Here is a 57,671-nt window from a genome sequence, read left to right as displayed (position 1 = left end):
ACCTAGCAAGAGGATCTGCATTTTTGTTAGGATATGAAATTCCGGAAAACTTTCGATCCCCGTTTCTATCTGTTAGTTTTGCAGAATTATGGAGCCGGTGGCATTATACACTTTCAACATGGATCAGAGATTACCTCTACATACCATTGGGAGGAAACCGCGTTACAGAATTGAGATATAATATAAACACAATCATCGTGATGTCATTGTCTGGTTTGTGGCATGGAAACACTTACACCTTTTTTCTTTGGGGGTTTTTTCACGGAATTTTTCTATCCATCGAGAGATTTGCCTATGGTAAACCTAACAGAAGCTCTATGACGCCATTAAAAAAATTCCTGGCTGTTATTTGGATTTTTACAATTTTTTCCGTTCTTGCTACATTTTTCAGAATCGATACTCTAGAAAAAATATCAACGTTTTGGTCTTCCGTTATCAATCTAAAAGGAAAAATTATTTATAAACCCGATTTCTGGGGACTCATGATTGGTAGTTATATCTTACAATTTATTGAATATAAAAATTATTTTAAAGATAAATTAGAACCTTATATAGTTTGGTTGGTACCAGTTTGTACACTCCTCGTTTATTATGCTTTAGTGAAGATTGAAGCTGCTACCGAAACCTTTATCTATTTCCAATTCTGAGATTAAATATGACACTAAAGAAAATTTACTTTTATCCACTAATTTTAATACTTTTTGTCTTCACAGTTGATAAAATTGCTTGTATCCCTGATTTCCGTGAAGCTGCTAGGCGACCATATAAATCTGGACAAAATATTCTCGTTGGATTCCCAAAGGTTTGGGAAGAAAACAAACATTTACAATCCGAGAACATTAATGTAGCAGTTGTTACAGGATCTTCTAGGTCTGATATTTTCCATGAATGGGAGAATATTCCTGTTAACAAAAATACTTACAATGAACCAATCTATTTTGAAACACGACTTGCTCTAAAAGCTTCTGAATATTTTTTATACTACCTTTTGCTTAAATCAATGGTAGATGGTGGATTTAAACCAAATTTATTATTCATTGAATTCTCTGAAGAAATGTTAAACGAGAATAATGTTTACTCTTACAAAACGAAGTGGAAAGAGTTAATGTTAACAGAGCGAGAATTAATTGATATATTCCCTGTATTTAATGCTAAATATAAACTAGATATTTTAAGTCGGTTGTTATTTGTCTCTTATAATTATCATATTCGTCCTATCCAAGGAGTTTCAAATTTAATAAAAGGGGAAAGAGCAGCGGACGATACTTATTTTATTGCACTCTCTTCCTACTTAAATAAAAAGAGACCATTTAATCCGAATAATACGGGCATTGAAATCGATAATTTTACTCCAAAAGAATATGAAGAACGAATTGTAAACTACAGCAAATCTCAAGAACAACTATTGCTTAACAACTTTTTGATTTCAGAAACTGAAGTTGGATTTCTCAAAAGAATTATTGAACTTGCTGAAGAAAATAACATTCCTACCGTTATCTGGGAACCACAAGTACATCCCTATTATAAGGAACGTAGAAATTCGATCACTGGTGGAAAATTATTCGATACGATTTCCGAAGCTTTAATTGAGAAAAATTCTAAAAATATTCGTCGTATATCTCTGAATAGAGGGAATACAAATTGTCGTTTGTATACAGATTCGAGTCACGTCTCTCCCCTCTGTGTTCCAGAAATCGTGGATAAGTTATTGCAAACTGCAAAGGAGATTCCAAACTTTCAATAATTGTATGAAACCTTTCAATTGGCAAAAGAATGCGTTCAAACAAAGTTTCCTATTTTGTTTTGTATTGATGTTTTCTGCCAATTTTATGTACCAAAGGATTGTCGACAATGAGGTGAATTGTGGATCTTTGGGAACTCCAGAAAGTGGATGTCCCTATGCTTTTTTAGACCATACACTCGGCATTGATCCAGGTCACGATCTTGGAGATGATGTTGAACATTCTGAACATGTTTGTTTTTCGTGCCCTTGCAATTCCATTGTTTCGATCACCTGGAATTTATATCTTTCGCATATTTTAATCAATTTACATAAAGTTTATTTTGAATTAAAAGAATTTCCTATTCCTAAATTCTCTTCACTTTCTTATCTTTTTAGACCTCCGAGACAACATATCACCTAGTTCTATCGCACATCCGTTTACTTGCGTTATCTACGTGGGAGGTTCCATGTTTTATTTTTCAATTTCAAATAATTTTAAATTGAAGTGGCTTTCAATATTACTGTTGATGCCTACAATTTTTAATTCAAAAATCGAATCCCAGGAAAACCTTGGGAACTCATGTCAGAATCAAAACTCAATGTTAGAATTGAGTTTTTGTATCGTCAATCGCCATCCTGATTATCGAATCGAGGAGATTAAACTAAAGGAAATTTCTGGAAGGAAAAAAATCGCTTCTTATTATTTTCCATCGAATCCAACTTTTTCTGGTTATGTGGCAAACAGAAAGGGAGACACAGCGGGACCAATCATAGGATCCACACTTACAATTGCTAATAACTTTCAAGTTATGGTAAATCAGGAAATTTACACCAATGGTAAAAGAGAAATCGCCATCAAAATCGCCGATGAAGAATTTAGAGCGCAAGTATATCGTTTAGAGTCCGTTAAACGTTCCTTAGAGTTCGATGCCTTAAAAAAACTAACACGATTTCGATACCTTTTTTTGGAAAAGGAAAACAGTTTATATAGTTTGAATTTAGTAAAGGAACTTAAAAAAGTTTCAAAAGCTAGAATCAACGAAGGACTTTCACCTGGAATTGATGAATCCTTATCAGAAGCTGAAGAAATTCGTATTTATAAAATTTGGAATTTATCTCAAAGGCAATATGAAAATGCAAAATCTGAATTGGAAGTTTTGCTTGGTTTTCCATTTGAGTTAACACAATTAAAAGTTTTCCAATGGAAACTACCTAACGATTTACCAAAAGACAAATCAGAGTTAGTGAAGATAGCGTACCAATATAGACCAGAAATTTTTCTAACGGAAAAAGAAATCGAATTAGCGTTACTCCGACATAACGAAGTTAGAAAACAAAAAATTCCAAATGTGAGTTTGGGAGCTTTTGCACAAAACGATGGGTTTAATGAACGAGTCTTAGGTGGAATGCTAACGATACCTCTGATTGTCTGGCGAGATTATGAGGGTGAATCGATCATTTCATCCTCCAAGATTGATAGCTCAAAAGAATTAAAAGAATCTGTATCTAGAAATATCAAACAAGAAGTATTGTTTGCACTTACGAATTTCATCACACTAGACGATGAAGTAAAACTTTATGATGAAAACAAACTAGAAAGAGCGGAATCCGATCTAAACAATCTACAAGAAGCAATCAGATTCGGTAAAATTAAAATCATCGATGCAATCAACCAACAAAGAATCTTATTACAAACTAAACTAAATTATTTAAGCACCAAATCAGAATACGAAGTATCTCAAATTGAGTTGATACGAGTGCTTGGATTACCAACAAATACAATGGAAGTTCGACCATGAAAATTAATTTTAAAATCATCCTTTTTTCTATCTTACTTTTAATCGGTGTTATTTATTTTTGGCAATCTAGCCGAATCAAACCTATTGCTCCAGAAATTACCACAAACAAAAATATTCTTCATATAACAAAAGAACAACGAGATGCTATTTCGATTGAATTCGAATTAGTTTCTCTAAAAAAAATTCACACAAATATTGAACTGATTGGCGAAACGGAAGCCGTGCCAGATGACATCATGGATGTTCCAGCTAGAATTTCAGGTAGAGTCACAAGTGTGTATTTTGTTGAAGGAGATACCATTCAAAAAGGGCAGAAACTAGCAACCATCGATTCTCCAGAACTTGCAAAACTTAGATCTACTTATCTCGTTGCAAAATCTAAGTACAACGCAGCTGAACAAAACTTAACAAGAATAAGCTCTCTTGTAAAAATGAATTTAGCGGCTAAACAAGAACAAATTGATGCAGAAGCAAATTTACGAGTGATTGAATCCGAGAAAAATTCAGCAGAAGAAAATTTACGTGCGAACGGTATAAACATCGATAATAGTTCCACGGGACAATACATTGTTTATTCTCCAAGGTCTGGACTAGCTTTATCGAGAAATGCAGTTCCAGGTTCGATTGTGGCAGGGAATCAAATTCTAACTACCATTGCCAATCTTACCAATCTTTGGTTCCAAGCAAAAATATATGAAAATGATTTAAAATATTTATCAGAAGGAATATCTGCAGATGTAATATTGAATGCTTATCCTGACTTAAACTTTTATGGAAAATTAGAACACATTGGCGAAAAAGTTGATCCTGGATCTCGAACAGTTCATGCACGAGTTGTTTTTAAAAATCAAAACAAAAAAGCAAAAATTGGATTGTTTGGAAGGGCAATCCTCAGCGTGAACGAAAGGACAGGAATTCAAATTCCCGAAATAGCAATTCAATCGTACCAAGATTCTAAATTTGTATTTATAGAAACCAAACCAGAAACCTACCAATGGTTAGAAGTTTCAACAGGTAGTACAAATGACAAAATGGTAGAAGTAATCTCTGGACTCAGAGAAGGAGACAAGGTTGTCACAAAAGGTTCCTTTGAATTAAAAGCAATTTTATTCAAAGATACATTTGGAGGAGGTGAATGAAATGGAATTTTTAACTAAAATTGTATCTTTTTCACTTCAAAATCGACTTTTAATCATTCTTTCCACCATCTTACTGGTATTTGGTGGTTTTTTTTCACTAAAACATCTAAAAGTTGATGCTGTTCCTGATATAACAAATGTACAAGTTCAAATCATTACAACATCGCCTTCTTTATCTACATTAGAAATCGAACAATACATAACCTTACCTGTTGAACGTGCAATCACAGGAATTCCAAATTTAACAGAAGTTCGATCAGTTTCTAGATACGGATTTTCCTTGGTAACCGCTGTTTTTTCTGATGGAACAGACTTATGGAAAAGTAGGCAGTTGGTTAGTGAAAAACTAACAGAAGCTTCCGAAAACATACCTGCAATTTATGGTAAACCAGTAATTGGACCAATCACAACTGGATTAGGAGAAGTATTTCAATTTACAATCGAAAGCCAATTCCATAGTCAAATGGAGTTAACAACTTATTTAAATTGGTATATCAATCCCGCTTTAAAGACTGTTCCAGGAATCGTTGAAGTGAACAGTTTTGGTGGAAAAACAAAACAATACCAGGTCATAGTTGATCCATTAAAAGTTGCTTCTTTAGGAATTTCGTTTAACCAAATTATCAATGCAATCCAAACCAATAACCTATCAACAGGCAGTGGATACATTGAAAAATCAAATGAACAACTTATCGTTGGTAGTGATGGGCTTTTAAAAACAATTACAGATTTTGAAAAAATACAAATCGGTAAAATGAAGGATGGTTTTCCCATCTATTTGAATACAGTTGCAAAAATTGTCGAAGGCCCTCGTTTAAGAAAAGGTGCAGCTACTTCTTCTGGAACTTCAGAGGTTGTGGGAGCCGTTACATTGATGTTACTCGGAGAAAATTCCTTAGAAGTAACAAAAGCGGTAAAAGAAAAAATAACACAAATTGAAAAAACCTTACCGACAGGAATGAAAATAAAACCGTATTATGATCGTTCCATAATGGTTTCCAATACATTAAAAACTATTGTCTGGAACCTTTCGGAAGGAGCACTCCTTGTCATCATTATTTTGTTTCTTATGATAGGTGACTTTCGATCTGGGCTCGTAATCGCCTCTGTCATTCCCCTGGCAATGCTCATTGCGATTTCTTTAATGTTCGTCCGCGATTTACCAGCTAACTTAATGTCGATGGGTGCGATTGATTTTGGACTCATTGTGGATGGTGCAGTCATTCTAATTGAGAACTCTCATAGAAGATTAGGATTAAAAGTAAAGGAACTTAAAAGATCGTTAACACCTATCGAAAAAAGAGATACAATTCTTGAGGCAACCATTGAAGTTAGGAAGGCAACAATTTATGGTGAAATTATCATTGGAATCGTTTATATACCAATTCTAACACTCAGTGGTACAGAAGGTAAAATGTTTATACCAATGGCAACTACAGTATTATTTGCATTGATTGGTTCCTTTATCCTTACACTCACAATTATACCAGTTTTAGCATCTTTCTTTTTACATTCAGACATCAAAGAAGACTCAAAAACTGCCTTTTTCCAAAAAATTCAAAACTGGTACATTCCAAAACTTGAATATTGTTTCAAAGATACAAACAAGATCATGTATTCTACAATTAGTATCTTTATTGTCTCTATTCTCCTCTTCTTCCGATTAGGTGGAGAATTTTTACCTAAACTTGATGAAGGAAATTTACTCATCGAAATTAGTCGATACCCCTCTACTACATTAACTGAATCATTGGCTTCATCTACAAAAATTGAATCTGCAATCTTAAAAGAGATACCTGAAATAACGGAAATTGTATCGAGGACAGGTTCTCCAGAACTTGCGATTGAACCAATGGGTGTAGAAAAAACAGATATGTATTTGGATATGAAACCAAGATCTGAATGGAAACAATCCAAAGCAGATATTGAAAACAAGTTAGAAGAGATCATCCAACGAGTTTCACCACAAGTCGCTTATGGTTTATCGCAACCAATAGAAATGAGAAATAATGAAATCATGGCAGGCATTCGAGCAGATGTTGGAATTAAAGTTTTTGGTGATGATTTGGTAACACTAAAATCGATTGCAGAAGAAATCTCATCCAATATTAAAAACATCGAAGGTGTGGCCGATTTAAGGATCGAACAATTGTATGGATTGGAGTATCTCAGGATAAAACCAAACCGAGAAAAATTGGCACGATATAATTTAAATATAACAGATATCAATCGCATCACTGAATCATTTTCATCAGGTGTTCCAGCTGGGATCGTTTATGAAGGGATGAAACGATTTGATATCGTAGTGAAAACAGACATCAAATCTGATCCTGAACAAATTAGAAACACTCCTGTAAATGTCGGTCAGAATCAATTTGCACCATTTCATGAACTTGCAGAAATTAAAATTGAGGATGGGCCGGTTCAAATTTACCATCAAAACCAAAACCGTTACGCATTAGTTCAATTTAATATCAGAGGGAGTGACATGGTTTCAACTGTTGGAAAAGTAAAAAATGTCTTAGCTGATAAAATCAAATTTCCTGCGGGTTATCATTTTACTTTAGGTGGAGAATTTGAAAAATTCGAATCGGCAACCAATACTTTGTTAGTTGTAGTTCCAATCACTCTTTTGATAATATTTTTGATTTTATACTTTGCTTTTAATGAAGTTATGTCTGCGTTTATCATTTTTCTCAATGTTCCATTCGCTATCACAGGTGGCATTTTGGCATTGTATTTAAGAAATTTACCATTTAGTATTTCTGCAGGCGTTGGTTTCATTGCTCTGTTCGGTATCGCAGTCTTAAATGGTTTGGTTTTAATTAGTTTTATCAAATCATTAGAACATCATGGAAAAAAATTAGAAGATGCAATCAAAGAAGCAGCAATCTCTAGGCTTCGCCCTGTTTTAACAACAGCACTGCTTGCTTCAATAGGATTTATTCCAATGGCAATTAGTACATCACCAGGTGCCGAAGTTCAGAGACCATTGGCGACAGTCGTGATAGGAGGGTTAATCACCGCTAGTGCATTAACCCTCTTTGTATTACCTATTGTTTATTTAAAGTTTTTTGCGAAAAAGTCTTTCATACTTTCAAAAGAAGCATAATCTGCTTTTTCGTTATAAGCTAGGCCAGGTAATCCATGTTTTTCAGCACCTGGTCTAGTGAAACCATGAACCGCACCTGGATGTGAAACAAACGTTACTGGAGCCTTTGCTTCGGTAATTGTTTTTACAAATGTTTCAACAACATTTTTAGGTATAAAAGGATCATCCGCTCCATGGTGTACCAAAACTTTACTTTTAATTTTTTTAACACCTGTTGCTAGATTTTTGCTACCTAACATTCCATGAAAAGAAACAACTCCACCTTTTAGATCAGCACCATCTAATGCAAGTTCAATGACACCGCCTCCACCAAAACAATATCCAATCGCACCAATTTTTGTAGTATCAACATTTGGATTTGATTTCAAAATTTCAATGGCTTTGTAGATTTTTTTTAGGAGAATTTTAGGATCACCATTTGCACTTGAAAGTTTTCCCGCTTCCACATGGTCTTTTGCGAGAATCCCTTTTCCATATACATCCATAACAAAAGCAACATAACCTAAATCTGCTAATTGTTTTGCTCTTTGTTTTGGATACTCATTCACACCCCACCACTCGTGAATCACAAGAATTCCTGGTCGTTTGCCAGTGATACTTGAATCAACAGCCATAAAACCTTCGTATGTTTTACCATCCAATTTATATTCCAACGGACTCAAAGTGACAGTTGATTTGACTGGCAGTTCAGAAGTCGGTAGTGAACTACACTGGAATGCAAACATCATTGCTAATAGGGAAAGGAACAGTTTCATAAATCTCCTTTTGATCCTTGAAATGGTTTAGAATCCAAAGATCAACTTTTCCATTCTTAGATAGAATCTGAGGTGATGAAAGTAGAAATTTTACCTTGTTTTATGGATAATTTTATTAAATTTTCGCCGCTTACAAGATTCTAAAATAAACCAATTGGTCTACTTTTTCAATTTCTAAGAGAACCGACCGGTTCACAAATTGTACAAAAATGATATTTTTTTGTTAGTTGGATTTTTTTTATCGCAAGACCTTGCTTCGTTTTATCTTTTTGACCTGAGGACAAAATATGATCCAAAATAATTACTTCCAAAGTAACGAAGACTTAAAAGAACATTTCTATGATTTAATTGATTGGAATGAAATTGTACCCATTTACGAAAATCAGTTCTCCGATGCGAAACTTTATGAAACAACAAATAATGCCAGATTAGAAATGGCTCCGACATCGGTCGAAGAAGCAATCGCTTATTATGAAGAGATACTCAAGTCTTGTGGTGAAATTAGTGGGATGTATGTTTCACAAGTTGCCTCTACAGTTGATGCAAAAGGATTAAAATTTGAAAATGGAGATGTGATCCATCCGAAGGAGATGGTTGATGTCATCCAAATGTATCATGATGCTGGACTTGGACCGGCCGCTTTTAAACGTAAATATGGTGGACTTGGAGTACCAAGTATCATCAAAGCGATGATCGCAGAGATCATGTACCGATCTGATAGTTCCATCACCATTGCAGTTGGTAGTATGGGACTTGCGGCAATCTTAGAAGTATGTGCATCAGAAGAAATGAAACAAGAATGGATTCCAAAACTCATTTCAGGTAATTATACAGTCACTATGGGTTTGTCTGAACCTGACTTTGGATCCGACTTACCGAATATCACAACAAAGGCAGTAAAAAAAGGTGAAGAGTGGTTACTCAATGGAACCAAACGTTTTCAAACTGTTGCATGTGGTATCAATGGAAGTCCAGGAATTACACTGACACTGGCAAGAACAGGTACCCAAGAAAGTGGAGCAAGGGGTTTGTCTTTTTTTATTGTTGAAAACAAAGATTACCAAATCCAAGGGATCGAAAAAAAATTAGGGATCAAAGCATCCGCAACATGCGAAACTGTATTTGAAAATAGCAAAGGCCATTTGGTTGGGAAAGAAGGATTTGGTCTTGTTAAATATGTGATGGGAATGTTAAACGGAGCTCGACTCAGTGTCTCTTCTCAAGGAACAGGAATTGTAACAGCAGCATTTGAAGAAGCATTTAAATATGCTAACGAACGAATTCAATTTGGAAAGGCAATTTATGAAATCCCAGCAGTAAAAAGATTGTTAGATCGTATGGAGAGAGAACTTGCTGGAATGCGTTGTCTCATGGTGGAGGCTGCCTATTCTGTTGATAAATACTATTGGTATGAAGATGGCCGAGAAGTTTCACCAGAAGAAAGTAAAACTGCTAAGTTTTGGGAGAAAGTTGCCAATACACTCACACCAATCTCTAAGTATTATAACTCGGAAATGTGTAATGACTTAGTATATGACGGATTACAAGTATTAGGTGGAGCAGGATACACCGAAGATTATGATCTTTCTCGATTGTATCGCGATGCAAGAATAACAAATATATACGACGGAACTACACAAATCCAAGTCAATGCAGCAATTGGTGGAATTACTTCTGGGATGAGTGGAACTGGAACGTTTCGTGCTTATTTAGATCATTTAGCAAAAGGTTCAGAAGGAAACAATGCACTCACTGAGATACGGAATCTTTTTGAATCGATTGTTGATAATTTTAAATTAATCCAAGACCAAGGAACAAAAGAAGCATATAGTTTTGAAGTAGTCGAATCAGCTGCTCGAATGGTGATCGGATACCTTATGGAACGAAGTAAAAACAAATCCAAATCTAGAAAAGACCTTCGGACAAAATGGTGCAAAGAATTCCATAAAGACAGTTATGCGATTCTTACATCTAACCATATCAAATTAAAATCCGCATAAAAAAAAGGGCCCTCCATGATAGAGGACCCACGAGAAAGGAAAGGGAAGGTCTTCCTCCATTGCGACGGGGAGGAAGACCAAAAGATTATTCAGATTAAGTGAGTGATACTGTTTTCTCTTCAGTCGGAAGAGAAACTTGGAAACTTGGTTGGCTTAAAACAATGGAAGGTTCTAAATACTTCTTACGTTTTCCCATTACTTTATTTGCAATGTGATCAGGGAATGAATAAGCAATGATCCGTTTCCATACAGAGCCAAATTGTTTCACAAAACTTCCAGTATTATAGTGTTGTCCATACTTTGCACAAATCTCTTTTAATTTTGGTGCAACTTCACGATATCGTTTTGCTGGCATATCAGGAAACATATGGTGTTCGATTTGATGGCTCAAATGACCTGTCATTGTATAAAACAATTTATTTCCATCAAGATTAGAAGAACCTTTCAATTGTCTCAAATACCATTGTGCTTTTGTTTCACCTGCTATTTCTTCAGTTGTAAAGGATTCTGCGTTTTCAGTAAAATGTCCGCAAAAAATCACAGCGTAAGTCCAAAGGTTACGGATTAAGTTTGCTATTAAATTTCCTAAAATAACTTTCGGGAAATTTAAACCAGCAAGTGCAGGGAACAGAATGTAATCTTTCAACATTTGAACTTCAATTTTTTTAAAGAAAACTGCTTTGTAATCTTTCAATGTTTTTTTCTTTCTTAACTTCTTAGGAGTTTCTAAGTATTCAACTCGGTAACCATGAGCGCCAATTCCCCATTGAAAATTTAAAGCTAAGAATAAATTTGTAAAAGGTTGTGTTAGGTGGACCGGTTTCCACTTTTGACCTTCTGTTAGTCTTGTAAAATTATACCCATAGTCATGATCTTTGTTCAAAACATTGGTATAAGTATGGTGCATGTAATTATGGTAAAACTTCCATTGGTGCGCATTACAAACGATATCCCATTCAAAGGTTCTGGAATTAAACTTTGGATCGTTCATCCAATCATATTGTCCATGGAGAACGTTATGACCTAACTCCATATTATTGATGATTTTGGAAATTGATAACAACAATGTTCCAGCCACAAAGGAAATTGGTTCGAAACTAAAGTGAATCAATCCTCTTCCTAAAACTTCAGTGTATCTGTATGTTTTATAGATAAATCGGATATGATCTGCATCTTCCTTTCCTACTTTTGCCATCACTTCTTCTCGAAGTGAATCAACTTCTTTTCCAAATGCTTCTATTTCTTCTTTGTTTAATTTTTTGCTAATCGTTCTCATTTTATTATCCTATGATAAATTCTTTTCCTAATAGTCTTAATTTAAAGTTCAAGTTCCAAATTGGATTCAGCACGTGACACACAGATTTGAATATTTTCTTCACCTAACTGTGATTTTTCACCGTTTGATAAATCTGTTACGGCACCAGCCTGTTTTTTACATACACATGTATGGCAAATCCCCATACGACATCCACTTTGAGGATAAATTCCTTGTTCTTCTAGTTCATCAAGAATGGAACGTTCACCTTTCACTTGAATGGTTTTGTGACTAAGAGACAAGTATACATCTACAGTACCCTCTTTTTTCACATTTGTAAGGTTTTGACCAGGTAAGAGGAATAGTTCGGATTTTACTGGTAAACCTTCCAATAGGGAAAGTGCCTTTGTTTGCATTGGTGATGGACCACATACATATACTGAAGTCGACTTTAGATTCGGAACATACTGATCCAAAATTTCTTTTGTTAAAAAACCAGAAGCATAACCTTCTTTCGGAACATCAGATAGAATGTATTGTACGGTTAACCATTGATTGTTATTTTCTAACAAATCAATTGATGATTTTAGTATGATATCGTCTACCGAACGAACAAAATACAATAGTGTCACTTTGCCGTTATAGTTTAATGCCTGTAAGTCTCTTAAAATTGAATGGATTGGAGTGATTCCACTTCCGCCTGCTAATAAAAGTAATTCTTTTGGGATTACTTTGGAGAGAACAAATTCACCGGAAGCCTCTCCTAATTCTAAAATATCTCCCTTTTTGGTATTTTGATTCAGAAAGTTTGATACCAAACCACCCTTTTGGCGTTTAACAGTGATTTGTAAATACTTGTCATTTGGATGAGAAGACAAAGAGTAAAACCGAGTAACTCTCCTTCCAGCAATTTCAACTGTCACTGGAACATGTTGGCCTGATAAAAAACCTTTCCATAACCAGTTTGGTTTTAAGACAAAAGTTTTTGCATCAGCAGTTTCTTCTTTGATGTCGATGACTTTTGCTTTTGTTGTGGTGACAGAAAACCTAGGATTCAATTCGCCTAGGAAAAAATCTGCCCACTCTTTCGGTTGGAGGAAGTTTAAAAACTCCTTCGGTTGGTTGTAGATAAAAGGAAATGTTTTCATTTTCGCCTCTTTTTCGCTTTTAAGTGAACACGTGTTCACGGAGTTATCTAATAGTGTTAACTTACAACGTTCGATATGTCAACCCAAAAGAGGCAATTTTTCCTTGCTTTTCAAAAAAAAGTGAACAATCGTTTACTCAGTTTACGACCCAAATATGAACAAACGCGACACTCAGAAGCAAAAAACCCACTCCCAACTCTTGGAAAGTGCCCTACAATTGATGGGAGAGGAGAAAGGATTGGGTGATTTAAGCCTACGAGAGGTCACAGCACATGCTGGAATCGTTCCAGCAGCCTTCTACCGCCACTTTAAGTCCATGGAAGAATTAGGACTGCATTTAGTGGAAGAATGTGGGGAAAGGATCCAACTCATTGTTGGTGATGCTAGAAACAAGGGAGCCTATCGTTCGGCACTACAACTCACGATTGGGTATTTTTTTGACTACGTAACCCATAACCGATCCTTGTTTCGGTTCATAGCCAGGGAAAGGACAGGTGGGAATCGTAAGATTCGCGAAAACATTCGAGAAGCCATGCGGAGAATTGCCCGTGAGTTGGCCAAAGACATGCGAATGCCCAAATTGATTTCGATCGAAGATACATTATTTGCTTCAGAGCTTATTGTGAGTATCTGTTTCCAAATGGCATCTGATTATTTGGATTTAGAGGATGATGCACACTCCGAGATGCGGAAATTAAAATTACAAACGATCAAACAAGTCCGGCTCGTGTTCATTGGAACAATCCGCGGTAGAAAACAAAGGCATAGATGAGATTCTAAAATAAGCTAAGATTCGATTCTAATTTACAAAAAAGGAATCAATCAATCTTTGCTGTGTAACGGAAAAGAAATGATGATGTTTAAACCTTCTCCTTTTTTGGAAACCGAAGAAAAAACACCTTTGAGTTGAGAAGTCAAACTTCGGATGAGTTCGTAACCAAAATGATTTCCTTTTTCAATATTGACTGATTCTGGTAATCCAACTCCATCATCTCCAACTGTTAACATTACGTTTTGGTTGGAGATAGACAAATGAATTCTGATATCTCCACCTTTCTCATTTGGATAAGCATACTTTAAGGCATTTGTCAAAAGTTCATTTAAGATCAAACCCAATGGCAGAGTACGTTTTAGATCCAACCGAATGTCTTCCAACTTCACATCAAAACGAATTTTACTTGGATTCAGAACAAAAATATCATGCAAACTGTAAACTAAGTCTTCAATGTATTTGCGAAGATCAACAGATTCCAAGTCTTCTGATTGGTATAAATTTTCGTATACCTTTGACATCGACATGATCCGTGACTGAGCATTTAAAAATGATTGTTTTGCGAGTTCATTTTCAACTTTAAAAGATTCTAGATTGAGTAATCCAGAAATAATCGCCAAAGTATTTTTCACGCGGTGTTGTAATTCTTTTAATAATACATCTTTTTCTTCGAGTGATTTTGCTAATTTACCTTCGATATCTAAAATCTTTGTGACATCTAGATTAAACCAAAGAACAAATCGTTCCCCTGCTATTTCAATTGCTTGGCTAAAAACAAGAACTTCATGGTGGACTCCATCTGAGTGATGGATCGACATTCTTTCCCCTGACAATCGTCCATTTTCTCGATAAATTGCATTGAGTTTTTCAATTTGAACAGGATTACTCCAAGCTTTAAAATCATCAGTTTTACGACCAATTACTTGTGATTTTTGAAAGCGAAAAATGGATTCCATCGCGGGGTTGATATCGAGATAGGTTCCATCTTTTATGGTAGAGATAGCCATAGCTATCGGACTGAGTTGGAACACTTTTGCATAAAGGCTTTCACTATCTTTAGGCGGAACAAGAACTGGAGATTCTGGATTTTCTCTAAAAACAATAACTATCCCATTTAAATTTTTGTTTGAATCTAAAATTGGAGAAATTGTTTCTGTAACGTTTGTTTCCCGGCCTTTACTTGAAATGATGATTAAATTATTTCTTCTTTTTGATTCTAAAAATTGATCATTATCATTATCAAATGAATACGAGACACGCATACGTGATTCCGCTTGAACTAAAAATAAAAACGAAGACAAATCCTTGTTCACTAGTTCGTTCTTATGGTAACCTAACATATCTAAGGCTTTTTGATTAATTTCCCTGATTTGTCCCTCAGGAGTTAAAACAATAAGGCCATCACCCATTGCTTCAAACGTAATCCTAAGTTCTTTTTCACGGAATGCCAAACTTTGTTCTGCAGCATGAAGTTTTAGCGCAGACTTAATCATACATTCTACAATGTCTGGACTTGTAATTTTGGGAATAAAACCATAATGTTTTAAGTCAGCAACTCGATTTAAAATCTTTTGGTCAGAATATCCGCTCAAAAATAAAATTGGAACTTCTTTGATTTCTAATATTTTTTTGGCTAATTGGATTCCATCTAACTCATCAGATAAATTAATATCCATTAGTATCAAATCAACTTTTTCATCAGAAGAAATACAATCAATTGCATCCAATGAATTGGATACGTGTTGCACTGAATAACCTTTGATTTTAAGAAATTCTGCCTGTGAGACCGCTAAAATCGCCTCATCCTCAACAAGGAGAATGTGACCTAAACTATGTTTGATCTCAGTGGTTGGCATTGTCGGTACGGGTTCTACCGAAGCTTAAAATTAGCCCTGGGAATTGCAATCCAATATAGAATAAAAAAAAATCAAAAAAAAACGTTCGATATGCAATAAATTGAAATGGATCAAAAACAATGTAACGCCAAAATCAGCGTGATAAAATTTGTTAGGTGATCAATATTCGATTGCTTTTTTACACAAACATTCGTTTGTTTGTTCCATAATACAAAGCGAAATGGAGTTCCATTTGAAATTTAAAATCTTTTTTTTGGTGAATTATTTATTTTTGTGCAAGTGTACGGGCTTTAACTTGTTATACGAAACTTCGGCCAACGGAAATACAAACCCGTCAAGGGAATATGCAACAACTGCTCCCATGTGGAAAGGTGGTTTTTTTTACCACCGCAACACTACCCCTGGGCCCATAGGCATTGGAGTGGAACCAAAAGTAGAAGGTCGAGCTTGTAGTAATTCCTACCTTGGCTTGTTCTCTTTTGGTAATTCAAGGATTGAAGCCGCTAAAAAGAATGGAAACATCCAAAAAGTAGCCTTCGTCGATTATGAAAATTCGGGCGTTTTTGCCGGATTTATTTACCACCAATTTTGTACGATCGTAAAAGGTTCAAATTAATGAATTCATTAAAAAGACATAATATTCTATTTTTCGTAATCATTCTATTTTTTCCCCTATTTTATACGGGATGTGCTGTCGGACCTACACATGGGTATATTGTAACGGAGACCCAATTTCCAGGTACATTTAATCCAGAAAATAATGTAAAGGCAGATAAAGAAGCCAAAGGTTGCCAATATACTGTATTGTATTTAGTTACTTACGGAGATGCGGGAGCTGGTAGCATTGCATTCAAAAATGGAATCACCAAAATAGCAACAATTGATCATTCCACCTTTAGTTTGTTTAGCGGACTCATCCGAAATTATTGTACTTTCGTAGTAGGCGAATAAAATGAATTTTATCAAATCATTACTTCTAATTTTTATTCTTTCTTTTTTTACTCATTGTCAGTCAGGTCCATTCCCTGCTTTTATCTATCAATATTCCACACAACATATGATAGGTGACACAACTGGAAACAATCTAACCTCGGCAAAAATTGTAAAATTCGGAAAATCTTGTTCTTTATCAGGTTATATCATCAACTTTTTCTACTACGGTGCAGGAAACTCAATTGAAGAAGCCGCAAGAAATGGCAATATCCAAAAAGTTGCATTAGTTGATAGAGAGTCACTTTCAATTCTTGGAGTGTTGTTCTATAGAGAATGTATTATCGTCTGGGGTGAATAAATTGAATTTATCCCAACGATTTTTATCATTAGCTATCGTAATGTCTTTTTGTTTTGCAAGTGGATTTACAAATCTGCAAGCAAGAGAAACAGACAATATCCATGAAAAACCTCAATTAATTGATCCTGATAATCATCGATTTTATTTTCGTTATGTATTGGGTGCAGCTAGGGGCCAAATTCCTGAAAGGAGATTGGAGACAACCGATAGTATTTTATTCGCACAGAGTAGAATATACCAGTTAGCACCATTATATAACGGAGATTTAGATTTAGGACAACTTGAATTCGAATATCGTTTTAAAGATAAATTTCGATTTTTTGCAGAGAATCGAACTGTGAAAGATGGTGGTGATTATAGAGACATCATGAAATTCAGAGAATTCCAAAAAAGAGTTGGAGTTGGTTACTTTCATCCTGTGTTTAAATTTTTGAGTATTGGTGTTTCCATTCGCGATGCAAATATCAAACAAGATTTTCGATCGGACTATTTAAATTTATACAAATTTGAAAACAGTATCATTTATACGAGTCCAAATGCTGTATCACAACTAAGAACAAAGGGTTGGGTTCCTGGAATTCATATCGAAATAAAACCACTTCGATGGTTTGAAATTCATTTGGGACGAATGTATTATCATATGGGTGGGGACTTAAGTAGAACCGCGCTAAATTTTATTCCTTCGAACGTGGGTGTATTATATGCTCCATTTAATGTTCAATCTGACTTTTTATATTCTGGTGTTCAGGATAAATTTGATATCGTATTCCGATATTCTACATGGTTTGCAACTAAATGGGGTTACACGAGAGATAACATCAATATAAAATTTAACCAATATTATATGACTACATTAGACAATCAGACTACACTTCTAATGACTGCTTTAGGTAGAAGGTCTAGTGCCAAACTTGATTTTGATTCAGTTAATTTTACGGTGGAGTTTTCAAAAAGTTTTGGAGAGGATGCATTTTAATTCGAAAATACATCCCTAACATAAGCATAGTTTCACTTTTAGAGTCAGTGAAACTATGTTTCTGGTTCAAAAAACGCTAAATTTTCTGGTCCTTCATGGATGACAATCCTACGAATTTTTCCCTCTGATTCCTTTACTTCGTTCTTCAATCCAGAATAAAACCAACGTGCTACATTTTCCGATGTAGGATTGATCCCTTTGAAATCAGGGTGGTCATTGATGAGGATATGGTCGATGGAGTGAACAAGTTCCATTAGTTTGTTTCGAGCTGTTAAAAAATCATAGGAGATCCCATCGGGACGGATGTTCGTTTTTCCTTCTAAAAACACTTCTACTTTCCAGGAATGGCCGTGGATTGGCTCGTCAGTTCCATCGGCAAAGTACTGGTAGAGGAAATGAGCGGACTCAAACCGACCTTCAATGCGGACATAAAATTTCCCGTTTTCTTGGGTAAACATTCCATTGACGAATAGAGCATAGTCCAATATTTGTATAGTAATTTCCTCTTGAGGGCTCTAGAAGATGACTGAATCAACAAAACCACGCTTTTTTAAAGAAATGACCGTAGGCGAAGCAATTGCCATCCATCCGGAAGCGGGGCTTGTTTTCTCAAGTTACCACTTAGGTGGATGTTCCCACTGTTCCATCAATGAAGTGGAAACAATTGAACAAGTTTGTATGGGATATGGAGTGGAAGTAGACACTCTTATCGACTCATTAAACAATTTGTTCGCTGAAGAATAGTCGGAACTGAATTTAGGGCTGATGCAATCAGCCCGAGTACAATTTACCCAAATGCAAAAGAAACGTTTGGGATTGATGGTATAACCATCACAAAACCATCTCATCACATAAAAAGCATTGGACCAATTAACTTACAACATTCCAGGTTTGTTATTCCCTGCAATTTCACTTTTGATGTTAGGGTTTACCAATCGATTTTTTGGTTTAGCGAGTTTATCAAGGCAACTTCTTGCAGAGTATGAATCTTCCAAATCGGAAGTTCTCGTAAAACAAATTCACAATCTACGTTTTCGGATTTCATTGATTTTGTATTCACAAAGTGCAGGAATCTTAAGCCTCATCCTTTGTACTTGTTCCTTAGGGATGATTCCGTTTTATAATTTACTTGCTTGGATCTTTTTTTCGATCTCTTTATTATTGATGGTGATCTCTCTAGTTTTGGCTCTTGTCGAAATCCATTTATCTGTGAATGCTCTTGACATCGAGCGAAAATCGATTTTGGGACCTTCAAACCTATCTAAATTGTAATCACAATCTTTCCAAAATGTGAACCAGATCGTAAGTATTGGATTGCCTCTACAGAATGTTCTAACGGAAACACTTTGTCTACAACTGGTTTTAGTCCAGATTGTTCGATGGCTTGGTTCATTTCAATAAAGGCTTTTCTACCTCCAACGACTAAACCTTGGATTTTTAAATTGTTCATCACTGCTGGAAGTAAATTCAATTCTCCTGATTTACCAGCCAGAATCCCAATCAAGTGGATCACACCAAACGGACGACAGGCGGCAATGGATTGTTCGAGTGTCCCTGCTCCACCTACTTCGATGATGTGATCCGCACCAACCTTATTTGTAATGTTTCTGACTTTTTTTCCCCAATCCTTCGTTTCTTTGTAATTGATACAAAAATCAGCACCTAAGGTTTTTCCTCTCTCGAGTTTATCATCACTGGAAGAAGTGAGGATCACTTTGGCACCTACCATTTTTGCAAACTGTAAAGCAAAGATGGAAACACCACCTGTTCCTTGTACGACGACAAATTCACCTGGTTTGAGTTGGCTATATTGGAAAAGCCCTGACCATGCAGTGAGAGCTGCGCAAGGTAAGGTGGCAGCTTCTTCATAACTGAGATGATTCGGCATTCGAACAAGACCTGTTTCCGGTACAACTGCTAATTCACGCAAAGTACCTGGCAAGGGACCGCCAATCGTGTGGCGAATTTCTGCATGTGTTGCTTCTTTAGAAATCCACTTAGGAGCAAAGGTAAGAAGGACTTTGTCTCCTACTTTCCATTCTGTGACTTGTGAACCAATTTGTAACACTTCTCCTGCACCATCACTGCAAGGAACAAGTGGTAGGGGAAATTTAGGATTGTATTTTCCTTCTACAACAAGCGAATCTCTGTAATTTAAAGATGCTGCATACAATCGTACTAAAACATCTGTCGGACCAACAATTTTCGGTTCAGAGGCCTCAATTATTTTTAAATTTTCAAGTCCAAATTGTTTGATCTCAGCTTGTTTCATAAAATGTATTTTCCTTTCTCTCGTTTCCTTCACTCAATATTGATTAGACATTGGATGATTTGTTTGAATTCCACAAATCAGCCACTAACGCACGTTATTGCTTTAATTCAATTTCTCCCTTTTCATTGAGAGGGAAAAACGGATTGTAAGCAACTTCAAATATGTGACCATCAAAATCTTTGAAGTAAGCGCTGTACCCTCCCCAAAACACTTTTTGAGGTTCTTTCAGGATCGTAGCACCTAACTTACGCACTATGTTTATAATTCGATCTACCTCGGCTTCACTCTCTACATTTTGAGCTAAAGTGAGACCAGAATACTCTTGTCTATTTTGAAAAGGGATCCCAATGTCATTAGCCAAATCCTTTTCGCCAAACAAACCTAAGACCAAAGCTCCAATTTGAAAAAATGCTACATTTTCATTGCTCTCTTTCGATTTTTTCCAACCCAGGCCTGTTTCATAAAATTGAACCGCTCTGTTTAAGTCAGAAACTCCAAGGGTGATGAGATTGATTCTTGGGAACATAAATACCTGCTTTGTACAAATATGAACTTATTGAAAGGAAAAATTTGAATTTTAGAATTCCGATTCACAAAACGGAAGTTGTGTGGTAGAAGGAGCCATTGGGTGGCGGGTGGATAACCCCACCCAGTTCGATACGGGCGGGGACATCTACTCTAATTACAAGCTCGGATTAGAATTACTTCTTTCCTAAACCTGTCGTTTTTGCACCTACGAGGATCGACATGTTTCCTGCTGGGTGTTTGTTTTCACGCATCAATTGGTGGCATTCACCAGTTTGATCGAAAGTAAAGGTTTGTGCCAGAACTGGATCCACTTTTTTATCAATCACCAATTGGTTGAGGTCACGACAGTTGTCGTCGTTAGCGAAGTGTGAACCTTGCAGACGTTTTTGTCTCATCCAAAGATAACGAAGGTCAGCTGTCGCATTAAAACCTGTGGTTCCAGCGCAGATCACAACCATACCTCCCGTTTCACATACAAATACGGAAGTTGGAAGTGTAGTTTCACCTGGGTGTTCAAAAACGATTTGAGGGTTTTTGCCTTTTCCAGCAATGTCCCAAATCGCTTTACCAAACTCACGAGCTTGTTTCGTCCATTCAACGAATGCTTCTGGTTTGTTGATATCAGAAGTGAGTCCACCCCAGTGTTTAAACTTGTTACGGTTGATCACACCTGTTGCACCTAAGTTTTTACAGAATTCAATTTTATCATCTGAGGAAACCACAGCGATTGGAATTCCACCAGCAGCTTTGACAATTTGGATCGCCATGGCACCAAGTCCACCAGCTCCACCCCAAATTAAAACGACATCACCAGGTTTTACATCATTTGGTTTCCAGTGGTGTAACATTCTGTAAGCAGTTGCAGCAACTAACATATATGCTGCGGAAGCTTCCCATGTTAGGTGCTGAGGACGTGGAAGGCATTGGTGATCTTGAACTTTACAAAATTGTGCAAAGGATCCCCAGTTGGATTCATATCCCCAAATAATTTGTGAAGGTGCATACATTGGATCTTTGCCAGAAAGAACCCATGGATCTTTTGGATCCCACATCGCACAATGGACAACTACTTCATCACCCACTTTTACATTTTTAACTTCAGAACCAACTTTGTATACGATACCAGACGCATCAGATCCACCGATGTGGAATTTTTCAGGTTCACCTTTTTTATTCCGTGCAGCAATGACATCTACAGGGTAACCTAAGGCCGCCCAAACGTTGTTATAGTTCACCCCAGCAGCCATAGTGGCTACGAGAACTTCGTTTGGACCGATCTCCGGAACATCAATGACTTCTGATTGGAAAGAAGTTTTCGGTTCGCCGTAACGTTCCGGGCGAATGACCTGTGCGTGCATTTTTTTTGGCACGACTCCAATAGGAGGTAGTTCCCCTACTGGTACGATTTCTACGTTGCTCATAGATTACCTTTTACGATTAAGATTTATACAGTTTCTTAGAACGTTTTAAAAAAGGCATGAAATGTCAATCGCTTCCCCACTCCATTGAGAAGGCAAAGGTCCATGCAGACTGGTACAGTCTATACTCCCGATCACGTTGTAATGGATAACGATAAGCCAAACTCATATTGTATTTTTCTGAAAAATTCCAAGAAAACCCGCCACTAGCTTCTGTAAAATAGGAAGGATTGGCTTTGTCATGTTCTTTCGAATAATCCACACCATTATAAGGATTCCGATACAATATCCCAGAGAAAAGAGAAATCTCTGGCATCAAATAATACGTCACATACGCGGAGATAAGAGTCGTTTTTTTAAATTCATACTCAGGTTCTGGTGGAGTGGCCGAAGGTTTTCGTAAATAAAACGGTATCCCATCGTTGTCTTGTAAATTACTTGGTTGAGGTCTCGAAAGTGGATTCAGTCCACCGATCTTAGTCACAAACGACCATTTTTCATACAGGTATCCAAGTTTGATAAATCCAGTTCCAGTATAATAATTCCCTCCCGTGAACCGATCCGTATCGGGACCACTTGGAAATCCAACAGAACCTTCGATCACAAAAAAGTACGGTTTGTCCAAATCAAAAAACGGTTGGTATTTAAAACCTAAATATGTTTTCCCAATCCTTGCTGCATCTTCTCTTCCTCTTTGTTGGTAATAATTCCAAGGAACCGATGCATTCAAAGCAAACCTTCCATCAAAAAAATTCAACTCAGCAAAGGCGGTAGTGGTGAAGAGATGGCTATTTTCTCTTGTGGATTGGTAATAATCTTGTGTCATCACCAAATAGTTAGTTGGTTTTTCTCGTTTCCCAGTAAATGGATCGACAAACCTTGCAGTTGCATTCGGACTATCCGACGAACCCGTGTGATGTGAAAATAAATTCCCAACTGTACCAATAAACAAAAGGAATCCAATGACAAGCTGTTTCATCTTTCAACTCCCGGGAAACAACCAGGAAAACTAAATACAATGTCTTCTGCTTGCAAGTTCTGTTGCAGGATATTGTATAAACTTACATTGGAGACTTTGGAGATGATGATGGTTCCAGGAAACAACGCTGACAACTGTTGTAAAAATCGTATTGGAGAACCTGAAACTGTTCTGTCTTGGAATAGTGAACTTAAAGAGAACAATATTTCTACATTCCCACTCCGACCGTTTTTAATTGGAATTTTGCATTTTGGTGTAATAATTTTATTACCTTGAGGAAGAAGGATTGTAATATCATTTCCATTTACAGTCATCTTAATATAAATCTCTTCCCAACTAACATTGGCAATGGCGACTACCCCAAGAGGCATGTTTGTCACCTTTGTATTGGAGAACAAAAAACTTGCCCCTGTTTCCATTGTGCTATTGAACTGGGTGATATTGGAAATAGTACCTGCATTTAGAAATGGATAGGTTTTTCCATACAAATCGTCTGCTGGCAAATCCAAAGGAATGGTATACGGTGTATGGGTTTTGGCAACAGCCGTACTCCTTTCGGAACTTGTGGTTGAAACTCCAAGCACTTGGTTTGGTGGGTTGATCCGGTAAGTACCCGCTTCCCAATTGATGTAGGTACTACTTTGAATTGAAATATTGAAAGATGTTGGCGAAGGGCTTGTCAGGCTAAACTGATTGATGTTATCGTCAGCTTGGTCATCATAACTTCGCAAATTGGTACCAATGGGAATCGTTTGGTTGTTATTGAAAAAAATTAGGTTTTGGAGGATGACTAATTTTTCTTCTTCCCGATCACCAACGGAACCAAATGTACAATGAGAGACTAGACCCAAACACAATATCAGGGCCAATTGGTTTTTCATGTTAGGTGCTTTCAAAATGGACTCGCAAACTTTGGATTCGTCAAAAACTCATCATCTGTCAGTGCTAATAAGAAGTTTACCATATCGTCTCTTTGGGAATTGGTAATGGTAAAAGCACGAATCAGAGTGGAATCTTTGACAGAATGGTTTTGACCCCCACTGCGATAATGGTCCACTACCTTGGTCAATGCATCCCTTGCACAATCTGTTTTTGTTTTACCACTGGTGATATTAGGATTATTTGCATTATCACACATAAAACTTCCATCATGCATGTATGGGTAAGTAACACCAATATTACGAAGTGACGGTGCACGGAATTTTCCCGTATCTGATGTAATTCCAGTCAAGTCGAATAACCCTCGTTTATTGCTAGGTACTCCCGCATAATAGGCATCATCATGGATTCCATTGCTATGGTAAAAGAATTCCTCTTTTGCCCCACCATGAAAGGAAGTATCCGTAAAATTAAACCCTCCATGGCAATGGAAACACTCTGCCACTTCTCCATTAAAAAGATTCATCCCTCTAATTTCAGACGCATTTAAAGCAGATTTATTATTCCGAAAAGTATATTGGTCATACCTAGAATTTCCTGAAATCATTGATCTTTGGAAACTGGCAATGGCAAATCGTACGTTCTGTTCATTGACAGCACTCTCCGCATTTCCAAATGCGTTTGTGAAGAGAGTTTGGTATAATGTTTTGGATTTAAGTTTGTCAATAAACGAACTTGAAGACAACCCTAGCTCAATTGGATTTTCACCAAACATAGGAACTCTTGCTTGGACCTCTAAATTTGTCATTCTTGGATTATTCCATGTTAGTCTTGGCAAATAAGCTACATTTGATAAATGCTGAGCATTTCGCGGGTGGACCTCGCTTGTGATTCCAGAAGGAAAATCCTTTCCGTCAGCAAAGGCAAGAGATTGGATATGACAACTGCCACATGACATGGTTTCGTTTCCAGAAAGCACTTTTTCATTAAACAAATGCCTTCCCAGTTCTACTTTTGCTTTAGACATGGGGTTTTCCAAAGGTACAACAGGTACAGGAAACCCCGGCGGTAAATCCCAAACCCAATCAGAAGCAGTTGCTAAAATGCCAATCGTGGCTAAAAGTAAGTCATCATTGGTCTCTTTCTTTTGAAACGGTAATATATTACATCCAGTTATTAAAACACTTACAATACAAACTCTAAGTTTGAAAAATTTCATCTCTGATTCCTTAATACACAAGGCCACATGAAACGGATTGTGACCTAGTGTATCTAAATTACTTACTTTAAACTAAATACTCTTTGCGAAATTGAGCTATCAACAGAACCACTTGACTCATTTAATCCAAATGCTCTCAGTAATGGTGTACAATCAGCTCCTGCTTGTGCAGGCATACATGTAGTCGCTATACCTCCTGTATGGTCCTTGATCAACTGGTCTACACTAAGTGAAATTGTCTGGTTACTAGGGTTAATAGAACCTAACAACTGAATTGTTGCTCTATACTTTTTAGAGCAATTTCCGTAATTTGGTGCTCCAGAACAGTTTGTTGATCCAACGTGTAGATTTGTCCAAGACGATCCCGAATCAAAACTAAATTCAATTTTTGAATGCTTATAACCACTCGTCCAAGCCCAATACATTGCCGAAACATTCAAAGGGGATACTTGCGTGGTTCTATCTAAGTGATTAAGGGATTCGGGTACTCCAACTGTGTATTGAATGCCCGTATATGCTCCGGCAGGTGCAGTACCTGTTACTTTTAAGTTTTTATCTGATGTTTGAGTAGTTTCAAAATCGATTAAGGCTACACCATTTGCTTGCCAAACATTATCCGTTGTTAATGTAACATCTGCAGTTGTACCGTCCGCTTTCACCATTTTAACCTCTGATACAAATAGTCGAAAGTCACGAAACTGTACAGTTCTTGCATTGGCAGTGATATTGGTGCCTGTTGTCAAATTTTGTCCATTTGCAAGAGCCTCAAAATTTAGATTCACAGTTTGTGGCATTGCTAGTGCTAAAAGTGCCAAAGTTTGGTTGTCATCCGAATTCGAATTTGTATCACAAGACACGAAGCTGAAAAGAAAGAGAGAGACGAGAATTGTTTTTAATAATTTCATAAATACCTAATATTCCAATATTCTATTTTAGTTCATATGCGGCCTAAATTCCGGCTGCAGGAATTAAACTGTGGGAAAGATTTCCCTAAGTATTACGTGGTGGTCGGAGTAAGGTAGGTAATTTTCCATCCTCTAGAGTGGAAGGAGACTCAAAAACTAGATAAGAAAACAGAATTGGAACCGTTAGTCCAAAAATAAAATTTGGCCTATCCAAAGTTTGGTGGTGCATCCGCAAAGACATCGCGTCTTTTTTCTTTTTTTTGCAAGAACAAAGATGTGCTTCGCCGGCTTTTGCATCATGACAACTTGGTTTTAAAGCAAGTTCTTTTGTATGTGAGTGATTTGTTTCGTCAGAAGTAGAAATCTTCCCACTTTGTTTTTCCTGAAACAATTGGTCTTCAGAATTGGTATGTTTTTCTTTTTTGGAGCCATGGTTGCATTTGCAGATTTTGGAGTTTGACTCAAGGCAAAACCCAAGCAACCCACTTCCCAAAAAGAAAAATTGGGTGGTAAGTACTAAGGTCAAAAATCCTGCAATCCACCGAAAGGAGACCATCTACCCCAATCTTTTGTCCAGTGTCCAAAAATCGAGACAATTTTTGGACAAATTGAGTGTTCCCCGTCTTGCCCTTTGAAAAGATGGTCTTGGAACCAAATGCAACCAAGCTAGAGGCCCTCACGATGAAACGCACAGAACTGGAACGCAGAGAAAGAGAGCTGCGAAAGGCAGAAAAGAAAAAGATCCAACCCGGAGAGAAGGAAGCAATGAGTGTAGGTGACTACATTGATGCTCTTTTTGGAATGTTCCGTTACGATTCAGATGAAATTTTCAATGCATCCGATGATGAAAACATTCTCGAACTGCTAGAAAACATGAAAATGGAACACCCTGAAAAACAATGGGATGTGATCATTCGAAAAGCAGTGAATAAAACGAAAGTGGAACAAAAAGATAAAGCATACGACGCACTTCGTAACTTAGCTGGAATATCCGTAGCCACCGCATAATTCCTTTTTTTCTTCTACAAACAGATTTACAAAGGAAGGTTCACGTCTTATACTAGTGACCTTCCTGTATGAAACAGACCCTTACCATCATTCTGTTATGTCTCTTTCATACCATATTGGGAGCAGAAGAGAACGACTGCCCCAAAGTAAAAACATTTCCTATTTCAACAAACCAAGGCAAACCCTCTGACCTTTCGTTTCATTTGGCTTTTTCTGCTACGAACGAACCCATTGCAGAACTGAAAGCTGTTTTATCCTTATTCAAATCTAAACCTGTTACGTTAGCAAACGGAGAGGTTCCCAATTTTGGAAACACTGCAAACCAATATTGGTTTTGTTATAGATTGCATAATGATGAAAACCATAATAAACGAACGATCTCATTTATCAAATACCCACTCTTAGATGAAGTTCAATTTTACGCCTTACGTGAATCAGGTGAAATAAACCAAAATATTCAAGGTCGTAAGTTCCCATTTCAGAATCGCGACAAGGATTACCGAGGATTTAGCTTTGAAACTGAATTGTTACCAAGTGAAACAGTCACCTATTTTGTAGGAATCAAAACAGATAGTTCTGTGTCGGTTCCACTTATGGTAGCCGAGGAAAAACATTTTGATTCATACGAATCATTGGATATTCTTTTGCAGGGAATGTTTTTTGGAATCGTTTGTGTGATGAGTTTATATAACTTGTTTGTCTATTTTATGGTTAGAGATAAGGCATATATTTTTTATGTAAACTATTTGATCTTTGCAGCCATTTTATTCCAACTTTCGCTTCAAGGTTTATTACCGGTTTTATTTTTTCAGAATTCACCTGACCTAGTTTATAATGCTCATAACTTTTTATATTTTTTATTCTTACTTTCTTGTTTTCCAATGAGTATTACGTTCATGAATTTGAAGGAGAATGCTCCTCGTTTGTACATTGGATTTATGGCTTTGTCTGTCATTCCAATGGTATGTTTATTATTATTACCATTTTTACCTTACCGTGAACTAAACCAATTTGGTGATTTGTTATCTTCCTTCTTAGCGTTTTATGCCCTTTTTGTATCTTATTATGTTTCGTTTGTAAAAAAATTTCCACCAGCTCGTTTTTATTTTTTCGGTTACTTTATGTTAATCATTGGCGGATTGACCACAGTACTTAAGTACATGGGATTTTTTCCAGTAAATGTTTTTACGGAAAATGCCTTCCAAGCGGCAACAGCGATTGAAGTTTTACTTATGGCATTTGGACTTGGTGATAGGATTTCTGTTGTTCAAAAAGAAAAAGAAAGAATTCAAATTAAAGCTGAAATCAACAAACAAAAGTTAATCGCTTATGGCAAAGAGTTAAAACTTGCACAAAAACTCCAAGAATCAACCTTACCGCAAATTTTACCAAAATTCCCTGGCCTTTCGATCAAAACCGGTTATTTCCCAGCTTCACTAGTTGGTGGGGATTTTTATGACTTAACCGTGTATGGGAAACAACAAATCTGCGGTCTCATTGCTGATGTCACTGGTCATGGTGTTCCTGCAGCAATTGAAGCTGCCATGTTAAAAATTGCCTATATGCAGACATTGGCATTCGCAAACAAACCAGGAAAAGTGTTAGAGAGTATCAACCAAGCCCTTGCAGGGAATTACAAAAACCAATTTTTGACTGCAAGTGCCATCTTTATCGATTTAGAACAAAAAGTATTAAAAATCGCAAATGCAGGACACCCCGCCTTATACAAGTTCAGCGAGAACTCCAAGTCCATCGATGTCATTCGACCAAAAGGAAAACTCATTGGTTTTTCAAAAGAAGGATTATATTCAGATGAGGTTCATTCCATCCAAAAAGGAGATAAGTTATTATTATTCACGGATGGGATTTGGGACCTTTGGGAAAATGGAGACTCAGGAGAAGAAGCTCTCTTAGATTGGTTACTGCAAAGAAAAGCAGAATCCGTTGAATCTTTGTATGGTGGGATTGATGAACACATTCGCCTGCGAAACAAAGAAGGTCCCGCAGACGACGATATTACTTTTCTTCTATTCGAAATTACGTAAATCAGCCAAACAAATATACGGACTAAACGTCCGCATAAATGGCTGCATTGAGTAACCTTGAAATATTATCTAAATTTCTGGAAATATCTCTGTAAAGAAGCGCAGGTAATAGATTGTCTTTTTTCTGATACTTTTTCTTCTTCACTTTGGATTCATTCTTTTTGATCGATCGAATCATTTGGAAACGATACTCACGACTTTGGTTACGCACTTGAGGATTCCCAAGGATATCGAATGTTTCACTTTGTTCCAAGTTCACAAGTAAAATGTCGTAATGGTGTTTGAGTAAGTCCATTTGGTCTTTTACAGAGTTTGCAAAGTTTTTGTCGAAAGAAACTTTTTGTCTGTGTGATTTACGGATTTTTCTTGCGATCGATGCAAAATTATCTCCCATCTCTTCCACAGCTTTCACTCTTTCCATAATCCCTAAAACATCTTTTGCGTAGTTACCAGTGATACCAGATTCTTGGACTTGGTTCAAGTACGTTAACACTTCAGTTCTCACTTGATCGAGTTCTTCTTCTTTTTTCAGAACTTGTCCAATCCTTGCGGCATCATACGGTTGGAGTAAAATTTGTTCTGTCAATCGGAGGAAATCGTATGTATCACGAATGATTTTTTTCGTAAATTCTACGAGTTCCACCATTGCAAGTTCTGTTGTTTTCACAGTCCCTGCTTGCAACAATCGAATGGAATCTTTTTCTTTTCCAGTTTTGGATGCAAGACCATCTACGATCGCACTCACCACTTTGGAAATGGTATTCACAAACCAAATGAGAATGAGAGTGTTAGTGATGTTAAACATTGTATGGAATAAAGATATGTGAAATCTTGTAGATTCTTTATCCGTAAGTGGATCACCAGGAATCAGATCATCAACAATCCCTGTGAAAATTTTAAAGAAAAGCAGAGCCCATACCACACCAAACACATTGAATAATGTATGTGCTAAAGCTGCTTTTTTGGCATTTCGATTCCCTGGAATGGCCGCTAAATTAGCGGTGATGGTTGTTCCGATGTTTTCACCAAGGATCATACCATAGGCTGCATCAATCGGGATATAACCAGAAAATGCGAGAGTGATGGTGATGGTTGTAGATGCAGAAGAAGATTGGATAACAATTGTTAGCAAAGCTCCAATCAAAACAAACAACAAGATCGAATTAAATCCCATGTTTGTGAATTGTTGTAAGAAAACAAAACTTTCTGGGTCTTTTGCACTATCAGGTACCGAAGACTTTAAGTAGTCCAATCCCAAAAACAAAAAACCAAATCCGATGAGGAACGTTCCCCAACCAGATCGACTTTCTTTTCTCGAGAAGTTTAGAACAACTCCTGCGGCAATCGCTGGTAAAGCGAAGGAAGCAATGTTAAATTTGAATCCCAGAAAGGAAACAATCCATGCTGTAATCGTAGTACCAATATTGGCTCCCATGATGACACCGATGGCTTGTGCCAGAGAAATCAAACCGGCATTGACAAAACCTACAACAAGCACAGTAGTCGCTGAACTAGATTGAATGGTTGAGGTAATGAATAATCCGCTGAAAACAGCAGACACACGATTTCGTGTCATGGAAGAGAGAAAGGAACGAAGCCTATCTCCTGCCACACGTTGTAAGGACTCACTGAGTAATTTCATCCCATAGATGAAAACCCCGAGCCCACCTAAAACTTGAATGAGTAACGGCCAATTCATAGATATTGATATTTCCAGGGTTCAATTTCTTTGATTACAATTTGGTACCAACCTTTTATTCGGTTGCAGTATTTTTTTCCGTATATAGATTGTAATCAATATGTCAAAAACGATCAGCAAAGGAATGGTTGTAGGATTTTCCTATCACCTAAAGAACGCCCAGGGAGAAACTCTGGACCAATCAGATGAACCGCTATTATACCTCCACGGCTGGCAAAATATCATCCCTGGACTGGAAAAAGAACTAGAAGGTCTAGTGAATGGTGATTCAAAAAATGTCACTGTACCACCTGAAGAAGGTTATGGGACATATAACGAAGCACTCATTTTCCAAGTCCCTAAAACAGAACTTCCACCGGAAGCGGAGTTAGAAGTTGGAATGGAATTCCAAACAGATACACCTGAAGGTAGAATGATTCTATATCTCCAAGAAGTGAGAGATGCAGATGTGATTTTAAACGGCAATCATCCGTTAGCTGGTGAAACACTTCATTTTGATGTCACCATCAAATCCATTCGCGAAGCAACCGACGAAGAAAAACAACACGGACACGTACATGGCCCAGGTGGACACCACCACCACTAAAAACGAAATCCTTCGTTATTTTCCCTCTGAGTCTTCTTTCAGATTGCTTTTTTTAGAAAGGGTAATTACACTGACAGAAGATTCAGAGTATTGTTGATTTTCACCGCCGAAGTAGTCCTTTCAAGCTTGCACGCTGGTAGCTTTCCCAAGTTTTTCCCTGCATTTTTCTGGAGTTCTTACCAAAAATCCCTAAAAGGGTCCCGACGATTGTAAATCTAGAATTCCCGAGTCAACTTTAACAAACAGGACAAAAACTATGTCAGTAAACATTTATGTTGGCAACCTTTCTTACGATATGACTGAAGGAAAACTCAATGAGCTTTTTTCAGCACACGGTGCAGTAACTTCTGCAAAAATCATCACTGATCAGTATTCTGGTCGTTCTAAAGGTTTCGGATTCATCGAAATGAAAGATGGAAAAGAAGCTGATAACGCGATCAAAGATCTTAACGGAAAAAATATCCTTAACCGTGAGATGAAAGTAAACATCGCAAAACCTAAAACTAACAACTGGAGATAATCCAAGTTTGTCTAAAACCGTCGTTTAACCTAGGTTGGACGGCGGTTTTTTTGTGCCTTTTGGTTTTTTTAGACCAAACATTGATTACCTACCTGACTCAAATTGCTCATAAAACCACCTTATACTTCGATTTCATCTTCTCGATTTGTTCGTCTGAAATTTGATGGTTGTTCTTTCCTCCATGCCGATTTTCGACGGTAACAACAGACAATCGATACTCATACTTTTTCGCCAAATCTTCGTAAGGTTTCATTTCCCATTCTAAAGTGAATGTGTGATCGACAATGACAAAGGGAACTCCATTTTCCAATGCATCCTTTGTTTTGGATTCACAATCCTTATATGCCAAATGATTTTTGGTATAATCAAAATGGTATTCACCCTTTTCATTTTCAAAATAAGAATCAATAGAAAAGATTGGTGCCCTACTAAATTCTGCAATTTGTTTGGCAAGTGTGGATTTCCCAGAACCTGGAATGCCACGTAAAAGTAGTAATGTTTTTTGATTGGGTGGTACGAGTGGATGAGAGTTTGGATCTGGCTCCATAACTTCCAAACTATCTATTTGCCACTGGGAATTCCTAGTTCTTTTTCTTTCCCGAGAACTTAGAAAAATCTCGCAAGGAAAACGAGAGTATGAAAGAATTGTGAGAGTTACAAGGAGTCATTTGTGTCATACGAGGCGTATAAACTAATTCATATTTTCGGAATGTTTCTTTTATTTTTGTCATTAGGTGGAGTAACCCTTTATTCCATCAATGGTGGAAAAAAATCAGATAACAAATTCAAAGCCATTGTTGCGATCTCTCACGGAGTTGGTTTACTTTTGTTACTAGTTGCAGGTTTTGGACTTATGAAATTTCGGGATATTTCTCACTCAGCTCTCCCGGTTTGGATCATCTTAAAGATAGTCATCTGGCTTGCGTTTGGTGGTCTACTTACCCTAGCTTATAAAAATGCGAAATATGCAAAAATCCTTTGGTTTGTATTCCCAATTATGGGACTTTTTGCTGCTTATTTAGCTTTTTACCAACCGAGCTAATTTCCAAACATACCTTTCTCAGTGGAATTTCTACTGAGAAGGGATTTCCTTTTCGATTTGTATTTTTCATTTTCATCTCATCATTATCTTCTCTTATTCAAATTACAAAAACTCTAATGAAGGAATCTCTATATGGAACCAACAAATATACGTATGGAAAAAGACTCTATGGGAGAAATCGAAGTTGAGAACTCTCGTTATTGGGGAGCCCAAACAGAACGTTCCCTTCAATTCTTTCAAATTGGAAAAGACAAGTTTCCAAGAGAGATGATTCGTGCCTTGGGACTTATCAAAAAACACGCAGCCATCATCAATACTGAACTTGGATTATTAGAGGAATCAAAATCAAAGCTAATCGTAAAAGCCGCAACAGAAATCATTGAAGGTTTGTTAGATGATCATTTTCCCCTTTCTGTTTGGCAAACTGGCTCTGGGACACAAACCAATATGAATGCCAATGAAGTGATTGCGAATCGTGCGAATGAAATGTTTGGAAGTGCACTTGGTTCCAAATCTCCCATCCATCCAAATGATGATGTGAACAAAGGGCAAAGTTCTAATGATGTCTTTCCAACCGCGATGCATATTGCGACTGCAGAAATGATCATCCATCACCTTGTACCAAATCTAAAATTCTTAGAATCGAAACTCAAAGAAAAATCGGAAAAATTCGAGCACATCATTAAAATAGGAAGGACTCATTTACAAGATGCAACCCCTCTTACATTGGGGCAGGAATTTTCTGGGTATACACAACAATTGACATATAGTTTAGAACGGATTCATCGTGTATTACCTTCCCTATACAGAATTGCTCTCGGTGGGACTGCAGTGGGAACTGGTCTAAATACTCATCCAAACTTCCCTGCCAAAATGGCAAAAACCTTGGCAAAAGAAACAGGAATTCCTTTTGAATCAGCTCCTAATAAATTTGAATCACTTGCCGCCAATGATTCGTTAGTGGAAGTAAGCGGGATTCTAAAAACAATCGCTACTTCCCTAATGAAAATTGCAAACGACATTCGTTGGTTGTCTTCTGGACCAAGATCAGGGATAGGTGAAATTAAAATTCCCGAAAACGAACCTGGATCCTCAATCATGCCTGGGAAAGTAAATCCAACACAATCCGAAGCATTGACTATGGTTTGTGCACAGGTGATTGGGAATGATGTCGCTGTTAACATAGGAGGTGCTTCAGGAAATTTTGAACTCAATGTATTCAAACCACTGATTGTCTTCAATGTCCTCAATTCGATTCGTCTTCTATCAGATGCAAGTCTCTCCTTCGCCAAACATTGTGTTGATGGAATTGAGGCAAATGAATCCAAAATACAATCCAATTTAGAAAATTCACTGATGTTAGTCACAGCACTGAATCCACACATTGGTTATGACAAAGCAGCAAAAATTGCAAAACTGGCTTATGCCGAAAACCTATCCTTAAAAGAAGCTGGGATCCAATTAGGATTTTTGACAGCGGAACAGTTTGATACTTGGGTGAAACCAAATGAGATGATATGAAAATGCTTTCTATTCTAAAATACAAACTGCATTCAGTGGGTATGGTTTTCTGTTTGTAATCTCACTTCGTCTGAGTTTTCACTGCATTGCGAATTTTATCCCAATAGTTTTGACGCCAGCTTTCTTCCACATCAGGGATCAGTTCCTTCGGAACACCGCGGTGTGTGAGTATAACTTCTGTTCCGCCTTCAGAAGTTTCTTTCAATGTAAAAGTAGCCATTGAAAAAATTCCTTCGGGAAAATCGGATCTTCTCCATGCTTGCACCATTCGTTTTGAAGGAGCTAGATCGACAATGATTCCTGAAATTTTTCCAGACATAGTGGAAAATGTTCCACCGATCTGTTTGCTTATCAAAGCCGTTTCCCCTGTAAGAGTTGTCAGCTTTTTTGAATCCGCAATATATTCGTAGATAGTTTCAGGAGAAGCTTTGAATTTTACTTTTTGTTTGATTGTTTTACACATATAATTAGGATTAAATATCGATCCAAAGTGAATACATCACTCTGCTTCGTTTACTTCTTCTGGTTCCGTTTGTTCAGTTGTTTCTTCTCTTGGACTACAATTGATAAAAGGATCCAATTCTCCTTCCGAAATTTCTTCAAGGATGACTCTCTGCAATTCACTTACAAAGTCGACCCTTCTCATTTCACAAACATATTGTTTCCCATCACTCAAATTGAGATCAAAATAAACAGCTTCTTCTGGCATCCCAAAACTAGATTCTCCCATCCGGGATGTACCACTACACTCGAGCTCACCTATCTTACAATTGGTAACAACAAACTCCTTACCGATAATCGTTAACTCTGTTTTAAAATTGTCTTCTCTTGCCACAAAAGTATAAGGTTTTGCAAGCGTTTCTAAGCTGACTTGGTAAAACCGAATATCAAACTCGTCATCACTGAGTGAACTTCGTTTCACCCAACCAATTTGATCCTCATATTTGACTTTTACATAACCTAGTTTTTTCGGTAAGGGGTTTGTATTTTCAATCACATCGAAAACAAGATTTTTGGGAAGGTTGGCTAGAATGATTGCATTCGGTGCGGGTTCTTTAAGTAGTGAAATTTTTTTAATGTCCAAAGTGCGAAGGCTTTTACTCAAATCTAAATCAAAACGACTTACCAAAATTTCTTTACCCTTCCAAAGGACTCGGTAATAAAAAACTTTTTCTGCAACTTCTACTTCAAATATTTTACCATTTCCATCAGCAAGGACAGTCACTTGGTCAAAAGCAGATGGGCGATCAGTCCAAATAACGGATAAATCTAATTCACGCGCATACAAAATAGAGCCAGGCGAAATGAATGTCGTAAGACATGAATAATTTTTAGGACAATTTGTTGTCTCAATTTTAGATGAAAGATCGGATCCATACAAAAGAGATAGGAAAGAAAGGAAGAGCAAAACATTTTTGAATCGATTGAATGTTTGAAAACCTTTCATTTTGTATGAATCCTAAAAGCTAATCAATTGTACACTTTCATAATTAACTTAACATCTGGAAAAAATCATTTCCTTTATCATCAACAACGATGAAGGCAGGAAAGTTTTCCACATCAATGGACCAAACTGCTTCCATTCCTAATTCAGGAAAATCCAATACCTCTACTTTTTTGATGTTTTCTTTTGCAAGCAATGCTGCAGGGCCACCAATCGATCCGAGATAAAACCCACCATTTTTTTTGCAGCTATCGGTCACTACCTTTGATCGATTTCCTTTCGCAAGAGTAATCATCGAAAAACCTTTTTCTTGGAAAACAGGCACATAACTATCCATACGACCCGCAGTGGTTGGACCAAAGGAACCTGATGGCATCCCTTCTGGAGTTTTTGCTGGACCTGCATAGTACACTGGATGGTTTTTAAAATACTCTGGAAGTGGTTCACCCTTATCCAACTTTTCCTTTAGTTTTGCGTGTGCAATATCACGTGCTACTACAAGACGACCAGACAACATAACACGCGTTTTAACTGGATATTTTGAAAGAACTTTTAAAATTTCAGGCATTGGTTGGTTTAAATCAATATGCACTGATTCGGTGTTAGAATCGACTTCATCAATGGTAGGTAAAAATTTTGCTGGGTCGTATTCTAATTTTTCTAAATAGATTCCATCTTTTGTAATTTTTGCTTTGATGTTTCGATCCGCACTACAACTTACTCCAAGTCCCACAGGACATGAAGCACCATGACGTGGCAAACGAATGACTTTAAAATCATGTGCCAAATACTTACCACCAAACTGAGCTCCAATTCCCGATTTCTGAGCAGCTGCGAGCATTTTTTCTTCTAATTCAATGTCTCTAAAGGCAGAACCAAATTTGTCTCCCTTTGTCGGTAAATGATCCAAATAACCAGCTGATGCGAGTTTTACGGTCTTTAAGTTTGCTTCAGCAGATGTGCCACCAATGACAACTGCTATATGATATGGTGGACAAGCTGCGGTACCCAAGTTCGATACTTTATCAGCAATAAATTTTTCAAGGGATGTTGGATTGAGTAATGCTTTAGTTTCTTGGAATAGATAAGTTTTGTTAGCGGAACCACCACCTTTTGCCAAAAAGAGAAAACTATACTTATCACCTGGAGTTGAGTAAATATCAATTTGAGCAGGTAAATTGGAACCAGAATTCACTTCTTCATACATCGTTAGTGGGACTACTTGCGAATAACGAAGGTTCCGGTTGACATAGGTATTATAAATCCCACGAGAGAGTGCTTCCGCATCATCCCCGCCAGTGATCACATATTCCCCTTTTTTTGCCATGACAATGCCTGTTCCCGTATCTTGGCAGGAGGGAAGTTGTTTGTCTGCCGCAATCACTGCATTTTTAAGTAGTGCCATAGCCACAAAACGATCATTTGGTGTAGCTTCTGGGTCGTCTAAAATTTTGCGAACTTTTTCAAGATGTGCTGTTCTTAGATAAAAAGAAACATCTTCCATCGCTTTTTCTGCAAGGAAGGTAAGGCCTTCTGGTTCCACTTTAAGAATTTCTTTATCACCAAAGGGGACAGTGCTTACAAAATCTTTTGTTAATAATTTGTATTCAGTGGTGTCTTCTTTTAAAGGGAATGGATCGGCGTAAAAAAAATCTGGCATGGAAACCTCTATTTATAACTTCTAATTTCGCGGGATTCCTCGTTTCGTAAATGAATTTTTGCGACCACTGCTAGAAACACCAAGGCGAAAGAGGAAAATACGAATGGAAAAAATCGTTTCCATTTTCCAAAATCAGTCTATAACAAGGAAAAATGAAACAGAACCTAATCTATCTATTCCTTGTTTCTGTCTCTTCAATGGTTTTTGCAGAAGGAAGAGAAATGGAACCTCCCTTACTCGATGGAAAAAACAAAAAATCAGAATGGAGTTTGCTCTTAAAAAGACAAACCTACCAATACCTTCCTTACGAATACACCTCCCTCACAGATAAAAATGAATCCATTGTTCCCACTCGTTCCAGTTCGGCACTCAAAGAAAATGGAAAGGTTCTCATTCCCTTTGTATTCAGTTATGAAAACGTTGAGAAACGATTCAAAGTGGATCTTTCTTATTTTGAAATTGAAATTGTAAATGCAAACACCTTACTCTTCCAACAATCGACCCAAGGAGGCAACCTATCACGATTTTATCTTTCTCCCATGGCAAGGTCGGAATTTGAACTGAACCTATACCAAACATTTTTACCTGCAAAAGACTGGAAATTGTATCTGGGAGGTGGGGTTCGGAATATCAACCGTTACCTCTATGGAAATTATTTAGGACAAGGTACGTTTAAAGAATATTTTTTTACTTACGGCCCACAAGCCTCTGTCCAAACAGTCTACCAACTCACCCAAGATCTGGCATTCCACCTAACAATGGATGTGTTTTATACACAAGGCACTCGATTTTTCAAACAACCTAATCTAATGGAAGACCGTTTCCAATATTCTTTATCCACTGCCGGCACAGCAGGAATCTTTAGAGGTTATGAATGGGATGGATCTCTTTCCTATTCATTCCATTCGAATATGAAATTTTTTGTGGGTTATAATTTGATCATGTCGAAGTTCTCTTACCTAAATTACAATGAAGTCCAATTCAGTCGGACAACAACAAACATAGGTTCGCAAAACCCATCCCTCACTGGTGATTGGGAAATCAATTTACCTAAAAAATCAGAAAACTTTGATCGTTTGCGCGGAATGTATTTGGGAATGATGGTAAGTTTTTAAAGAATTATAATGTACCAAGGATTTGGTAAGAAACGAATGACAGTCTAAACAGAACCATTATGGAAACAAATGTTTTTGACCAAATGGCCAATCAATATGATACCGATGATCGTATCCAATTGGCAAAACGAATTTTAGATCAATTAGGACCCTTCCTTCACAATACAAATGAAATTTCATTGTTAGATTTTGGATGTGGGACTGGACTATTGGGAATCCCTTTGTCTTCTCATTACAAACATGTTATGTTATGTGACGACTCCCCCTCTATGTTGGAAGTGGCAAATTTCAAAATCAATTCGCATGGTATCAAAAATGCGAAAACAATGTCCCCTTCCGATTTGGCTCTGGACAAGTCTTTCCTTGTAGACAATATCCTTTTGTCTTTGGTACTCCTACATATTCCAGATACACAATCGATATTAAAATTTCTTTATGACCATTTAAAACCCAATGGAAAATTATTCATTGTTGATTTTTGTAAAAATGACAAGGTATCCCATCCAAAAATTCATAATGGATTCAAACTTGAAGATTTGGAATCCATCTTAAAAACAATCGGATACCAAACAGTGAACTCAAAAGTCATCTTAGAAGAAAAAAAAGTTTTTATGAACCAAGATGCATCTTTATTTTTACTAATCGCAGAAAAGTAAAACGATTGTGATTCGAAACAATTATTCTTTTAATCCAGAAAGACCTTTTGCTTCGGTATCTGCATTGTGAAGAAGGGAACGTAAGTCATCAGGGATAGGCATGGGAGCAAAAATCGGTACTGATGCACTTCCCGTATTTCCAACTGGAATTCGGTTGAACAAACTCCCAATCCAACCAAAGAGCAAACGAATGAATTGACCATAAATTTCTTTAATGTCTCCCTTCCTAATGCCAAAGAGAAACATTCGGAAATGGCTTCCAGTATGAGGGACTGGAAAATATTGTCCAATGATATGTGCCCTTTCTAGAAATCTCCAGGCAGCCAAATCATTGTTTTGCGACATACTATCCCTGTAGTTTTGGATCTCTTTTAGATAGGCAATTTTGAAATTGGTGGGCATCATTACATTTAGTTTCATTTTTAGTTCCTTCAAGAAGAGATTAATACAGGGTATTCATAACTACGAATCCAGGCTTCCGAAAAAATGGGATCTTCGTAAAAATGTTCATTTTCTTTACCAAATCTTCTTTCATACTCTTGGATTTTGTATCCGTCTTGATGGCAATGTACTGCCGCATAACATTCGCTATCTTTTGTTTTTGAAATAGTCAAATCATTTGCCTCTTCAAACAAATCCAAGTAACTAATCCTCCATCCATACTGACTGAGTAAAAGTGGAATTACATTTCGATAGGCTTTATGAGCAGAGACAGAACTAGGATTTAGGCCATGTAAATTGACAAACATCTTAAACTTGGTTCCTTTCGGTAAATCTCGAAACACTTGCTTTAATCCAAGTTCCCATTCTTTTACATCCAAATCTGTTACAAAACCAGACAATCGAGTAATGATTAAATGGGAGTCTTTCTCCCACTTCGTAAAATATTCAATTTGCATAATCTTTAGACTCATTCATCCACTTCTATTCAAGAGGCAAAACTTTTTCCCCTTATTTTAACAATCGAAATGAAATCAAAAAGATCCTAAATGAATCCATCTTATCCTATAAATGTCCGAATTATGATTACAAAAAAGAATCTATCATTAAAAATTGCTGAAATTGTTTTTCAAAGGTTCAATTTGGTTCGTAATCAAACCCTGTAATGTATTTTAGATTTAATAAAGCCTTTTCATATTCAACTAAGGCATCAATGTATTTTAATTTTGTTTCATTATAGGATCGAGTTGTATCCAAAAACTCTAGTAAGGTGGAACCTCCACCTTTATATGCTAACTCAACAATTTTGACTGCTTGTTGTGATTTTAATAATGAGATTTGTCTCATTTGTTCGAGTGCTTCAAATCTAATCTTAATTTCTTCTTCTGTAATCGCCATTTCCTTTGCTAAGTTTAAATACAACTCTTCTCGAAATATGGCAGCTTGTTTTCTGGCTGATTCACTTTTTGCAATTTCGCCTTGGTTTCTAGAAAATACAGGTAATTCCAAATTTGCAGACATTCCATACATATATTGGTTTTGTTGCACGAGTGAATCAAATAGAATACTAAAGTTTGGTACGGCATTTGCTCTTTGCAGTTTCATATTTGCCAATGCAATATCTTCTGCATTCACTAATGCAAGATAATCAGGCCTTCCTTCAGTTGCTAATTTTAATAATTGGTTCGCATCAATTTTTGGTAGTAGTTTTAACGAATCTAAATTACCAGCTAACACAATATCAATTTCACTCGGATTTAGACCAAGAAATACAATTAGTTCATTTTTTAATTTAATATATTCAACCTGTGCAGAAACTCTCGCTACCGCATATTGATCTTGAGCAACTTCAGATCTCAATAATTCTAATTTAGAAATGTCTTCTCTCTTAAATCTGATTCTGTTGATTTCAACGATATTCACCAAATTTTTATAATTTTCTTCCGCTAAGAGATAACGTTCCCTTGCTGCAAGTGTTGCTATGAATAAATTTCCAGTGGATATTGAAATTTTTCGCAAAGTTTCCAAAAATACCAACTCATCCATCTTTAGTCTTTTGTTGGCGACATTGATCCGTTCTTCCCGTTTGTTAGCAGTTTCAATCACAAATCCTAAACTAACACCATATTGATTTCGATTTGGATCAAATTGTTTTGAAGTTGGATTAAAAGGTAAAACATCGGCTACAATATTCAAAAAAGGATTTGGCCGTAAACCAGCAGTGATTCGATCTGCTTTAGTAAAATCAATTTCAAACTTTGCAATGGCAACTTGTTTGTTATTTACAAGTGCATATTGAATTGCTTGGTCAAAATTAAATTCTTTTTTTAGTTTATCATTCGCATAAAGGGGAAAACAAATAACAGATACAATCAATAATTGTACAAATCGATTTTTGATTTGATAAAATCTAATTTTTCGCATGAAGTAATTTTCTCTGTTCACTTAAATAACAAAGTAAAGGGATTGTAAAATTTCCAATGACCAAAGTGAACAATAATCCACCCACAATCACTGTTGCCATAGGTCGTTGGATATCAGACCCAATTTCATTCGTAAGCATTGCCGGTAATAAACCAATGATTGCCGTTGTTAGAGTTAAAAATCTGGGACGAAACTGAATTTCAGAAACGTACGAAATTAATTCTTTTAAATCAGTTTCAGTTTTAATCTCTCTATTTTCTTTCGCATGATTAAAATTTGAGACAAATAATACTCCACCCATAATGGAAATTCCAAATAACGAAATAAGACCAACACCTGACGAAACGTTAAAATGCATTCCACGTAAAAAAAGAAAAAAGAGACCGCCGAGTGCAGCAACTGGAATACTGGACATAACAAGTAAACTATCAGAGATATTGTGAAACATTAAATACAAGATAAAAAGTATAATAACAAACGTTAGAGGAACAGCAACCATAAGTCGCTTACTTGCACGAGTTAGGTTTTCGAATTGTCCTCCCCAATCAATTTCGACATCCGCTGGCAGTTTGATTTGTTTTGTCACAATCTTTTTTGCTTCATTTACAAATCCACCTTGGTCTCTGCCTTCGATATTAATCCAAACAGAAACCATGCGATTTCCATTTTTCCTGGCAATTTTGGCTGGCATTTCCTTCAATTCTAATTTTGCAACAGAAGACAGTGGATATTTACTTTCGTATTTACTTTTGATATTGATATTCCCAATCGAGTTAACAGATGTTCTATATTCTTCAGGATACCGAACCGTTATGTTATAAATATGATTATCCAAATACAATTTACTGATCTCTTTTCCACCAATCGCCATTTCGGTAATATCTTGGATGTCAGAAAAATTAATCCCTGCTCTTGCCGCTGCTTCTCTATCAATGGCGATACTTAGTTCTGTATTGGGTCCTTCTTGTTCAATTCCAATAGCTGATACACCTTCTAACTTTTCTAAGGCGGATTCAATTTCATTTGCTTTTTGCCATAATACGGCAACATCTCTACCAGAAAGTTGAACAGACAAATCAGCAGCTGAACCAGTGACCGCTTCTGCAACATTATCCAAAATTGGTTGTGAAAAACTGAATTTTGCCCCAGGAACTAATTTTTCAAATCGTTCCTTAAGAATTTCTAACATTTCCGCTTTTGAATGAACCGTTTTCCATTTGGAATAATCTTCTAATGTAATCAGACCTTCAATTCGATTTGGACCAAAAGGATCTGTTCCATCATCATTCCTTCCTGATTGAGTGATCACAACCTTTACTTCAGGAAATTCACTCACTGCCTCTCGTAGTAAATTTGCAACATTTGCAGTTTTATCCAAATGAATTCCTGTCGGTAATTTACATCTAAAATTGATGGCACCTTCATCCAATTCAGGCAAAAATTCCGTTCCTAATCCCATAAAAACTAAAATTACAAGTAGGATCACAACGGCATAAGTGCGGATTACTAATTTTTTGGAATGGTCGAGGAGAAAATGAAGTAATTGAAGGAAGTATGATCTTGCTTGTGTTAGGAGAAAAAATTCTTTTGTTTGGCGACGATTCTCGTCTTGGAAAAACTTTGAAAAAATAACAGGAAGGACTGTGAGTGAAAATAACAAAGCACCTATCAATGTAAATGCCAATCCAAAAGCCATTGGTTTGAATAATTTACCTTCTACCCTTTCAAAAAGAAAAATCGGAAGGTAAGCACATAGGATGACAATAATTGAAAAAAATACTTCTTTTTCTGTGTGGTCAGAAGAACGAAGGATGATATCATCCAATGGTAATTTTTTTTTCGATACAGATGAAATCGCAATCGTCGTTATAATTCCCTCTATAATGACAATCGAACTATCAACAATAATACCAAAATCAATTGCACCTAACGAAAGTAAATTTGCAGGTATTTCAATTAAATTCATTAAACAAAATGAAAATAATAATGAAAAAGGAATGGTTACGGCAACTGCAAGTGCAACTCGATAGTTTCCAAGTAAAAAGATCAATACAATCATAACAATTGTAATCCCTTCCATCATAGTACGCACAACAGTTTTTAAAGTATTGGATACTAACTCTGCCCTATCATATAAAATTCGAATGCGAACACCTTTGTTTTTTAAAAATCCATCCAAACTAGAGAGTTTTTCTTTTACCAATCTTAATACTTCAGATGGATTTTCTCCTTTACGCATCATAATGATGCCCTGGACTCCAGAATTGGTCTCGGTTCCAGTTTGTAACCGATAACCGAGAATCCCTTTGGGAGGATGAGGGATCACTCTCACTTTTCCAATGTCTTTTACATAAATGGGAACATCTTTTTTTTCAGTGACGATAATGTTTTCTATATCTTTTTCGTTTTCGATTGCACCTAACGCACGTACTGGTATTGCTTGGTTACCATGTTTAAATATATTACCACCAGTATTTGCATTGTTTTCTTCAATTGCCAAAACAAGATCGCGTAAAAAAACATTATATTTGTCTTGGTTGATGGGATTGATTTCAATTTGGTATTCTTTGATGTCTCCACCAAAAGTAATCACATCTGCAACACCTTGGATTTGTTGGATTCGTGGAGCCAATTCCCAATCTTGGATACTCCTAAGTTCCATCGTTGGCAATCCGTAACCTTCCACTGCATAACGTAAGATTTCACCCACAGGAGAAGTTAATGGACCAAGTTCAGGAACTTCTGTTCCTTCTGGCAATTGAATTGATTTTAACCTTTCATTAACTTGGTTTCTCGCAAAATATTCATCAGTGTGGTCTTTAAAAGTTAACCGAATGACTGACAATCCAAAAATACTTTGTGAACGTGTTGTGGTAAGACCTGGAATACCAGTTAACGCCCGTTCCAAAGGAATTGTTACGAGTTTTTCGACTTCAGAAGAGGCTCTACCATCAAATTTTGTGATCACAATCACTTCAGTATCAGAAACATCAGGATAGGCATCTATCTTAAGATGTGTGACTGAATAGATTCCAAAAGCTGAAATCATTAAAAAACAAAATAATACTATCGGAGAGTTTTTCAGTGAAAAACGAATGAATCCCATTAGTAACCGAAACTGAGTCCTTTTAATAATGTAGAACCATGAGAAACAACACGATCATTGGTTTGCAAACCAGACAAGATTTGTGTGTATTCATCTGTTTCGATTCCTGTTTCCACTTGTACTCTTTGGAACGTATTCAAATCGATTTGTTTGAATAGATAACTTGTATCACCAATTAAAATGATAGATTCATTTGGAACAGACAAAGCTTCAAGATTGTCCAATTCAATATGTCCATTTCCAAACATACCTGGTTTAAATTGATTCCCTGGATTTTTTGTTATGATTAAAACTTTAACAGTACGACTGACCGGGTCAATGACATCAGAAATGGAATCAATTTTTGTTTCATAACGATCTCCCGGGAATGCCGAAAACTTAATGAATACTCTTGTTTGTAATTTGACTCGATTTAATTTTGTTTCGGGGATATCGCCAACAATCAAAATATATCCTGGTTTCAATTTGCTTAACTTTTCAATGGGAATGCCTTGCATTCGTAATCGGTTTAAATTTTCATCCATGGATGCTGCCATTTGTTGCAATTGAACATTTGCATCATTCAATTCTTTACCCGCAGCAGCTTGGTTTTCCACCAAGTATTTTAAACGTGAATAAGATTTTTTTGCACCAAATAGTGCTGCTTTACTTTTTAAGTATTCAGAATAAATTAACGACTGTTCTTCGGTCTCAAAATGATAGGAATAATTTGATTCTTTGGAAGTAACACAGACAACTGACACACGAACTGGGATCGATAGTCCTGATCCTAAATTTCGATAAGCAACGTTTGCAATGGAGATTGTTGAGGGAAGTTCACCTTCTGATTTTTTAATGATCACTCCATCTTCTAGAGTATGGAAGGTTGCAATGCGAGGACGATTCTCTTCCGATTTCTGATTGCAAGATACAAAACAAACAACCGTCAAAAAGAGAAAAAATGATTTAGTCATAAAACATCACTTTTTTCAAACTAGGAGTTTGAGAATTGAAATCAACTTGAAAATGTATTTTTTTCGTAAACTCGTATCCAGTCATTAGGATTCATTTTGGAAACAAGTTCACCAATGAGTTTCCAAGGGATGTCTTCCAATTTTTTGAACCGAATGCAACTTTTCCCCATATCCAATTTGGAATGAGAATGTTTTGGGTATTCCGTTTGGAACCATTTTAAGAGAGTTGGATCCGCATAAATCCCCATATGATACATCGCTAGTCCACTTTTTTGGACAGCAATGTGGAGAAACGGTAGTGCAAGTTCTGGGTTGGCATGGTATCCAGCGGGATACGTTTTTTTAGGAACCACATACCCAATCATATTGTATTGGAAGGTCTCTTCAAATCCTTTTGGCAGATTTTTTTTCACGACACTTCGCAATTTGAGAAAAGATTCTTTTTTGCCGTCCGGTAAAGACGCAATGTATTCTTCGATTGTCTGAATCATATTGAAATTATGGATTAAGGATGAAAATCATGAAATTATTTTTTGAAAATTTTGTTCATTTAATTTCCAAAATACATTCGGAGATTAAGCCTTCTCTTCGCTAATCTTCGAAAAGAAGACAAATGGAATTACTTTTTAGCGGATACCCATAAAGGTCCAACAGCAACTAACAATACAAAGATATTAAAAATTGCATTCGAAATATTTCCTGATGTTATTGAGCCAGCGCTATCCAACAAAAACCATGAAATCAAACCAATTAGTACAGAGATTCTCACTTCATTTGGAGCTTTATCATAAACGAAATGAGTCAACATCCATACATTCACTCCCCATCCCAATAAAAATCCACCGGTCAATGCCGATAAAAATCTTGTATCAGGCGATGAATAAGTTGTATTTCCATCAATCGGCCAACTCAACAAATCTAATGTTAGTCTAGCAAGCTCAGAGGTTTCCGGCATAGTTCCCAAAAAGAATACAGGAGCAAACAAAGCGATGACGACAGCCGTTACCTTAAGATAAAATTTTTGAAATTCAAGAGTCATAAAAATCCTTTTATTTTAAATTTATAAACTCATTTGGAAAAATTTCCGAAAAATTCTCAATCGAATATTAATGATCCTTTGGATAATCACTGTACGGTATCGTACAGTGATTATTTGCCAGCGATACTCAATATTACTGATTTCAATTTAGAAAAATATTCTCTTAACCAAAACTCTGTTAAAATTTCAAAATGAATTTGAAGATAAAAATTTTCCAATGCTAAAGAGAATAATCCATTCCATTGAGACTCAGACATTTCTAATCCTAAGTCTTTTTTCCAAATGCTCAAAAAAGGTATTATTACAACTTCATCTGTCTTAATTATAATTTCATTGAATCTAGGATTGTGACGATTGATTCTTAATTGTTTGTTAAACAATAGATCTATTTTATGTTCTGTTAAAATTTCAACTAAACCGGGATCAATCGATTCACAGGATGATTCTTTTTGAGAGACGATAAAACACTGCTGTAAATGATATTCTGACAAATACTTAGTAAAATTTTCCAAATCTACAAATAAATAGTAAAAGGAAGATTTTGGTTTATCTAATATTTTTGCTAGTTTTTCAATTTTTAATGCTTCAAATCCATGAATAGAGACGAATTCATAACCCTTTTTGATCCATTGTAATCTTGTGTCTGACATGCTAAGTTATCCCCTCAGCGCCAGCGATAGAAGCGGAAATCCTTTCCCGTGAGGGAAAGATTGGAGCGGATAGCGCGGTCGGTGATCGTAAAATTTTGATTCGCATAACCATTGCGAGGCGCCCAAAATTTTTAACTATCCATTCGAATTTAGCGAACCCATTTTCCAGACATAAAAAAACCCACCAAGAGGTGGGCTTTTATTAGAGAAAGGTCTCTAGGTAAGAAAATCGAATTTCTTATTTAGAAACAACTTGGAAAGTCACACGACGGTTGATCGCGTCTTTTTCATCAAAACCAGAAATTGGTTTAGAAGAACCAGCTGCTTTAGTGACGATTCTTTCTGCAGGGATCCCTTGTTTCACAAGAGCTGCTTTTACAGCATCAGAACGGATTTGTGAGTAGTAACCGTTTCCTTTTTTAGCACCTTCCGCTTCTTCTGGACCAGATGCATCTGCATGGCCAGTGATTTCGATTGCATAACTATCAGGAAGTTTTGCAAGAGCGTCTTTGATGTAAGCAACATTGTCTTTTGCCCAAGTTTTGAAATCTTCTGCTTGGATGTCTGCTTGTTTGTAGCTAAATCCTCTGCGACGAACGCCATCTGGGTAACGGTAGTCTTTGAGTGCTACGTTGATTTCGTCCAAAAGAGCTCCATTGAGATCTCTGGAAGCAACTCCCGTTGTGTTGTCCGTAGTTGTGGACGTTGTATCTTTTGGAGTTTCTTTTTCTTCAGAAGACGAACAGTTCGTGAATGAAATAGAAAGACCTACGAGGAGGATGAGGCTTAAAAAAAATCCTTTTTTCATCAGTTGACCTACCTTAATGTTTCCATAGTTTAGTTCTTTTCATTAGATAACAACCGAAAATGCAAATATTTGTAACTGTTTCCGAAGATTATGACCAAAGTCGCTTAGACGTTTTCCTAAAAGACAACGCTGGAGACGATCTTAGCCGTTCAACCGTTCAAAAATGGATCGATTCTGGCTTTGTGACAAACAAAACAAAGGACCAAACCGTCCATAAAAACGGTTATAAGGTGACTTTAGGAGAAGAGTATGTGGTGGATGTCATCGCAAGACCACCTTCTCGATTGGAACCCATCCCGATGGATATCCCTGTTTTGTATGATGAAGAAGAGTTTATGGTCATCCACAAAAAAGCGGGGATCGCTTGCCACAGTGGACCGGGTGACGACTCGCCTTCTCTTGTGAATGGACTCCTCCACCAATTTAAGAATCTTTCTGGCACTGGTGGTGAACGCCGTCCAGGTATTGTCCATCGTTTGGACAAACCAACAGAAGGGGTTCTCATCATTGCCAAAACAGACAGAGCCCATGCTGCCTTATCCAAACTCTTCCAAGATCGTCTTGTGGATAAAACGTACTATGCTTGGGTGTTACAAGCACCAGTGGAAGCCGAAGGGACGATTAGTATGCCGATTGGTCGCCACCCCGTCGAACGTGTGAAGATGTGTGTACGAGAAGATGGGAGAATGGCCATCACCCATTACAAAACAGAAAAAATTGTACAAACACAAACAGGGCGAAAGTTTAGTTTGATGAAACTCGGTCTTGAAACGGGGCGAACCCACCAAATCCGTGTTCATATGGCAAAAATAGGATGCCCAGTCGTGGGGGACAGTTTGTACTCACGGTCTGCAAAGGATTACACACAATACGGACTCCTTCTCTTTGCCAAAAAATTAGATTTTCCTCATCCCTTTGTACCAGACAAACGAATTGTTGTGGAACTTGAGTTTCCTGAACGATTTAAGATCTTTGAACGCAAATGCCCTAGTTACTGATGAGATTTCTAAAGCCGATCCTTTTCCTTTTGGTTCTTTTTGCCAGCTTTCATCTGTTCTACGATGTTGTGTATGAAAACCATTTAGGTGAAGGAACGGATAGTGATGTTTTATATCCCTATTTGTTTGCACGGGATGTTTGGACTGGGGGATTTGCTGGCATTCGTGGTTGGAACCTTCCGCCATGTACCTATCTTTTTCCAGAGATTTTAATAGCACTTCTGTTATTTCCTTTGGTTCCCTCTGTGTATGGGTTCCATTTGGTTTTTGGATTTATTTCCTTTGTATTGCCCTTTTATTTAGCGAAACAATTGGGAATGCCAAAACAATATTCCTATTTAGTGGCACTTGGGTTTTTGGTTTTAGCAGGGTACGATCCCAATTTATTTGGGCAATTTTATTTGCCGGGTTTCCATGCCATGATCTTTTTCTTTGCAACCTGGACTTTGGTTTTATTAGAACAATGGAAACAAACAAATGGTAAGGTTTGGTTTCCATTGTTATTCCTCATGACAATGGTTTGGGTTTCAGAGTATTGGTTTTTTGTCAATATCGCTCCCTTTTTGATTTGTTATGCTGTCCTTCATTTACGATGGAAAAGCCTTGGACCATTGAGCATCGGTCTTGCGGGAATGTTGCTTGCAAAATCCATTGGGAAAGGACTTCGTTTTTTCGGAATTGGAATTATCAGCACAGACAATATACAGTTACTCTCCAAACTCAATTCTACCTTTCATTCCATTGTCTTAGATCCAAATGTAGTTTGGCAAGGTCTCGTACAATCCGTTTCCAAACAACCTCTCCTCTCGGAATGGTTCCAATGGTATTTGGTGATCGGAATTTTTTACCTCTTCATTTCACTTGTAAGGAATCAAAAGAGGGATTTCCTACTTGATTTGATTTTGTTTTTATCCCCTTACATCACTGTATTTTTTTTATTCCTCATCGAAACAGAACTTAACATACGTTATCTGTATTTTTTGCCTTTTGGAATTTTATTTTTTAGCTCTCGGATTTTGGAACGGATTCCCTTCTTCCGATTTGGAATTCCGATTGTGTTGTATGTTGCTTGTTTTTTATTTTATCTCGGAAAACATTCGGAACTTGTCGCCAAAGTGAGAGAAGGTGAAGGAAAACGAAATCACAGAATGGAGTGTTTGTCAGAATTTGATCAAAAAATTCCGGGTGCCGCCACCTACTGGCCAATCAAATACAGTTATGCATTTTCTAACAAACAGTGGACTCTCGTCCCTTTCACAAAAGACGGTGTGTACTACCCTTGGATTGCCAATACCACTTGGGATGGTGATTTCAAAAACCAAACGTTTGATTCGTTTCCTTGGGGTGTGACGGAAAACAAAGAAAATTTGAAAGACTGGAAGGATGTTACCATCACAAGGGAATGTGAAGGTTGGTATTTTTTTCGAAGAAATGAACACGAAGTAAAATCTAAACCCAAGAATTCGATTGATTCTAGTTTTCCTTAGATCAGTTTGGGTCGTGTCATGATAGTATTTCTTTCCGATCCAGCACTTTGGCTTGCCCTACTCACCTTAACCTCTTTAGAAATTGTTTTGGGCATTGATAACATCATTTTCATTTCGATCCTTTCTGCCAGGTTACCCAAAACCAAACAAAAAAAAGCAAGGCAAATTGGATTGATACTTGCGATGGGAACAAGAATTTTACTTTTATTTTCCTTATCGTTTATCATGAAACTCACCACTCCCCTATTTACAATCTTAGAACAAACAATCAGTGGCAGAGACATCATCCTAATTTTAGGTGGACTTTTTCTCATTGCAAAGTCGACAACCGAAATCCATCACAAATTGGAAGGTGACTCAATTGTCGGTGATGATTCCAAAAAACAAATTTCTTTCACCCAAGTGATCCTTCAAATTTTGATTTTGGATGTTGTATTTTCATTGGATTCAGTGATCACCGCTGTTGGAATGACAGACCAACTTGGTGTGATGATCACAGCTGTGGTTTTATCTGTTGGATTTATGTTATTATCGAGTGGGAGTATCTCTGACTTTGTAGACAGACACCCTACCATCAAAATCCTTGCACTTAGTTTTTTGATTTTAATTGGTGTGGCTTTATTAGGTGAAGGACTCAGGTTTCATATCCCGAAAGGATATATCTATTTTGCGATGAGTTTTTCCGTGATCGTAGAATTTTTGAATATGAAATTACGTTCCAAGTCGGAAAAACCAATTACACTCAGAGGTAAATGAATATGAAACGTAGAGAATTTATCAAACGAACTGCTCTTACAATTAGCATCGCACAGCTTCCATTATTCGGAGAATCAAATGATGTTACATCTCCTTGGTTAGAAGCAGAAGATTTGGAAGATTACAAATCACTGGTTTCTGCATATCTAACAAAACCCACCGAATTAAAATTACAAGGGAATTGGTCAGTTGGTAAGATGTTTGCCCACTGCGCTCAAAGTATTGAATTTTCAATGAAGGGATACCCGGAAATGAAATCTTCTCTCTTCCGAGGGTCCGTGGGAAAAATTGCTTTTTCTGTTTTTGCTTTTAAAAACAAAATGAACCATGGATTGGAAGAACCGATTCCTGGTGCTGAAGAAATTAATAATGCAACTGAAATCAAAGTAGGTGCCAAAAGATTGTTACAAGCAATTGAACTTTTTTCCAAAACACCAGAGTCATCTTTACGACCTCATTTTGCATATGGAGATCTTACTAAGGAAGAATATGACGTAGCCCATACTCTCCATATCAAAAATCACATGGAACGTTTGTTAAACTAAATTCATTTCGATCTGTTGGCACAAATCTTCTGCTTTGTACATTTTCGATAAATAAGCAGATACGATTGTTTCCAAACCCTCTTCCTCAAGAAAGGAATTTCCGCCAGAAAGAGGTGCATCGGAACTTATCAAAATGATTGGAATTTTTTGGTTTTGATTTCGTTTTCCTTCCCATTCATGAATCAAAGAAATTCCATTCATTCCTGGCATGTGTAAGTCAGTAATGATGAGTGATGGAGTGATCCTTGCCAAATGAGAAAGAGCTTCTTCCCCATTCCCCGCTTCAATTACAATCCATTGGTTCCTTCGCATTACCTCTGCTAAATCAGATCTAAAATTACCTGAATCATCTACAAGTAAAACCGATTTGTTACTTCTAGATAACGAAATCTCAAATGAGGAACCGACACCAAGTACTGATTTAATCCTCAGTTTTCCAAAATGGGCTTCTAGTATATTTGTACATAACTGTAAACCAAGCCCAGTTCCACGTTCGCCTGCAGTTCCTGGTGTACTTTTGATATTTTCTTCGCCTGTTAATTTATGGATTTGTTCTTCACTCATTCCAAGGCCACGATCACGAATTTCAACAGAAAGCCATTTCCCTTTGAAAGAAACACCTACCCAAACTTCAGAATTGAGATATGAATATTTAATGGAGTTTGTAAGGATATTTTTAAACACTTCTCCGATCAAAGTTCGATCTGCAATGATTTCTGCTTGGATGGGAGTGTCTTTTTGGATTCGAATTCCTTTCAATGTTGCCAATGGTTCCACTGATTCAATGATTTCGTTTAACAACTCATTCACTGAAAACCGAGTTTGCATCAGTTTGGTTCCAAATGCATCAAATCGACTTACATCCAAAAGTTGTTCCAACATTTTTATAGATTGGGTCACACCAGTTTTACAAATCTCTAAAAATTTCTTTTTTTCCTCTTCTGATGTTTCACTAAAACTAAAATCGATTACATCTAAAATTTGGTTCACACTATTGAGCGGCGAACGTAGGTCATGCGAAATTAAGGAAACAAAATTAGCCTTCCATCGGTTTGCCTTTTCCAATTCTGCAGTACGGGCTTTGACTTTTTTCTCAAGTGCTTCTTTTCTTTTGTAAAGTTCTTTCGAGATAGACTCAGATCGTTTGTAAACACGTACGAGTCCAAATGTCACACCAAGTGTTTGTGGAATGATAAAAAAATACAAAGAAAATAATCCCATTGGCCTAAACCCAAAATTAGGATGGGAAATTAAAATGATATCAATGACACCACCTAATACTGCGAGAAACAAACTAAAAAAATACAATTTACTTTCTTTTCTTTGGAAATACAAAGCGAGTGAAACCGAAAACAAACCTATCAGAACAAAAATCGCAGAAAGATATTCAAAATAATAACTAACTAAAGCTAAATGTTTTACAGGTGTTAGTATTGAAACCAAAAGAAATGTAAGTGAGTATACCTTCAATAACACTAACATTTTCTTAAAGATACGCATTTGCGCTAAATTTATTAAAACACTCCCGCCAAAAAACAAAACGATCACAAAACCAATTCTTGAAAACCGAAACAAAGGGATACAGTAGTCATCAGAAAAAAAGTTAAAGAGGATTCTTGTTTCTGTTAATGTAGCACTGAGAATCAAAATTCCCAAATAAACAAATGACATTCGTAATGCATTTTTTTCTGATCGATTGATTAAATACACTAACGCATGATAGATGGATAGGATTCCCATAAAAATTAAAATGATACAAGAAGCAGAATGGTAATTGTTCCAAACCTGGATTATATTCTGTAATTTACCAAATCGAATGATCCCATGAATCCCTGCGAATTTATGGGAGTAGTTGGATATATGGATCACCAAATCTACTTTTTCTTTAGCATTTAATATGGGGACAATTTTGGTATGAAAAGATGGAACATGAGTTTCACTATTTTTTCCAATGGATCCATTTTCAGCGACCAATGTCCCGTTTGCGTATATTTTGTAAGCACTATGGAGTACAGGCACAAGGAGAGCGTATGGTTCTTGGTTGGATTCACCTTCAGGCAAAAGGATTGTCAATCGATAGGTAGCATAACCAAAACTTGGATAATCTTCCCCATCTTCATTGTGTTGGGAAAACCAAGGAACACCCACTTGCATAAAAGATCGATTGTTGGGAGAAGGAGTGTTTGGTTCTAAAAATTCATTCCAGTAAAATTCCCACTTCCCAATTAGGTTCACTGTGTCCGTTGCCAATTTCAGATTCCGGCCATCCAAAACACCATCTTTTGCAAGTAAGGTTGGGGAGAGTTCCAAGTGACAGGAAGAGGTGAAGAGGAGAACCAATCCAAAAATTAAGGGATAACGACAAAATTTTACTGTGGCAGAAAAAGATTTTTGGATAGATGAGAAGGAGACTCTGAAAATCATAAGGTTGTGGAATCCGTTAAAATTGCCATCTTAGAAGACCATTCCGTTGTCACTGAAGGAATCATATCTATCCTGAAATCCAATCCTTTCTTTTCCCTTGCCGGAGAATTTCGAACGGCTGCGGATTTGTTTCAATTCATCGAATCAAATCCAATTGATTTGTTGGTTCTCGATATTGATCTTCCCGACCGTAATGGCATTGATGTTTTGCGAGAAATCAAAGAAAAACACCAACCCACAAAGGTGATCATCTTCTCTTTGCATGGCAGTCGAGTGTATGTGGAAGATGCTCTCAAATCCAAAGCAGATGGATACATGCTTAAGTCAGACCCCATCTCACAACTCCCTGAAGTGATTCAACTTGTGATGAAAGGTGGGTCTTTTGTATCCGATGGAGTGAGCAAAGTGCAACTTCCATTTTCACCATTCCAAATGGAAATCCTAAACCTCTTAGTCCAAGGACTTTCGCAAAACGAAGTGGCTGACCGGATCCAAAAATCCAGGAAAACAGTAGAATACCATTTAAACCAAATGAGGACAAAATTTTCCTGTAAAAATAATAACGAACTCATTTCCAAGTACGAAAAAGAAATACAAAAATAGCGATTTCGTTATTTCCCTTTGGGTTGTTTCAAATACACTATTCGTATGAAACATATCTATTTACTCAGGCATGCTAAGTCTGAATGGGATGAACCTTACGATACGGACTTAGATCGATCTTTGTCCAGAAGAGGTCGAATCCAATCAAAAGCACTACGTGACTATTTAAAAGAAAGTCGATTTGAGTTTGACCAATGTTTGGTCTCACCTGCAGAACGAACTTTAAAAACTTACTCCTCACTTCGTAAGGAAATCCTTCGATTTCCCAAACCCGAAATCAGTGAAAAATTATATGATGCAGACAAAGAAGATCTAATGTTTGTTTTGCATGGATTATCATCTAGCACTCGTTCTGTTTGCCTAGTGGGACACAATCCAAGTTTGGAAGCATTTGGCTCTGCCCTCGTTTTGGGAGACAAAGAACAATCCCTTTTCCATAAATTCCCGACAGCATCCTTTCTCGGACTCAGTTTTTCTGACGATTCTTGGAAAAATCTTAGTTGGGGAAGTTGCCAATTAGTAGTATTCTGGATCCCTGGGCAAATAGGAAAAGAATGAAACCACTCTATTCAGAAGAACGAATCCATCACCGTGTCGAAGAATTGGCACGGGAAATTTCTAGAGATTTTTTAAGCAAAGACCTGGTTGTCATTGGAATTCTCAATGGAGGGTTCATTTTTACCGCGGATCTTTGTCGTGACATTCTGATCCCACATGAAGTAGACTTTATGGCCGCGTCATCCTACGGGGACGGAACTTCTTCTGGAGACTTAAAAATCACCAAACAACTCAAAAAATCAGTTCAAAACAAATCAATTTTGTTAGTGGAGGACATCGTCGATACAGGAAAAACATTAGAATATTTACTCACAGAAGTCCAAAAACAAAATCCAAAAGATCTAAAAGTAGCAGCACTCTTTTGGAAACAAAAAAAGGCAAATCCACATATCATTGTGGATTATCCAGGTTTTATCATTGAGGATGAATTCCTGGTTGGTTATGGATTAGATTACCAAGGGAAATATAGAAATTTACCGTATGTTGCGAAGTTAGAGGGAACTGAGTGAAAGATGCAATTGTAAAACAAAAATTTGATACACTCAAATCGTTTCCAACAATCAAACATGAAATTTTAAAAATAGCAGAAAATTTTGTTCACCATTCCGATGATTGGAAATTACTGAGAGTGAATCCTCTCAAATTTGCCACAGATCATAAGTTAGACGAAAACGATTCCGTAGATTTTTTTGTACATGCTGCAAAGGTTGGATTATTCGATTTTGCTTATAATTTGATTTGCCCAATGTGTGGTGGAATTGTTCACAGCCATCACAAATTAGATGAAATCGAAGGAAAAGAATTTCATTGTGTATCTTGTAATATCGTTGTTCCAACTCTTCTAGATGACCAAGTAGAAGTTGCCTTTCAAATCCATCCATCGTTACAAAATCATCAAATTGATCCCTTTGTTGATGTTACAAATTACTTTCGTTATTTTTTTTCCGAAAATTTTGATAAATCAACTGAACTAAAAGACTGGATCCAATCTTCAATCAAAGACTATACGAAACTAATCCCTGATGGATCCTATAGTTTTGAATATGATGCAAAGTATGGTGAACTCCAAGGTCATCTCATTCAATTTGTAAGCATCGACAGAAACACAATGTGTTTATTTTCTGTTGATCCCAATTTACCACCTAACAATCAATCTTACTTGGTTGACTTAATGGAAAGTGGTATGAAACCAAATATGGTAACTATTCCCGCTGGCCATCACCATTTTACGATCCATAACCGCACTCGGTTTACAGTGGGACTCAATGTATTAACACCCAATCCTAAAGAAATTGAAAGGATTGCCAATTCCTACCCAACCATTCGGCATCAGTTTCTCACAGCGAAGATGTTACTTAATAACCAGTCCTTTCGGGATTTGTTTCGTATCCAAAAACTTTCACCAGATTTAAACTTGAATGTGAAATCACTGACGATCATGTTCACAGACTTAAAAGGTTCTACAGAAATGTATGACACAGCAGGTGACATCTTTGCCTATAAATTGGTTCAGGAACATTTTCGTATCCTAACAGAGATTGTGCGAAAGTACAAAGGTGCCATTGTTAAAACCATGGGAGATGCCATCATGGCAACTTTTTCCACTCCTACAGAAGGACTATTAGCAGCCCTTGAAATGATGCGGCGCATTGAATTGATGAACCTAGAATGGAAAAAAGAAGGTTATGAAATTGGGCTGAAAGTAGGCCTCAATGAAGGTTCTGCTTTAGCAGTCGTGAATGATGAACGACTCGATTACTTTGGCCAATCAGTGAATATTGCAGCTCGTGTCCAAGGACTTGCAAAATCAGGAGAAGTCTGGTTAAGCGAATCGGTTTGGAATGCTACAGGACCGGAAGATTTAGTCAAACAACATGGTTATTACTTTCGCAAACAAAAGGCAACCTTAAAGGGTGTAGGCACACCCGTTCCAGTTTTCCAATTAAGTCGAAATCAAATAAAAGCACCTTCCAAGTGGAAACTCCTTTTTAACAAAGGATAAAAAAGGAAAACGTAGAATGAATTTTGTAAATAAGATACAGATTTCGGTCAGCTAAA

General features: G+C 36.8%; 58 protein-coding genes (1 of these 58 only partly in view). 30 read left to right on the top strand and 28 right to left on the bottom strand.

Going from position 1 to position 57,671, the window contains the following annotated elements:
* From ND855_RS01175 to ND855_RS01150, 6 genes are all read left to right on the top strand, one after another.
* Positions 1-647, top strand: partial view of an MBOAT family O-acyltransferase gene (locus ND855_RS01175; protein ID WP_265356821.1) — the 3' end only. The gene continues 724 nt to the left of window position 1, outside the view; 647 of the gene's 1,371 nt are visible here — the last part of the coding sequence; the start codon falls outside the window, past its left edge; it ends in the stop codon at positions 645-647.
* Positions 648-655: 8 nt separating this feature from the next.
* Positions 656-1,744 (top strand): DUF1574 family protein, encoded by a 1,089-nt coding sequence (locus ND855_RS01170; protein ID WP_265356820.1) that lies wholly within the window; start codon positions 656-658, stop codon positions 1,742-1,744.
* Between the two features lie 4 nt (positions 1,745-1,748).
* Positions 1,749-2,144, top strand: a complete 396-nt coding sequence (locus ND855_RS01165; RefSeq protein WP_265356819.1) for a hypothetical protein — start codon at positions 1,749-1,751, stop codon at positions 2,142-2,144.
* 178 nt (positions 2,145-2,322) lie between these two features.
* Positions 2,323-3,522 (top strand): TolC family protein, encoded by a 1,200-nt coding sequence (locus ND855_RS01160; protein ID WP_265356818.1) that lies wholly within the window; start codon positions 2,323-2,325, stop codon positions 3,520-3,522.
* Entirely contained in the window at positions 3,519-4,661 is a 1,143-nt protein-coding gene (locus ND855_RS01155; RefSeq protein WP_265356817.1) for an efflux RND transporter periplasmic adaptor subunit, read from the top strand. Before ND855_RS01160 ends, ND855_RS01155 begins: the two co-directional genes overlap by 4 nt.
* Position 4,662: 1 nt before the next feature.
* Positions 4,663-7,773, top strand: a complete 3,111-nt coding sequence (locus ND855_RS01150; RefSeq protein WP_265356816.1) for an efflux RND transporter permease subunit — start codon at positions 4,663-4,665, stop codon at positions 7,771-7,773.
* Here ND855_RS01150 and ND855_RS01145 read toward each other — a convergent pair.
* The gene (locus ND855_RS01145) at positions 7,722-8,528 is read right to left on the bottom strand and encodes a dienelactone hydrolase family protein (RefSeq protein WP_265356815.1); all 807 of its coding nucleotides are present in this window, start codon (positions 8,526-8,528) and stop codon (positions 7,722-7,724) included. The two genes, ND855_RS01150 and ND855_RS01145, sit on opposite strands and share 52 nt — an antisense overlap.
* Positions 8,529-8,815: 287 nt before the next feature.
* On the opposite strand from ND855_RS01145, the gene ND855_RS01140 reads away from it, so the two are divergent.
* The gene (locus ND855_RS01140) at positions 8,816-10,528 is read left to right on the top strand and encodes an acyl-CoA dehydrogenase family protein (protein WP_265356814.1); all 1,713 of its coding nucleotides are present in this window, start codon (positions 8,816-8,818) and stop codon (positions 10,526-10,528) included.
* Between the two features lie 94 nt (positions 10,529-10,622).
* Here the strand turns inward: ND855_RS01140 and ND855_RS01135 are convergent, their stop codons facing one another.
* Positions 10,623-11,804, bottom strand: a complete 1,182-nt coding sequence (locus tag ND855_RS01135) for a fatty acid desaturase family protein (RefSeq protein WP_265356813.1) — start codon at positions 11,802-11,804, stop codon at positions 10,623-10,625.
* Positions 11,805-11,845: 41 nt separating this feature from the next.
* Positions 11,846-12,931 (bottom strand): flavin reductase family protein, encoded by a 1,086-nt coding sequence (locus ND855_RS01130; RefSeq protein ID WP_265356812.1) that lies wholly within the window; start codon positions 12,929-12,931, stop codon positions 11,846-11,848.
* A gap of 154 nt (positions 12,932-13,085) precedes the next feature.
* Between ND855_RS01130 and ND855_RS01125 the strand changes: the two genes are divergently transcribed.
* Positions 13,086-13,703, top strand: a complete 618-nt coding sequence (locus tag ND855_RS01125) for a TetR family transcriptional regulator (protein WP_265356811.1) — start codon at positions 13,086-13,088, stop codon at positions 13,701-13,703.
* 50 nt (positions 13,704-13,753) lie between these two features.
* Here the strand turns inward: ND855_RS01125 and ND855_RS01120 are convergent, their stop codons facing one another.
* Positions 13,754-15,559 (bottom strand): PAS domain S-box protein, encoded by a 1,806-nt coding sequence (locus ND855_RS01120; protein ID WP_265356810.1) that lies wholly within the window; start codon positions 15,557-15,559, stop codon positions 13,754-13,756.
* Positions 15,560-15,779: 220 nt separating this feature from the next.
* Here ND855_RS01120 and lsa14 point away from each other — a divergent pair, with 220 nt between their 5' ends.
* From lsa14 to ND855_RS01100, 4 genes are read left to right on the top strand one after another with little or no spacing between them, the layout of a single operon-like run.
* On the top strand, positions 15,780-16,175 hold the full coding sequence (gene lsa14 / locus ND855_RS01115) for an adhesin Lsa14 (RefSeq protein WP_265356809.1): 396 nt from the start codon (positions 15,780-15,782) through the stop codon (positions 16,173-16,175).
* On the top strand, positions 16,175-16,510 hold the full coding sequence (locus ND855_RS01110; protein WP_265356808.1) for a TRL-like family protein: 336 nt from the start codon (positions 16,175-16,177) through the stop codon (positions 16,508-16,510). Before lsa14 ends, ND855_RS01110 begins: the two co-directional genes overlap by 1 nt.
* Before the next feature lies 1 nt (position 16,511).
* Positions 16,512-16,850, top strand: coding sequence for a TRL-like family protein (locus ND855_RS01105; RefSeq protein WP_265356807.1), 339 nt, complete (start codon positions 16,512-16,514; stop codon positions 16,848-16,850).
* Between the two features lies 1 nt (position 16,851).
* On the top strand, positions 16,852-17,826 hold the full coding sequence (locus tag ND855_RS01100) for a hypothetical protein (protein ID WP_265356806.1): 975 nt from the start codon (positions 16,852-16,854) through the stop codon (positions 17,824-17,826).
* A 53-nt stretch (positions 17,827-17,879) separates the two neighbouring features.
* On the opposite strand, the gene ND855_RS01095 is transcribed toward ND855_RS01100, so the two are convergent.
* Positions 17,880-18,284 carry a 6-carboxytetrahydropterin synthase gene (locus tag ND855_RS01095; RefSeq protein ID WP_265359320.1) on the bottom strand — a complete coding sequence of 135 codons (405 nt, stop codon included), beginning with the start codon at positions 18,282-18,284 and terminating at the stop codon, positions 17,880-17,882.
* A 64-nt stretch (positions 18,285-18,348) separates the two neighbouring features.
* Here ND855_RS01095 and ND855_RS01090 point away from each other — a divergent pair, with 64 nt between their 5' ends.
* The gene (locus ND855_RS01090; RefSeq protein WP_012390037.1) at positions 18,349-18,570 is read left to right on the top strand and encodes a DUF1858 domain-containing protein; all 222 of its coding nucleotides are present in this window, start codon (positions 18,349-18,351) and stop codon (positions 18,568-18,570) included.
* A 117-nt stretch (positions 18,571-18,687) separates the two neighbouring features.
* Positions 18,688-19,098: a DUF2721 domain-containing protein gene (locus ND855_RS01085; protein ID WP_265356805.1), complete on the top strand. Its 411-nt coding sequence runs from the start codon at positions 18,688-18,690 to the stop codon at positions 19,096-19,098.
* Here ND855_RS01085 and ND855_RS01080 read toward each other — a convergent pair.
* From ND855_RS01080 to ND855_RS01045, 8 genes are all read right to left on the bottom strand, one after another.
* Complete coding sequence (locus tag ND855_RS01080) at positions 19,088-20,098, bottom strand: zinc-dependent alcohol dehydrogenase family protein (protein ID WP_265356804.1); 1,011 nt, start codon at positions 20,096-20,098, stop codon at positions 19,088-19,090. The two genes, ND855_RS01085 and ND855_RS01080, sit on opposite strands and share 11 nt — an antisense overlap.
* A gap of 94 nt (positions 20,099-20,192) precedes the next feature.
* Positions 20,193-20,624, bottom strand: a complete 432-nt coding sequence (locus ND855_RS01075; protein ID WP_265356803.1) for a VOC family protein — start codon at positions 20,622-20,624, stop codon at positions 20,193-20,195.
* A gap of 175 nt (positions 20,625-20,799) precedes the next feature.
* Complete coding sequence (ccrA, locus tag ND855_RS01070) at positions 20,800-22,047, bottom strand: crotonyl-CoA carboxylase/reductase (RefSeq protein WP_100716806.1); 1,248 nt, start codon at positions 22,045-22,047, stop codon at positions 20,800-20,802.
* Between the two features lie 64 nt (positions 22,048-22,111).
* The gene (locus ND855_RS01065; protein ID WP_265356802.1) at positions 22,112-23,023 is read right to left on the bottom strand and encodes an LIC11086 family outer membrane transporter; all 912 of its coding nucleotides are present in this window, start codon (positions 23,021-23,023) and stop codon (positions 22,112-22,114) included.
* Positions 23,020-23,904, bottom strand: coding sequence for a hypothetical protein (locus tag ND855_RS01060; RefSeq protein WP_265356801.1), 885 nt, complete (start codon positions 23,902-23,904; stop codon positions 23,020-23,022). The genes ND855_RS01065 and ND855_RS01060 overlap by 4 nt, the downstream gene beginning before the upstream one ends.
* Before the next feature lie 11 nt (positions 23,905-23,915).
* Positions 23,916-25,121, bottom strand: a complete 1,206-nt coding sequence (locus ND855_RS01055) for an MbnH family di-heme enzyme (RefSeq protein ID WP_265356800.1) — start codon at positions 25,119-25,121, stop codon at positions 23,916-23,918.
* Positions 25,122-25,183: 62 nt separating this feature from the next.
* On the bottom strand, positions 25,184-26,026 hold the full coding sequence (locus ND855_RS01050) for an MbnP family copper-binding protein (RefSeq protein WP_265356799.1): 843 nt from the start codon (positions 26,024-26,026) through the stop codon (positions 25,184-25,186).
* 85 nt (positions 26,027-26,111) lie between these two features.
* On the bottom strand, positions 26,112-26,582 hold the full coding sequence (locus ND855_RS01045) for an LIC_11090 family protein (RefSeq protein ID WP_265356798.1): 471 nt from the start codon (positions 26,580-26,582) through the stop codon (positions 26,112-26,114).
* A 125-nt stretch (positions 26,583-26,707) separates the two neighbouring features.
* Here ND855_RS01045 and ND855_RS01040 point away from each other — a divergent pair, with 125 nt between their 5' ends.
* Together ND855_RS01040 and ND855_RS01035 are read left to right on the top strand one after the other, a co-directional pair.
* The gene (locus tag ND855_RS01040) at positions 26,708-27,034 is read left to right on the top strand and encodes an LB_289 family protein (protein ID WP_135619798.1); all 327 of its coding nucleotides are present in this window, start codon (positions 26,708-26,710) and stop codon (positions 27,032-27,034) included.
* Positions 27,035-27,102: 68 nt separating this feature from the next.
* Positions 27,103-29,079, top strand: a complete 1,977-nt coding sequence (locus ND855_RS01035; RefSeq protein WP_265356797.1) for a 7TM diverse intracellular signaling domain-containing protein — start codon at positions 27,103-27,105, stop codon at positions 29,077-29,079.
* A gap of 22 nt (positions 29,080-29,101) precedes the next feature.
* On the opposite strand, the gene ND855_RS01030 is transcribed toward ND855_RS01035, so the two are convergent.
* Entirely contained in the window at positions 29,102-30,778 is a 1,677-nt protein-coding gene (locus ND855_RS01030; RefSeq protein WP_265356796.1) for a Na/Pi cotransporter family protein, read from the bottom strand.
* 94 nt (positions 30,779-30,872) lie between these two features.
* Here ND855_RS01030 and ND855_RS01025 point away from each other — a divergent pair, with 94 nt between their 5' ends.
* Together ND855_RS01025 and ND855_RS01020 are read left to right on the top strand one after the other, a co-directional pair.
* Positions 30,873-31,364 carry an FKBP-type peptidyl-prolyl cis-trans isomerase gene (locus ND855_RS01025; RefSeq protein WP_100716814.1) on the top strand — a complete coding sequence of 164 codons (492 nt, stop codon included), beginning with the start codon at positions 30,873-30,875 and terminating at the stop codon, positions 31,362-31,364.
* Positions 31,365-31,620: 256 nt separating this feature from the next.
* Positions 31,621-31,884, top strand: coding sequence for an RNA recognition motif domain-containing protein (locus ND855_RS01020; protein ID WP_100716815.1), 264 nt, complete (start codon positions 31,621-31,623; stop codon positions 31,882-31,884).
* 106 nt (positions 31,885-31,990) lie between these two features.
* On the opposite strand, the gene ND855_RS01015 is transcribed toward ND855_RS01020, so the two are convergent.
* A complete protein-coding gene (locus ND855_RS01015; RefSeq protein WP_265356795.1) occupies positions 31,991-32,431 on the bottom strand; it encodes an AAA family ATPase in 441 nt (146 codons plus the stop codon).
* Positions 32,432-32,593: 162 nt separating this feature from the next.
* On the opposite strand from ND855_RS01015, the gene ND855_RS01010 reads away from it, so the two are divergent.
* Together ND855_RS01010 and fumC are read left to right on the top strand one after the other, a co-directional pair.
* Positions 32,594-32,926 (top strand): DUF2878 family protein, encoded by a 333-nt coding sequence (locus ND855_RS01010; RefSeq protein WP_207762645.1) that lies wholly within the window; start codon positions 32,594-32,596, stop codon positions 32,924-32,926.
* Positions 32,927-33,058: 132 nt separating this feature from the next.
* Complete coding sequence (gene fumC / locus ND855_RS01005) at positions 33,059-34,447, top strand: class II fumarate hydratase (RefSeq protein WP_265356794.1); 1,389 nt, start codon at positions 33,059-33,061, stop codon at positions 34,445-34,447.
* A gap of 61 nt (positions 34,448-34,508) precedes the next feature.
* Here fumC and ND855_RS01000 read toward each other — a convergent pair whose 3' ends face one another.
* The 3 genes from ND855_RS01000 to ND855_RS00990 are packed head-to-tail and all read right to left on the bottom strand — an operon-like array spanning position 34,509 to position 37,551.
* A complete protein-coding gene (locus tag ND855_RS01000) occupies positions 34,509-34,910 on the bottom strand; it encodes an SRPBCC domain-containing protein (RefSeq protein ID WP_265356793.1) in 402 nt (133 codons plus the stop codon).
* Between the two features lie 36 nt (positions 34,911-34,946).
* Positions 34,947-35,894: a hypothetical protein gene (locus tag ND855_RS00995; RefSeq protein ID WP_265356792.1), complete on the bottom strand. Its 948-nt coding sequence runs from the start codon at positions 35,892-35,894 to the stop codon at positions 34,947-34,949.
* Between the two features lie 43 nt (positions 35,895-35,937).
* On the bottom strand, positions 35,938-37,551 hold the full coding sequence (locus tag ND855_RS00990) for a fumarate hydratase (protein WP_265356791.1): 1,614 nt from the start codon (positions 37,549-37,551) through the stop codon (positions 35,938-35,940).
* A 152-nt stretch (positions 37,552-37,703) separates the two neighbouring features.
* On the opposite strand from ND855_RS00990, the gene ND855_RS00985 reads away from it, so the two are divergent.
* Together ND855_RS00985 and ND855_RS00980 are read left to right on the top strand one after the other, a co-directional pair.
* Positions 37,704-38,666, top strand: a complete 963-nt coding sequence (locus ND855_RS00985; RefSeq protein ID WP_265356790.1) for an LA_2444/LA_4059 family outer membrane protein — start codon at positions 37,704-37,706, stop codon at positions 38,664-38,666.
* 59 nt (positions 38,667-38,725) lie between these two features.
* Positions 38,726-39,322, top strand: a complete 597-nt coding sequence (locus ND855_RS00980) for a class I SAM-dependent methyltransferase (RefSeq protein WP_265356789.1) — start codon at positions 38,726-38,728, stop codon at positions 39,320-39,322.
* A gap of 21 nt (positions 39,323-39,343) precedes the next feature.
* Here the strand turns inward: ND855_RS00980 and ND855_RS00975 are convergent, their stop codons facing one another.
* The 9 genes from ND855_RS00975 to loa22 form a co-directional block, all read right to left on the bottom strand.
* On the bottom strand, positions 39,344-39,742 hold the full coding sequence (locus tag ND855_RS00975) for a DUF3703 domain-containing protein (RefSeq protein WP_265356788.1): 399 nt from the start codon (positions 39,740-39,742) through the stop codon (positions 39,344-39,346).
* 11 nt (positions 39,743-39,753) lie between these two features.
* A complete protein-coding gene (locus ND855_RS00970) occupies positions 39,754-40,236 on the bottom strand; it encodes a hypothetical protein (RefSeq protein WP_265356787.1) in 483 nt (160 codons plus the stop codon).
* 163 nt (positions 40,237-40,399) lie between these two features.
* On the bottom strand, positions 40,400-41,686 hold the full coding sequence (locus ND855_RS00965; protein ID WP_265356786.1) for a TolC family protein: 1,287 nt from the start codon (positions 41,684-41,686) through the stop codon (positions 40,400-40,402).
* Positions 41,673-44,792, bottom strand: a complete 3,120-nt coding sequence (locus tag ND855_RS00960) for an efflux RND transporter permease subunit (protein ID WP_265356785.1) — start codon at positions 44,790-44,792, stop codon at positions 41,673-41,675. Before ND855_RS00960 ends, ND855_RS00965 begins: the two co-directional genes overlap by 14 nt.
* Positions 44,792-45,745 (bottom strand): efflux RND transporter periplasmic adaptor subunit, encoded by a 954-nt coding sequence (locus tag ND855_RS00955; protein WP_265356784.1) that lies wholly within the window; start codon positions 45,743-45,745, stop codon positions 44,792-44,794. Before ND855_RS00955 ends, ND855_RS00960 begins: the two co-directional genes overlap by 1 nt.
* Before the next feature lie 41 nt (positions 45,746-45,786).
* Positions 45,787-46,236 (bottom strand): DUF1801 domain-containing protein, encoded by a 450-nt coding sequence (locus tag ND855_RS00950; protein WP_265356783.1) that lies wholly within the window; start codon positions 46,234-46,236, stop codon positions 45,787-45,789.
* Between the two features lie 128 nt (positions 46,237-46,364).
* Complete coding sequence (locus ND855_RS00945; protein ID WP_265356782.1) at positions 46,365-46,784, bottom strand: hypothetical protein; 420 nt, start codon at positions 46,782-46,784, stop codon at positions 46,365-46,367.
* A 110-nt stretch (positions 46,785-46,894) separates the two neighbouring features.
* Positions 46,895-47,434: a hypothetical protein gene (locus ND855_RS00940; RefSeq protein WP_265356781.1), complete on the bottom strand. Its 540-nt coding sequence runs from the start codon at positions 47,432-47,434 to the stop codon at positions 46,895-46,897.
* A 238-nt stretch (positions 47,435-47,672) separates the two neighbouring features.
* Entirely contained in the window at positions 47,673-48,245 is a 573-nt protein-coding gene (gene loa22, locus ND855_RS00935; protein WP_265359319.1) for an OmpA family outer membrane lipoprotein Loa22, read from the bottom strand.
* Between the two features lie 56 nt (positions 48,246-48,301).
* Between loa22 and ND855_RS00930 the strand changes: the two genes are divergently transcribed.
* Genes ND855_RS00930 through ND855_RS00915 form a run of 4 tightly spaced genes read left to right on the top strand, consistent with a single transcriptional unit; the run spans position 48,302 to position 52,028 of the window.
* Positions 48,302-49,240, top strand: a complete 939-nt coding sequence (locus ND855_RS00930; RefSeq protein ID WP_265356780.1) for an RluA family pseudouridine synthase — start codon at positions 48,302-48,304, stop codon at positions 49,238-49,240.
* Positions 49,240-50,727 carry a hypothetical protein gene (locus ND855_RS00925; RefSeq protein ID WP_265356779.1) on the top strand — a complete coding sequence of 496 codons (1,488 nt, stop codon included), beginning with the start codon at positions 49,240-49,242 and terminating at the stop codon, positions 50,725-50,727. Before ND855_RS00930 ends, ND855_RS00925 begins: the two co-directional genes overlap by 1 nt.
* Positions 50,728-50,745: 18 nt before the next feature.
* Positions 50,746-51,483, top strand: coding sequence for a TerC family protein (locus ND855_RS00920; RefSeq protein WP_265356778.1), 738 nt, complete (start codon positions 50,746-50,748; stop codon positions 51,481-51,483).
* A 2-nt stretch (positions 51,484-51,485) separates the two neighbouring features.
* A complete protein-coding gene (locus ND855_RS00915) occupies positions 51,486-52,028 on the top strand; it encodes a DUF1569 domain-containing protein (protein ID WP_265356777.1) in 543 nt (180 codons plus the stop codon).
* Here ND855_RS00915 and ND855_RS00910 read toward each other — a convergent pair.
* Positions 52,020-54,452: an ATP-binding response regulator gene (locus ND855_RS00910; protein WP_265356776.1), complete on the bottom strand. Its 2,433-nt coding sequence runs from the start codon at positions 54,450-54,452 to the stop codon at positions 52,020-52,022. The genes ND855_RS00915 and ND855_RS00910 overlap by 9 nt on opposite strands.
* A 6-nt stretch (positions 54,453-54,458) precedes the next feature.
* Between ND855_RS00910 and ND855_RS00905 the strand changes: the two genes are divergently transcribed.
* The 4 genes from ND855_RS00905 to ND855_RS00890 are packed head-to-tail and all read left to right on the top strand — an operon-like array spanning position 54,459 to position 57,615.
* Entirely contained in the window at positions 54,459-55,055 is a 597-nt protein-coding gene (locus tag ND855_RS00905) for a response regulator transcription factor (protein ID WP_108960612.1), read from the top strand.
* A gap of 45 nt (positions 55,056-55,100) precedes the next feature.
* On the top strand, positions 55,101-55,613 hold the full coding sequence (locus ND855_RS00900) for a SixA phosphatase family protein (protein WP_265356775.1): 513 nt from the start codon (positions 55,101-55,103) through the stop codon (positions 55,611-55,613).
* Positions 55,610-56,122, top strand: a complete 513-nt coding sequence (gene hpt / locus ND855_RS00895) for a hypoxanthine phosphoribosyltransferase (RefSeq protein ID WP_265356774.1) — start codon at positions 55,610-55,612, stop codon at positions 56,120-56,122. The genes ND855_RS00900 and hpt overlap by 4 nt, the downstream gene beginning before the upstream one ends.
* The gene (locus ND855_RS00890) at positions 56,119-57,615 is read left to right on the top strand and encodes an adenylate/guanylate cyclase domain-containing protein (protein WP_265356773.1); all 1,497 of its coding nucleotides are present in this window, start codon (positions 56,119-56,121) and stop codon (positions 57,613-57,615) included. The genes hpt and ND855_RS00890 overlap by 4 nt, the downstream gene beginning before the upstream one ends.
* The last annotated feature ends 56 nt before the right edge of the window (positions 57,616-57,671 follow it).

Origin of the sequence: Leptospira paudalimensis, from assembly GCF_026151345.1 — a bacterium.
GTDB classification, from domain to species: Bacteria; Spirochaetota; Leptospiria; order Leptospirales; family Leptospiraceae; genus Leptospira_A; species Leptospira_A paudalimensis.
The sequence above is the reverse complement of the archived record's forward strand: the minus strand, read 5'-3'. Positions and strand labels throughout refer to the sequence as shown.

What these genes read in the sequence shown, in the direction of transcription:
- ND855_RS01170 (WP_265356820.1), top strand. Translation starts at nt 656, where the DNA reads ATGACACTAAAGAAAATTTACTTTTATCCACTAATTTTAATACTTTTT.
- ND855_RS01165 (WP_265356819.1), top strand. Translation starts at nt 1,749, where the DNA reads ATGAAACCTTTCAATTGGCAAAAGAATGCGTTCAAACAAAGTTTCCTA.
- ND855_RS01160 (WP_265356818.1), top strand. Translation starts at nt 2,323, where the DNA reads ATGTTAGAATTGAGTTTTTGTATCGTCAATCGCCATCCTGATTATCGA.
- ND855_RS01155 (WP_265356817.1), top strand. Translation starts at nt 3,519, where the DNA reads ATGAAAATTAATTTTAAAATCATCCTTTTTTCTATCTTACTTTTAATC.
- ND855_RS01150 (WP_265356816.1), top strand. Translation starts at nt 4,663, where the DNA reads ATGGAATTTTTAACTAAAATTGTATCTTTTTCACTTCAAAATCGACTT.
- ND855_RS01145 (WP_265356815.1), bottom strand. Translation starts at nt 8,528, where the DNA reads ATGAAACTGTTCCTTTCCCTATTAGCAATGATGTTTGCATTCCAGTGT.
- ND855_RS01140 (WP_265356814.1), top strand. Translation starts at nt 8,816, where the DNA reads ATGATCCAAAATAATTACTTCCAAAGTAACGAAGACTTAAAAGAACAT.
- ND855_RS01135 (WP_265356813.1), bottom strand. Translation starts at nt 11,804, where the DNA reads ATGAGAACGATTAGCAAAAAATTAAACAAAGAAGAAATAGAAGCATTT.
- ND855_RS01130 (WP_265356812.1), bottom strand. Translation starts at nt 12,931, where the DNA reads ATGAAAACATTTCCTTTTATCTACAACCAACCGAAGGAGTTTTTAAAC.
- ND855_RS01125 (WP_265356811.1), top strand. Translation starts at nt 13,086, where the DNA reads ATGAACAAACGCGACACTCAGAAGCAAAAAACCCACTCCCAACTCTTG.
- ND855_RS01120 (WP_265356810.1), bottom strand. Translation starts at nt 15,559, where the DNA reads ATGCCAACCACTGAGATCAAACATAGTTTAGGTCACATTCTCCTTGTT.
- lsa14 (WP_265356809.1), top strand. Translation starts at nt 15,780, where the DNA reads ATGGAGTTCCATTTGAAATTTAAAATCTTTTTTTTGGTGAATTATTTA.
- ND855_RS01110 (WP_265356808.1), top strand. Translation starts at nt 16,175, where the DNA reads ATGAATTCATTAAAAAGACATAATATTCTATTTTTCGTAATCATTCTA.
- ND855_RS01105 (WP_265356807.1), top strand. Translation starts at nt 16,512, where the DNA reads ATGAATTTTATCAAATCATTACTTCTAATTTTTATTCTTTCTTTTTTT.
- ND855_RS01095 (WP_265359320.1), bottom strand. Translation starts at nt 18,284, where the DNA reads ATGTTTACCCAAGAAAACGGGAAATTTTATGTCCGCATTGAAGGTCGG.
- ND855_RS01090 (WP_012390037.1), top strand. Translation starts at nt 18,349, where the DNA reads ATGACTGAATCAACAAAACCACGCTTTTTTAAAGAAATGACCGTAGGC.
- ND855_RS01080 (WP_265356804.1), bottom strand. Translation starts at nt 20,098, where the DNA reads ATGAAACAAGCTGAGATCAAACAATTTGGACTTGAAAATTTAAAAATA.
- ND855_RS01075 (WP_265356803.1), bottom strand. Translation starts at nt 20,624, where the DNA reads ATGTTCCCAAGAATCAATCTCATCACCCTTGGAGTTTCTGACTTAAAC.
- ccrA (WP_100716806.1), bottom strand. Translation starts at nt 22,047, where the DNA reads ATGAGCAACGTAGAAATCGTACCAGTAGGGGAACTACCTCCTATTGGA.
- ND855_RS01065 (WP_265356802.1), bottom strand. Translation starts at nt 23,023, where the DNA reads ATGAAACAGCTTGTCATTGGATTCCTTTTGTTTATTGGTACAGTTGGG.
- ND855_RS01060 (WP_265356801.1), bottom strand. Translation starts at nt 23,904, where the DNA reads ATGAAAAACCAATTGGCCCTGATATTGTGTTTGGGTCTAGTCTCTCAT.
- ND855_RS01055 (WP_265356800.1), bottom strand. Translation starts at nt 25,121, where the DNA reads ATGAAATTTTTCAAACTTAGAGTTTGTATTGTAAGTGTTTTAATAACT.
- ND855_RS01050 (WP_265356799.1), bottom strand. Translation starts at nt 26,026, where the DNA reads ATGAAATTATTAAAAACAATTCTCGTCTCTCTCTTTCTTTTCAGCTTC.
- ND855_RS01045 (WP_265356798.1), bottom strand. Translation starts at nt 26,582, where the DNA reads ATGGTCTCCTTTCGGTGGATTGCAGGATTTTTGACCTTAGTACTTACC.
- ND855_RS01040 (WP_135619798.1), top strand. Translation starts at nt 26,708, where the DNA reads ATGAAACGCACAGAACTGGAACGCAGAGAAAGAGAGCTGCGAAAGGCA.
- ND855_RS01035 (WP_265356797.1), top strand. Translation starts at nt 27,103, where the DNA reads ATGAAACAGACCCTTACCATCATTCTGTTATGTCTCTTTCATACCATA.
- ND855_RS01030 (WP_265356796.1), bottom strand. Translation starts at nt 30,778, where the DNA reads ATGAATTGGCCGTTACTCATTCAAGTTTTAGGTGGGCTCGGGGTTTTC.
- ND855_RS01020 (WP_100716815.1), top strand. Translation starts at nt 31,621, where the DNA reads ATGTCAGTAAACATTTATGTTGGCAACCTTTCTTACGATATGACTGAA.
- ND855_RS01015 (WP_265356795.1), bottom strand. Translation starts at nt 32,431, where the DNA reads ATGGAGCCAGATCCAAACTCTCATCCACTCGTACCACCCAATCAAAAA.
- ND855_RS01010 (WP_207762645.1), top strand. Translation starts at nt 32,594, where the DNA reads ATGTTTCTTTTATTTTTGTCATTAGGTGGAGTAACCCTTTATTCCATC.
- fumC (WP_265356794.1), top strand. Translation starts at nt 33,059, where the DNA reads ATGGAACCAACAAATATACGTATGGAAAAAGACTCTATGGGAGAAATC.
- ND855_RS01000 (WP_265356793.1), bottom strand. Translation starts at nt 34,910, where the DNA reads ATGTGTAAAACAATCAAACAAAAAGTAAAATTCAAAGCTTCTCCTGAA.
- ND855_RS00995 (WP_265356792.1), bottom strand. Translation starts at nt 35,894, where the DNA reads ATGAAAGGTTTTCAAACATTCAATCGATTCAAAAATGTTTTGCTCTTC.
- ND855_RS00990 (WP_265356791.1), bottom strand. Translation starts at nt 37,551, where the DNA reads ATGCCAGATTTTTTTTACGCCGATCCATTCCCTTTAAAAGAAGACACC.
- ND855_RS00985 (WP_265356790.1), top strand. Translation starts at nt 37,704, where the DNA reads ATGAAACAGAACCTAATCTATCTATTCCTTGTTTCTGTCTCTTCAATG.
- ND855_RS00980 (WP_265356789.1), top strand. Translation starts at nt 38,726, where the DNA reads ATGGAAACAAATGTTTTTGACCAAATGGCCAATCAATATGATACCGAT.
- ND855_RS00975 (WP_265356788.1), bottom strand. Translation starts at nt 39,742, where the DNA reads ATGAAACTAAATGTAATGATGCCCACCAATTTCAAAATTGCCTATCTA.
- ND855_RS00970 (WP_265356787.1), bottom strand. Translation starts at nt 40,236, where the DNA reads ATGAGTCTAAAGATTATGCAAATTGAATATTTTACGAAGTGGGAGAAA.
- ND855_RS00965 (WP_265356786.1), bottom strand. Translation starts at nt 41,686, where the DNA reads ATGCGAAAAATTAGATTTTATCAAATCAAAAATCGATTTGTACAATTA.
- ND855_RS00960 (WP_265356785.1), bottom strand. Translation starts at nt 44,792, where the DNA reads ATGGGATTCATTCGTTTTTCACTGAAAAACTCTCCGATAGTATTATTT.
- ND855_RS00955 (WP_265356784.1), bottom strand. Translation starts at nt 45,745, where the DNA reads ATGACTAAATCATTTTTTCTCTTTTTGACGGTTGTTTGTTTTGTATCT.
- ND855_RS00950 (WP_265356783.1), bottom strand. Translation starts at nt 46,236, where the DNA reads ATGATTCAGACAATCGAAGAATACATTGCGTCTTTACCGGACGGCAAA.
- ND855_RS00945 (WP_265356782.1), bottom strand. Translation starts at nt 46,784, where the DNA reads ATGACTCTTGAATTTCAAAAATTTTATCTTAAGGTAACGGCTGTCGTC.
- ND855_RS00940 (WP_265356781.1), bottom strand. Translation starts at nt 47,434, where the DNA reads ATGTCAGACACAAGATTACAATGGATCAAAAAGGGTTATGAATTCGTC.
- ND855_RS00930 (WP_265356780.1), top strand. Translation starts at nt 48,302, where the DNA reads ATGCAAATATTTGTAACTGTTTCCGAAGATTATGACCAAAGTCGCTTA.
- ND855_RS00925 (WP_265356779.1), top strand. Translation starts at nt 49,240, where the DNA reads ATGAGATTTCTAAAGCCGATCCTTTTCCTTTTGGTTCTTTTTGCCAGC.
- ND855_RS00920 (WP_265356778.1), top strand. Translation starts at nt 50,746, where the DNA reads ATGATAGTATTTCTTTCCGATCCAGCACTTTGGCTTGCCCTACTCACC.
- ND855_RS00915 (WP_265356777.1), top strand. Translation starts at nt 51,486, where the DNA reads ATGAAACGTAGAGAATTTATCAAACGAACTGCTCTTACAATTAGCATC.
- ND855_RS00910 (WP_265356776.1), bottom strand. Translation starts at nt 54,452, where the DNA reads ATGATTTTCAGAGTCTCCTTCTCATCTATCCAAAAATCTTTTTCTGCC.
- ND855_RS00900 (WP_265356775.1), top strand. Translation starts at nt 55,101, where the DNA reads ATGAAACATATCTATTTACTCAGGCATGCTAAGTCTGAATGGGATGAA.
- hpt (WP_265356774.1), top strand. Translation starts at nt 55,610, where the DNA reads ATGAAACCACTCTATTCAGAAGAACGAATCCATCACCGTGTCGAAGAA.